Annotated in this window: 59 protein-coding genes (1 of these 59 cut by a window edge); 26 read left to right on the forward strand and 33 right to left on the reverse strand. The window is 60.1% G+C overall.

All coding sequences use genetic code 11. The annotated features are described in order from the left end of the window. Positions 1 to 131: 131 nt before the first annotated feature. The gene (locus NA647_RS14500; protein WP_256058329.1) at positions 132 to 1,169 is read left to right on the forward strand and encodes an NADP(H)-dependent aldo-keto reductase; all 1,038 of its coding nucleotides are present in this window, start codon (positions 132 to 134) and stop codon (positions 1,167 to 1,169) included. A 78-nt stretch (positions 1,170 to 1,247) separates the two neighbouring features. Next, on the forward strand, positions 1,248 to 1,940 hold the full coding sequence (locus NA647_RS14505; protein ID WP_256058330.1) for an energy-coupling factor ABC transporter permease: 693 nt from the start codon (positions 1,248 to 1,250) through the stop codon (positions 1,938 to 1,940). Positions 1,941 to 1,949: 9 nt separating this feature from the next. On the opposite strand, the gene yacG is transcribed toward NA647_RS14505, so the two are convergent. The 5 genes from yacG to pilB form a co-directional block, all read right to left on the reverse strand. Beyond that, positions 1,950 to 2,144 carry a DNA gyrase inhibitor YacG gene (yacG, locus tag NA647_RS14510; protein WP_256058331.1) on the reverse strand — a complete coding sequence of 65 codons (195 nt, stop codon included), beginning with the start codon at positions 2,142 to 2,144 and terminating at the stop codon, positions 1,950 to 1,952. Continuing rightward, positions 2,141 to 2,749, reverse strand: coding sequence for a dephospho-CoA kinase (gene coaE / locus NA647_RS14515; RefSeq protein ID WP_256058332.1), 609 nt, complete (start codon positions 2,747 to 2,749; stop codon positions 2,141 to 2,143). Before coaE ends, yacG begins: the two co-directional genes overlap by 4 nt. 446 nt (positions 2,750 to 3,195) lie before the next feature. Beyond that, complete coding sequence (locus NA647_RS14520; protein WP_256058333.1) at positions 3,196 to 4,059, reverse strand: prepilin peptidase; 864 nt, start codon at positions 4,057 to 4,059, stop codon at positions 3,196 to 3,198. Positions 4,060 to 4,062: 3 nt separating this feature from the next. After that, entirely contained in the window at positions 4,063 to 5,286 is a 1,224-nt protein-coding gene (locus tag NA647_RS14525; RefSeq protein WP_256058334.1) for a type II secretion system F family protein, read from the reverse strand. A 2-nt stretch (positions 5,287 to 5,288) separates the two neighbouring features. Further along, the gene (gene pilB, locus NA647_RS14530) at positions 5,289 to 6,995 is read right to left on the reverse strand and encodes a type IV-A pilus assembly ATPase PilB (RefSeq protein WP_256058335.1); all 1,707 of its coding nucleotides are present in this window, start codon (positions 6,993 to 6,995) and stop codon (positions 5,289 to 5,291) included. Between the two features lie 517 nt (positions 6,996 to 7,512). Here pilB and NA647_RS19625 point away from each other — a divergent pair. From NA647_RS19625 to NA647_RS14560, 6 genes are all read left to right on the forward strand, one after another. Continuing rightward, positions 7,513 to 7,701, forward strand: coding sequence for a prepilin-type N-terminal cleavage/methylation domain-containing protein (locus tag NA647_RS19625; protein WP_272889700.1), 189 nt, complete (start codon positions 7,513 to 7,515; stop codon positions 7,699 to 7,701). Positions 7,702 to 7,716: 15 nt separating this feature from the next. After that, entirely contained in the window at positions 7,717 to 8,190 is a 474-nt protein-coding gene (locus tag NA647_RS14540; RefSeq protein WP_256058336.1) for a hypothetical protein, read from the forward strand. A 258-nt stretch (positions 8,191 to 8,448) separates the two neighbouring features. Beyond that, on the forward strand, positions 8,449 to 9,258 hold the full coding sequence (locus NA647_RS14545) for an ABC transporter permease subunit (protein WP_256058337.1): 810 nt from the start codon (positions 8,449 to 8,451) through the stop codon (positions 9,256 to 9,258). 1 nt (position 9,259) lies between these two features. Further along, complete coding sequence (locus tag NA647_RS14550; protein WP_256058338.1) at positions 9,260 to 10,090, forward strand: hypothetical protein; 831 nt, start codon at positions 9,260 to 9,262, stop codon at positions 10,088 to 10,090. After that, positions 10,087 to 10,983, forward strand: a complete 897-nt coding sequence (locus tag NA647_RS14555; RefSeq protein WP_256058339.1) for an ABC transporter ATP-binding protein — start codon at positions 10,087 to 10,089, stop codon at positions 10,981 to 10,983. Before NA647_RS14550 ends, NA647_RS14555 begins: the two co-directional genes overlap by 4 nt. Positions 10,984 to 11,359: 376 nt before the next feature. Next, a complete protein-coding gene (locus tag NA647_RS14560) occupies positions 11,360 to 11,800 on the forward strand; it encodes a YtoQ family protein (protein WP_256058340.1) in 441 nt (146 codons plus the stop codon). Between the two features lie 125 nt (positions 11,801 to 11,925). Here NA647_RS14560 and cysN read toward each other — a convergent pair whose 3' ends face one another. The 4 genes from cysN to NA647_RS14580 form a co-directional block, all read right to left on the reverse strand. Then, on the reverse strand, positions 11,926 to 13,824 hold the full coding sequence (gene cysN, locus NA647_RS14565; protein WP_256058342.1) for a sulfate adenylyltransferase subunit CysN: 1,899 nt from the start codon (positions 13,822 to 13,824) through the stop codon (positions 11,926 to 11,928). 74 nt (positions 13,825 to 13,898) lie between these two features. Further along, positions 13,899 to 14,246: a four helix bundle protein gene (locus NA647_RS14570; RefSeq protein WP_256058343.1), complete on the reverse strand. Its 348-nt coding sequence runs from the start codon at positions 14,244 to 14,246 to the stop codon at positions 13,899 to 13,901. Between the two features lie 60 nt (positions 14,247 to 14,306). Next, entirely contained in the window at positions 14,307 to 15,224 is a 918-nt protein-coding gene (gene cysD, locus NA647_RS14575; protein WP_256058344.1) for a sulfate adenylyltransferase subunit CysD, read from the reverse strand. Positions 15,225 to 15,528: 304 nt separating this feature from the next. Next, positions 15,529 to 16,287 (reverse strand): Nif3-like dinuclear metal center hexameric protein, encoded by a 759-nt coding sequence (locus tag NA647_RS14580; RefSeq protein WP_256058345.1) that lies wholly within the window; start codon positions 16,285 to 16,287, stop codon positions 15,529 to 15,531. Positions 16,288 to 16,502: 215 nt separating this feature from the next. On the opposite strand from NA647_RS14580, the gene algW reads away from it, so the two are divergent. After that, positions 16,503 to 17,660 (forward strand): Do family serine endopeptidase AlgW, encoded by a 1,158-nt coding sequence (gene algW / locus NA647_RS14585; RefSeq protein WP_256058346.1) that lies wholly within the window; start codon positions 16,503 to 16,505, stop codon positions 17,658 to 17,660. 192 nt (positions 17,661 to 17,852) lie between these two features. Here algW and hisC read toward each other — a convergent pair whose 3' ends face one another. From hisC to NA647_RS14640, 11 genes are all read right to left on the reverse strand, one after another. Then, on the reverse strand, positions 17,853 to 18,908 hold the full coding sequence (hisC, locus tag NA647_RS14590) for a histidinol-phosphate transaminase (protein WP_256058347.1): 1,056 nt from the start codon (positions 18,906 to 18,908) through the stop codon (positions 17,853 to 17,855). A gap of 79 nt (positions 18,909 to 18,987) precedes the next feature. Continuing rightward, positions 18,988 to 20,298, reverse strand: coding sequence for a histidinol dehydrogenase (gene hisD / locus NA647_RS14595; protein ID WP_256058349.1), 1,311 nt, complete (start codon positions 20,296 to 20,298; stop codon positions 18,988 to 18,990). Between the two features lie 131 nt (positions 20,299 to 20,429). Beyond that, positions 20,430 to 21,059 (reverse strand): ATP phosphoribosyltransferase, encoded by a 630-nt coding sequence (gene hisG, locus NA647_RS14600; protein ID WP_256058350.1) that lies wholly within the window; start codon positions 21,057 to 21,059, stop codon positions 20,430 to 20,432. Between the two features lie 118 nt (positions 21,060 to 21,177). Beyond that, positions 21,178 to 22,443, reverse strand: coding sequence for a UDP-N-acetylglucosamine 1-carboxyvinyltransferase (gene murA, locus NA647_RS14605; protein ID WP_256058351.1), 1,266 nt, complete (start codon positions 22,441 to 22,443; stop codon positions 21,178 to 21,180). A gap of 97 nt (positions 22,444 to 22,540) precedes the next feature. Further along, a complete protein-coding gene (locus NA647_RS14610) occupies positions 22,541 to 22,780 on the reverse strand; it encodes a BolA family protein (RefSeq protein WP_256058352.1) in 240 nt (79 codons plus the stop codon). Between the two features lie 97 nt (positions 22,781 to 22,877). After that, complete coding sequence (locus NA647_RS14615) at positions 22,878 to 23,360, reverse strand: phosphate-starvation-inducible protein PsiE (RefSeq protein WP_256058354.1); 483 nt, start codon at positions 23,358 to 23,360, stop codon at positions 22,878 to 22,880. Beyond that, positions 23,360 to 23,686 (reverse strand): STAS domain-containing protein, encoded by a 327-nt coding sequence (locus NA647_RS14620; RefSeq protein ID WP_256049892.1) that lies wholly within the window; start codon positions 23,684 to 23,686, stop codon positions 23,360 to 23,362. Before NA647_RS14620 ends, NA647_RS14615 begins: the two co-directional genes overlap by 1 nt. Continuing rightward, positions 23,679 to 24,329 carry an MlaC/ttg2D family ABC transporter substrate-binding protein gene (locus NA647_RS14625; protein ID WP_256049893.1) on the reverse strand — a complete coding sequence of 217 codons (651 nt, stop codon included), beginning with the start codon at positions 24,327 to 24,329 and terminating at the stop codon, positions 23,679 to 23,681. The genes NA647_RS14620 and NA647_RS14625 overlap by 8 nt, the downstream gene beginning before the upstream one ends. An 11-nt stretch (positions 24,330 to 24,340) precedes the next feature. Continuing rightward, positions 24,341 to 24,799, reverse strand: coding sequence for an outer membrane lipid asymmetry maintenance protein MlaD (gene mlaD, locus NA647_RS14630; protein WP_256049894.1), 459 nt, complete (start codon positions 24,797 to 24,799; stop codon positions 24,341 to 24,343). After that, positions 24,799 to 25,596, reverse strand: a complete 798-nt coding sequence (mlaE, locus tag NA647_RS14635) for a lipid asymmetry maintenance ABC transporter permease subunit MlaE (protein ID WP_256049895.1) — start codon at positions 25,594 to 25,596, stop codon at positions 24,799 to 24,801. Before mlaE ends, mlaD begins: the two co-directional genes overlap by 1 nt. After that, complete coding sequence (locus NA647_RS14640; protein ID WP_256058355.1) at positions 25,589 to 26,404, reverse strand: ABC transporter ATP-binding protein; 816 nt, start codon at positions 26,402 to 26,404, stop codon at positions 25,589 to 25,591. The genes mlaE and NA647_RS14640 overlap by 8 nt, the downstream gene beginning before the upstream one ends. A 260-nt stretch (positions 26,405 to 26,664) precedes the next feature. Here NA647_RS14640 and NA647_RS14645 point away from each other — a divergent pair, with 260 nt between their 5' ends. From NA647_RS14645 to NA647_RS14690, 10 genes are all read left to right on the forward strand, one after another. Further along, positions 26,665 to 27,639, forward strand: coding sequence for a KpsF/GutQ family sugar-phosphate isomerase (locus NA647_RS14645; RefSeq protein WP_256058356.1), 975 nt, complete (start codon positions 26,665 to 26,667; stop codon positions 27,637 to 27,639). Further along, positions 27,640 to 28,161, forward strand: a complete 522-nt coding sequence (locus tag NA647_RS14650; protein WP_256058357.1) for a KdsC family phosphatase — start codon at positions 27,640 to 27,642, stop codon at positions 28,159 to 28,161. An 8-nt stretch (positions 28,162 to 28,169) separates the two neighbouring features. Beyond that, positions 28,170 to 28,742, forward strand: a complete 573-nt coding sequence (gene lptC, locus NA647_RS14655) for an LPS export ABC transporter periplasmic protein LptC (RefSeq protein ID WP_256058358.1) — start codon at positions 28,170 to 28,172, stop codon at positions 28,740 to 28,742. After that, complete coding sequence (gene lptA, locus NA647_RS14660) at positions 28,729 to 29,277, forward strand: lipopolysaccharide transport periplasmic protein LptA (protein WP_256049900.1); 549 nt, start codon at positions 28,729 to 28,731, stop codon at positions 29,275 to 29,277. The genes lptC and lptA overlap by 14 nt, the downstream gene beginning before the upstream one ends. Then, entirely contained in the window at positions 29,277 to 30,002 is a 726-nt protein-coding gene (lptB, locus tag NA647_RS14665) for an LPS export ABC transporter ATP-binding protein (protein WP_256058359.1), read from the forward strand. Before lptA ends, lptB begins: the two co-directional genes overlap by 1 nt. A gap of 149 nt (positions 30,003 to 30,151) precedes the next feature. Then, the gene (locus tag NA647_RS14670; RefSeq protein ID WP_256058360.1) at positions 30,152 to 31,660 is read left to right on the forward strand and encodes an RNA polymerase factor sigma-54; all 1,509 of its coding nucleotides are present in this window, start codon (positions 30,152 to 30,154) and stop codon (positions 31,658 to 31,660) included. A gap of 68 nt (positions 31,661 to 31,728) precedes the next feature. After that, positions 31,729 to 32,037, forward strand: a complete 309-nt coding sequence (gene hpf / locus NA647_RS14675; RefSeq protein ID WP_131649903.1) for a ribosome hibernation-promoting factor, HPF/YfiA family — start codon at positions 31,729 to 31,731, stop codon at positions 32,035 to 32,037. Between the two features lie 6 nt (positions 32,038 to 32,043). Then, the gene (gene ptsN, locus NA647_RS14680) at positions 32,044 to 32,508 is read left to right on the forward strand and encodes a PTS IIA-like nitrogen regulatory protein PtsN (protein WP_256049903.1); all 465 of its coding nucleotides are present in this window, start codon (positions 32,044 to 32,046) and stop codon (positions 32,506 to 32,508) included. A 135-nt stretch (positions 32,509 to 32,643) separates the two neighbouring features. Next, entirely contained in the window at positions 32,644 to 33,501 is an 858-nt protein-coding gene (gene rapZ / locus NA647_RS14685) for an RNase adapter RapZ (RefSeq protein ID WP_256058419.1), read from the forward strand. 8 nt (positions 33,502 to 33,509) lie between these two features. Next, entirely contained in the window at positions 33,510 to 33,782 is a 273-nt protein-coding gene (locus NA647_RS14690) for an HPr family phosphocarrier protein (RefSeq protein WP_181100083.1), read from the forward strand. 181 nt (positions 33,783 to 33,963) lie between these two features. Here NA647_RS14690 and pmbA read toward each other — a convergent pair whose 3' ends face one another. Continuing rightward, positions 33,964 to 35,310 (reverse strand): metalloprotease PmbA, encoded by a 1,347-nt coding sequence (gene pmbA, locus NA647_RS14695; protein WP_256058361.1) that lies wholly within the window; start codon positions 35,308 to 35,310, stop codon positions 33,964 to 33,966. Between the two features lie 106 nt (positions 35,311 to 35,416). Between pmbA and yjgA the strand changes: the two genes are divergently transcribed. After that, entirely contained in the window at positions 35,417 to 35,938 is a 522-nt protein-coding gene (gene yjgA, locus NA647_RS14700; protein WP_256058362.1) for a ribosome biogenesis factor YjgA, read from the forward strand. A gap of 48 nt (positions 35,939 to 35,986) precedes the next feature. Here the strand turns inward: yjgA and tldD are convergent, their stop codons facing one another. The 8 genes from tldD to mreB form a co-directional block, all read right to left on the reverse strand. Continuing rightward, complete coding sequence (gene tldD / locus NA647_RS14705; RefSeq protein ID WP_256058363.1) at positions 35,987 to 37,432, reverse strand: metalloprotease TldD; 1,446 nt, start codon at positions 37,430 to 37,432, stop codon at positions 35,987 to 35,989. Between the two features lie 2 nt (positions 37,433 to 37,434). Next, positions 37,435 to 38,280 carry a carbon-nitrogen hydrolase family protein gene (locus tag NA647_RS14710; protein ID WP_256058364.1) on the reverse strand — a complete coding sequence of 282 codons (846 nt, stop codon included), beginning with the start codon at positions 38,278 to 38,280 and terminating at the stop codon, positions 37,435 to 37,437. Positions 38,281 to 38,318: 38 nt separating this feature from the next. Then, positions 38,319 to 42,119 (reverse strand): YhdP family protein, encoded by a 3,801-nt coding sequence (locus tag NA647_RS14715; RefSeq protein WP_256058366.1) that lies wholly within the window; start codon positions 42,117 to 42,119, stop codon positions 38,319 to 38,321. Positions 42,120 to 42,536: 417 nt separating this feature from the next. Then, the gene (gene rng, locus NA647_RS14720) at positions 42,537 to 43,994 is read right to left on the reverse strand and encodes a ribonuclease G (protein WP_256058367.1); all 1,458 of its coding nucleotides are present in this window, start codon (positions 43,992 to 43,994) and stop codon (positions 42,537 to 42,539) included. Between the two features lie 248 nt (positions 43,995 to 44,242). Further along, positions 44,243 to 44,833, reverse strand: coding sequence for a Maf family protein (locus NA647_RS14725; RefSeq protein ID WP_256058368.1), 591 nt, complete (start codon positions 44,831 to 44,833; stop codon positions 44,243 to 44,245). A gap of 82 nt (positions 44,834 to 44,915) precedes the next feature. After that, on the reverse strand, positions 44,916 to 45,404 hold the full coding sequence (gene mreD / locus NA647_RS14730) for a rod shape-determining protein MreD (protein ID WP_256058370.1): 489 nt from the start codon (positions 45,402 to 45,404) through the stop codon (positions 44,916 to 44,918). Beyond that, positions 45,401 to 46,375 carry a rod shape-determining protein MreC gene (gene mreC, locus NA647_RS14735; RefSeq protein ID WP_423836481.1) on the reverse strand — a complete coding sequence of 325 codons (975 nt, stop codon included), beginning with the start codon at positions 46,373 to 46,375 and terminating at the stop codon, positions 45,401 to 45,403. The genes mreD and mreC overlap by 4 nt, the downstream gene beginning before the upstream one ends. A gap of 129 nt (positions 46,376 to 46,504) precedes the next feature. Further along, positions 46,505 to 47,542, reverse strand: a complete 1,038-nt coding sequence (gene mreB, locus NA647_RS14740) for a rod shape-determining protein MreB (protein WP_131649891.1) — start codon at positions 47,540 to 47,542, stop codon at positions 46,505 to 46,507. A gap of 313 nt (positions 47,543 to 47,855) precedes the next feature. On the opposite strand from mreB, the gene gatC reads away from it, so the two are divergent. The 6 genes from gatC (at position 47,856) to NA647_RS14770 (ending at position 53,847) form a co-directional block, all read left to right on the forward strand. After that, positions 47,856 to 48,143: an Asp-tRNA(Asn)/Glu-tRNA(Gln) amidotransferase subunit GatC gene (gene gatC, locus NA647_RS14745; RefSeq protein ID WP_256058371.1), complete on the forward strand. Its 288-nt coding sequence runs from the start codon at positions 47,856 to 47,858 to the stop codon at positions 48,141 to 48,143. A gap of 14 nt (positions 48,144 to 48,157) precedes the next feature. Beyond that, entirely contained in the window at positions 48,158 to 49,609 is a 1,452-nt protein-coding gene (gene gatA / locus NA647_RS14750; protein WP_256058373.1) for an Asp-tRNA(Asn)/Glu-tRNA(Gln) amidotransferase subunit GatA, read from the forward strand. Between the two features lie 11 nt (positions 49,610 to 49,620). Next, positions 49,621 to 51,066: an Asp-tRNA(Asn)/Glu-tRNA(Gln) amidotransferase subunit GatB gene (gatB, locus tag NA647_RS14755; protein ID WP_256058374.1), complete on the forward strand. Its 1,446-nt coding sequence runs from the start codon at positions 49,621 to 49,623 to the stop codon at positions 51,064 to 51,066. A 158-nt stretch (positions 51,067 to 51,224) separates the two neighbouring features. Next, positions 51,225 to 51,608, forward strand: coding sequence for a septal ring lytic transglycosylase RlpA family protein (locus tag NA647_RS14760; protein WP_256058375.1), 384 nt, complete (start codon positions 51,225 to 51,227; stop codon positions 51,606 to 51,608). Positions 51,609 to 51,640: 32 nt separating this feature from the next. Beyond that, a complete protein-coding gene (locus NA647_RS14765; RefSeq protein ID WP_256058376.1) occupies positions 51,641 to 52,726 on the forward strand; it encodes a calcium/sodium antiporter in 1,086 nt (361 codons plus the stop codon). Between the two features lie 29 nt (positions 52,727 to 52,755). Next, a complete protein-coding gene (locus NA647_RS14770) occupies positions 52,756 to 53,847 on the forward strand; it encodes a calcium/sodium antiporter (protein WP_256058377.1) in 1,092 nt (363 codons plus the stop codon). A gap of 80 nt (positions 53,848 to 53,927) precedes the next feature. On the opposite strand, the gene NA647_RS14775 is transcribed toward NA647_RS14770, so the two are convergent. The 4 genes from NA647_RS14775 to NA647_RS14790 form a co-directional block, all read right to left on the reverse strand. Then, entirely contained in the window at positions 53,928 to 54,353 is a 426-nt protein-coding gene (locus NA647_RS14775; RefSeq protein ID WP_131649884.1) for a bactofilin family protein, read from the reverse strand. A 15-nt stretch (positions 54,354 to 54,368) separates the two neighbouring features. Further along, entirely contained in the window at positions 54,369 to 54,725 is a 357-nt protein-coding gene (locus tag NA647_RS14780) for a hypothetical protein (protein WP_256058378.1), read from the reverse strand. Next, positions 54,706 to 55,686: a M23 family metallopeptidase gene (locus tag NA647_RS14785; protein WP_256058379.1), complete on the reverse strand. Its 981-nt coding sequence runs from the start codon at positions 55,684 to 55,686 to the stop codon at positions 54,706 to 54,708. The genes NA647_RS14780 and NA647_RS14785 overlap by 20 nt, the downstream gene beginning before the upstream one ends. A 174-nt stretch (positions 55,687 to 55,860) precedes the next feature. Beyond that, on the reverse strand, positions 55,861 to 56,527 hold the 3' portion of the coding sequence (locus tag NA647_RS14790; protein WP_256058380.1) for an AEC family transporter. 275 nt of this gene lie beyond the right edge of the window; the window shows 667 of its 942 coding nt (coding positions 276–942); the start codon falls outside the window, past its right edge — the gene reads right to left on this strand; its stop codon occupies positions 55,861 to 55,863.

Here is a 56,527-nt window from a genome sequence, read left to right on the forward strand (position 1 = left end):
GCCGCGCCCGCCCCGTCATTCACCGAGGCATAATCGCGCATCAGCACGAATCGACTCGGCTCTTTGCTAAGAACGAACTTATCGGCCGACCCCATATCCGATCCACAAACTAACAGACAAAGGGACTCCGCATGGAACGGCGCCAACTTGGCCGCACCGAATTGAAAGTCAGCGCGCTGTGCCTTGGCAGCATGACCTGGGGCGAACAGAACGATCAGGACCAAGCGTTCGCTCAGCTGGATCGCGCCAGAGCCGCAGGCATCAACTTCCTCGATACCGCCGAAATGTATCCAGTGCCGCCGCGAGCGGAAACCTATGCCTCCACCGAGCGCTACATTGGCAACTATTTCAAAGCTCGCGGGAATCGTGCCGAGTGGATTCTAGCTAGCAAGATCGCCGGACCCGGCAATGGAATCAGTCACATCCGTGACGGCCAATTGAAGATGAACAGGCAGCACATCGTTGCGGCCCTCGATGCGAGCCTTCAGCGCCTGCAGACGGACTGGATCGACCTGTACCAACTGCATTGGCCAGAACGCAGCACCAATTTCTTCGGCCAACTCGGTTACCGCCATCAGGATCAGGATTTTACGCCCATCGAGGAAACGCTCGAAGCCCTGGACGAGCAGGTAAAGGCCGGAAAGATCCGCCACATCGGTTTGTCGAACGAAACACCCTGGGGCACGATGAGGTTTTTGCAGCTCGCCGAAGCCAGAGGCTGGCCGCGCATCGTTTCGATCCAGAACCCCTACAACCTGCTCAATCGCACCTTCGAGGTCGGCCTGGCCGAGATGGCCATTCGCGAACAATGCGGGCTGCTGGCCTACTCGCCCCTGGCTTTCGGCATGCTTAGCGGCAAATACGAACAAGGCGCTCGACCGGCCGGAGCGCGGATCACGATGTTCAGCCGCTTTGCGCGCTATACCAATCCCCAGTCGCAAGCCGCCTGCTCGCGGTATGTGGCGCTCGCCCGCGAGCATGGTTTGGACCCGGCCCAGATGGCGCTGGCCTATGTCACGCAGCAGCCTTTCGTCACCAGTAACATCATCGGCGCCACGTCACTCGAGCAGCTGGAAAGCAATCTCGCCAGCGCCGAGTTGCGACTGTCAGCCGAGGTGCTTGAAGGCATAGAGGCGATTCACACCGAACAACCCAATCCCGCGCCCTGAGGAACACACAAAAGAGAACCAGAATATTGGTATCGCCATGATCGCCAAACCCAGCCCGCAAAAGCGAAGAGCCCGAACATGATTGCCGCCGAACTGCTCGCACCATCCAGCCTTTTTCTGGGCTGGCTGCTTTATGCCGCCGGGCTGTTCTGGGCCTGCGCGCGGGCGCCCTGGGTGGAACTGTTCAGCGATACCCGGCGCCAGCATCTAGTGTTCGGCGCCGTTCTGGCGATATTTCTACTTTGGCTAGTGCGTCGAGACTTCGATTCCGGGCTGTCCTTCCACTTCATCGGACTGACAGCCGTAACACTCTTGCTGGATTGGCCACTGGCGATCCTTGCCGCCTTCGTTGCCCAGCTTGGGCTGACCGTTACAGGCCATCAACAGCTGGTAGCGCTCGGCCTGAATGGCGTGCTGTTAGTGCTGATACCGGTGACAGTGACAGAGCTCTGCGCCATTGCCGTAGAACGCACCCAGCCGCGAAACCTTTTCGTCTACATTTTCTTTTCTGGGTTCTTTGCCGCCGGCCTGGCAGCGCTTTTTTGCATTCTGGCCGGACTGGGAATCCTGTTGATCGATGGTCGCTACCCAATGCCTCCCTGGCTGGAAGACTTTGCCGGCTACATCTGGCTGGTGATGTTTCCCGAAGCATTCATCAACGGAACCGTCGTCAGCGCTCTGGTCGTCTTCTATCCGGACTGGATGGAAACCTTCAACCGCAGCCGCTATTTGCAAGCGCCCTGGAAAGACGACGGCAACAAGCAGGCTTGAGCCGCAGACTCAATGCTGGCGAGGCGGCACGTCACCAGAAAAAAGATCATCTTCGAGCTCGTTGCCCCGAATCGCGTGCTCTTCCGACGCCCAGGCACCTAGATCGATCAGCTTACAGCGCTCGGAACAGAACGGACGATTCGAACTCTTCACGCTCCACTCGACTGGCGCGCCGCAGGTAGGGCATTCAACAGTAGTACTCATTCCTGACCTCCTCGCAACGTCAGATAAAAATTGTGCAACCGTTCCACCTCGGCTTTCAGCCAAGCCAGATCACGATCGTTGACCAGAACATCGTCGGCATGACGCAGACGCTCCTCGCGGCTGACCTGGGCCTTGATGATGGCTTGGATCTGCGCCTCGCTGGACTGATCTCGCCGGACGGCACGCTCGACCTGCACCGCTTCGGGCACATCAACAACCAGCACGCGGTCGACCTGACGATACTGGCCGGACTCCACCAGCAGCGGCGATACCATGATGGCGTAGGGAGAGGTTGCCCGAGCGAGGTGGTCAGCGACTTCCTGGCGAATCAGCGGATGAAGTAATTCTTCAAGCCACTTGCGCTGAGCCAGGTCCTGGAATATCCGCTCACGCAGCACCGCACGATCCAGACTGCCATCAGATGCAAGAACCGCCTCGCCGAAGCGCTCTGCGATCAGCCTCAACGCCGGCTTGCCAGGTTCCACCACCCAGCGCGCGGCATGATCGGCATCCACCCAGTGCGCCCCGAGCCGCCCGAATTCTTCCACCACAGCGCTTTTGCCGCTGCCGATACCGCCAGTCAAACCCAGCACCCATGGCTTCATCACGCACCGCCCAGACCAGAAACGACGCGCAGTAGTAACGCCTGATCAGCGTGGATGCAAGTTGACGGTGCTCATGGACAGCAAAAATCGTGATCGATGCGGGCCTGCCTTTGGAATGAAGAATTGCGGGCTTCGAGCCGGCAACAAGCCTTTTCGCCGCGGGGCGCGCCTCCCACCGAAGCGGTATAGCGCGAGCCCTCTACGGATGAGCCGTTTTGTGGAAGGCCCGCCTCAGGGCGAAATGCTGTTCACTTAGGCGTTTAGGCAAAGCACCACGGCAGATGGTCCCACCTGTAGGAGCGAGCTTGCTCGCGAAGCTTTTGCGTGGCCTGGGTTCGCGAGCAAGGACTCGGCGTCCCCCTCGCTCCTACGAGGCAGCGGGGTTCGCTTACGATTGATCGCATTTACGCTCCGCGCCTGCCTCTCGGCAAGCACAACGCTCGGATCTAGAACCCGGCGAACTGCAAATAACTGGACGTGATCTGGTCACCCCAAAGCAGGGCGACCCAGCCAGCGATCGCCAGATAGGGCCCAAAAGGAATGGCCGTGCCGCTATCGGCCCTCTGCACACGCAGCATGATCGTGCCCAGCACGGCCCCGACAACCGACGACAGCAGAATGGTCAACGGCAAAACCTGCCACCCACCCCAGGCGCCGAGCATCGCTAGCAACTTGAAGTCGCCATAGCCCATGCCCTCCTTGCCGGTCACCAGCTTGAACAACCAGTACACGGACCAGAGGCTCAGATAGCCAGCAACCGCACCCCATACCGCATCAGGCAGCGTAGTGAACAAGCCGAACAGATTGACGAGCAATCCCAGCCACAGCAGTGGCAACACGATGGAGTCTGGCAGCAGCTGGTGATCGACATCGATCATGCTCATCGCCAGCAGCCCCCAGGTCAGCAGCAACATCGCTCCAGCCTGCCAGGTGAAGCCGAAATGCCAGGCGACGTAGGCGGATAGCAGCCCGCACGCCAGCTCAACCAACGGGTAGCGCTTGCTGATCGGCGCCTTGCATGACGAACACTTGCCACGCAGCGCTAGCCAACTCACCAATGGGATGTTCTCCCATGGCCGAATTTCGTGATCGCAATGCGGGCAATGGGAATGAGGGAGAACCAGATTGAACGTCGTGGCAGGCTCGCCAGGCAACTCGAGAAACTCACGAGCCTGAGCGCGCCAATCGCGCTGCATCATGATGGGTAGGCGGTGGATCACAACGTTGAGGAAACTGCCGACCAGCAGTCCCAACACAAACACGCAGAAAACAAAGGCCAGCGTGTTGCTGGCCAGAATTTGCACAATCATTCTTTAGCCGACCACGCTGCCCAGCTGGAAGATAGGCAGATACATCGCAATGATCAGGCCACCCACCAGCACGCCCAACACCGCCATGATCAGCGGCTCCATCAAGGTCGTAAGATTGTCGACCATGTTGTCCACCTCATCTTCATAGAAGCTGGCAACCTTATCGAGCATCTCATCCAGAGAACCCGATTCCTCACCAATTGCGGTCATCTGAATCGCCATTGAAGGGAAGACACCGGTAGTCCGCATGGAGAAGTTCAGCTGCACCCCGGACGAGACATCGTTGCGAATTTTGGCAACAGCATTGCGGAACACCACGTTACCGGTAGCACCCGCCACCGAATCCAGCGCATCAACCAGCGGCACGCCTGCAGCGAAGGTCGTCGACAGCGTCCGCGCATAACGCGCCACTACGGCTTTGTACAAGATGTCGCCGACGATGGGCGTTTTCAGGAGCCCACGATCCAGCGCATCGCGGACTTTTTCCGAACGCTTGTAGCTATGCTTGAACAGGAGGGCGGCCGCAAACAAGCCGATCACAACCAGATACCACCATTCCTGCAACCAACGCGAAAGCCCGACCACCATCTGTGTAAAGGCAGGCAACTCCGCACCAAACCCCTGGAACACGCTTTCAAATTGCGGCACTACCTTGATCAACAGAATTGCAGAAACGATGATCGCCACCACGATGACGGCAATTGGATAGGTCATTGCCTTCTTGATCTTTGCCTTTAGCTGCTCGGTCTTTTCCTTATAGGTCGCGACCCTGTCCAGCAAGGTTTCCAGCGCACCAGACTGCTCGCCGGATTCCACCAAGTTGCAATAAAGGTCATCGAAATATTGCGGCTTTTTGCGCAGCGAACCGGCAAAACTGTTACCGGCGGCCACCTCCTGCTTCACCTCATCGACCAGCTTGCGCATGTTCGGATTGTCGAAGCCCTCACCGATGATGTCGAACGACTGCAACAACGGCACACCGGCCTTCATCATAGTCGCCATCTGCCGGGTGAACAGCGCGATGTCCATCGGCTTGATCTTCTTGCCCGCACTGAATAGCGAAACCGCCTTTTTACGCACCTTAAGCGGATTGATGCCCTGCTTGCGCAGTTGCGCCTTGATCAGCGCCGGGCTCTGGCCGGACAGCTCACCCTTGATCTTGCTGCCCTTGCGGTCAGTGCCTTCCCAGGTGAACACACTGGTTTTCAACGCTTTCTGCTGCGCCATGGCTAATCCTTGGTCACGCGGTTGACTTCCTCCAGGCTGGTGATGCCGTGCATGGCTTTGACCAGACCCGAAAGACGCAAATCATTGAAGCCATCTTTGCGCGCTTGAATGGCGATATCGATGGAATTCCCTTCCTCCATGATAAGCCGCTGTAGAGCAGGCGTGATTTTAACCACTTCATAAATACCGACACGGCCCTTATAACCGCCGTTGCAATTGTCGCAGCCCACCGGGCCGTAAAGCTGGAAAGTACCGATTTTGTTTTCCGGGATGCCTTCCTTCAAAAGCGCTTCCCGGGGCACCTCCACTTCTTTCTTGCAGCTCGGGCAGAGCTTGCGCGCAAGGCGCTGGGCAATGATCAAGTTGACCGAGGTTGCAATGTTGAAGGCCGGCACCCCCATGTTGCGCAGACGGGTCAGGGTTTCGGCAGCACTGTTCGTATGCAGCGTCGACATCACCATATGGCCGGTCTGCGCCGCCTTGATCGCAATCTCGGCGGTTTCAAGGTCACGAATCTCGCCGACCATGATGATGTCCGGATCCTGACGCAAAAACGCACGCAACGCCTGGGCGAAATCCATGCCCTGGCGCGGATTGACGTTGACCTGATTGATGCCTTCGAGGTTGATCTCCACCGGATCTTCGGCAGTAGAAATATTCACATCGATGGTGTTGAGGATATTCAGACCGGTGTACAGCGAAACCGTCTTACCAGAGCCGGTCGGGCCGGTGACCAGGATCATCCCCTGCGGCTGCTTCAGTGCCGCCATATAAAGTGCTTTCTGGTCTTCCTCATAGCCCAGCGCATCGATACCCATCTTCGCGCTAGACGAATCGAGGATACGCATCACGATCTTTTCGCCCCACAAGGTGGGCAGGCTGTTGACGCGGAAGTCGATGGACTTGGTCTTGGAGACCTTCATCTTAATCCGACCGTCCTGCGGCTTGCGCCGCTCGGCAATATCCAGCGCCGCCATGACCTTGAGGCGCGCGGAAATCCGACTGACCAACTGAACCGGCGGCCGCGCCACTTCGTGCAAAACGCCATCGGTACGAAAGCGCACCCGATAGGATTTCTCATAGGGTTCGAAGTGCAGGTCCGATGAGCCGCGCTTGATCGCATCGAGCAGCATCTTGTTGACGAAGCGCACCACTGGCGCATCGTCGGCCTCATTGTGCTCGCCTTCCTCTTTCTCGGTGGCGCCGCCACCCATCTCGATATCCAGATCATCCAGATCGGAATCGGTCAGCCCATCCAGGGCCGTGCTGGCAGACTCGAAGAGTTTTTCGATGGCCTCGCCAAGCTTGTCATCTTCAACCAGCACCGACTCGACCGACAGCCCGGTATTGAACTGGATATCGCTGATGGCTTGGTGATTGGTTGGATCGGAAACGGCGACATACAGCTTATTACCGCGCCGCTGCAGCGGAAGCACACGATGCTGGCGTACCAGCTTTTCGCTAACCAGGTCTTTAGGCTGGGCTTCCTTGTCCAGCGCACTCAGGTCGAAATACGGAACCCCAAACTGTTCCCCCGCGACATCGACTATCGCTCGGCTTTTTAACAATTTGTTCTGTACCAGCCAGGAAACCAGCGGCACCTGATTACGCTGGGCCTGTTGTTGCGCCTGTAGCGCAATTTTCTCATCAAGCTGGCCGACCAATACCAACTGGCGCGCCAGACCGCCGAGGGGAGCATTTTCGTTCATCTAAAGTGCCCATAAAGGCTGGATAAATATCGCGCCCTTATAACGCAGTTCCAACGGTGAGCCAAACGCGCAGAAACAGAGTGGCAATTTTTGTCACTTGGTGACTGGAAGAGCCGCTTTAACGATCAGCGGTACCCATCACAGCCTAACCACCTTGCCCCTTTCTCATCGTGGGAGGCGCTCCCTCGCGGCGAATAACCCAGCCACGCACCGTTATAGAAACAAAGCCAGTTCACCGAGGCTGATTAACCGGCACAACATCCGTCTTCAAAGTCCCTACAACCCAAGCTTGGCGAGGGCTTCAAGCACAACCGGTTTTTTGGAAGGCACGCCCCGCCGCTAAAGCTCGCACTCAAAGCCCCTACTCCTGTCCCAAACACCGCCCCGGAACAACCGCAGGGAAACGCGACCCAGCGCACAGCCCCATCTTTCCATCCGATCACCCAGCCTCGCCTGGCACAGAAGCTGCTCCTACCATCAGCAGGTCCAACGACCTCACTAACATAGGAGCTTTTCAATGAAACTTCTTAAGAAGAAGCAAAAAGGTTTTACCCTGATCGAGCTGATGATCGTGATTGCAATTATTGGCATTCTGGCCGCCATCGCCATTCCGCAGTTCAACGATTACCGCGCCCGGGCTAACGATTCAGCAGCGAATGCTGACGTGAAAAACGCACAGACCGCCTACGCTTCGTCGATGAACTAATTCGAGGTTAACGAGATGATGATCAAGAAAAGTTTTGCCACTCTGACGGTAGTCGTTCTTGCAGCTACTTCGGGTATTACTTACGCCGCCGATAACACAGTAACTCGAATCAGCAGCGGCGTTTATGTAGAGAACACCGCAGCCGGCTGCTCGTTGCTGCGTGACCGCGTCACCGTCAACACCTCCACCGGTGTCACCATGGTGTACAACTGTGTGACTGCTGCCTCCAAGGTGAACCTGGGTGCCTGCCATGCTTCGGGCAGCCAAAAGCCAACTACTGTTCGTTGCCAGAATGTCAGCGAAGAGGAAGGAGAAGTCGTCTATAACAATACGTCTTGCCAGGGGACTGACGAAGACGACACCTTTCAAATCAATGGGCGTCGCGCTTACGTTGCTTCCACCACCGGTGGCTCTGTAGCCCAGGTTTCGCTGGAGGCGACAGAATGTTCTGAGGATTCGCTCGGTGCTTTGGCCACTGTAGCCAACTGAGCCCTGTAGGGCAGGCGTAACCCCGCGGTTATCGACCGTTTGAGCGGCTCATACAAAACCCCGCAACCATCGCGGGGTTTTGTTTTCCCAGGTGATTGTCTACACGCAATAAGCCGATAACCCCCTCACACGGAAATTGGCGTGCTTTAACCCACTCCAAAATCCTGTCGCATATTGCATCTAGCAGGCTGCCAGTTGGCCTTTCGGCGCGTTAAAATCGCTCCCAGTACCTTTAATCGTTATGGTCAGATAACCGCCATGCTGCCTTCCTCCAACTTTTCAATCGGTCTGCGTCTGGCCTCGCGCGCGCGCTACGGCTGGCTGGCCAGCGGCTCGCTGCTGGTACTGACCCTCACGGTACTCATGGCTGCCCAGTTCAGCGGTCGCCAGCCCGCCACCGTGGCGCTGGATATCGGCCTGTCGGTTATTCGCCTGCTATTACCTCTGGTACTGGTCCTAATGACCCAGGAGCTGCTGTCACGCGAGTTCGACCGCCGTTACTTTCTTAATACCCTTTCCTACCCTCACCCACGACATAACCTATTGCTGGGCCGTTTCGCGGCTGTTGCCTGCCTTACCATCGGTCTGCTGCTAGTGCTTGTCGCTGCGCTGGCGTTATTAGTCTGGTTTATTGCCCAAGGCTATTCGCCAGGCACGCCAGTAGCGCTGGACCATCACTATCTGATTACCATCGCCTTTATTGGCGTGGATCTGCTGCTGCTCACTGTCGTAGCCTGCCTGCTGGCCGTGGTGGCCTCCACGCCCAGTTTCGTACTGATCGGCACCTTCGGCTTCATGCTGGTGGCGCGCTCGTTTGGCGCCATTGTCGAGCTACTGACCCGCAACACAGGAGTTGTGAGCGATGCCGATAGCTATCGCTCCGGAATCGGCCTGCTAGGCTATCTGCTGCCTGACCTCGGCGCGCTGGATGTGCGTATGATCGCCCTCTACGGAAAGATGGAACTGCTGCCCGCCGACTGGCCCTGGCTGCTGCTGTCGAACCTGACCTTTATGGTCGGCTTGCTGGCCCTTGCAGTCTGGGCTCTGCAGCGCAGGCGTTTCGCCTGATATGCGCCCCGCTCTGCTTCTGGCCCTGGCGGGCTTCGCTCTGTTCGCCATCCTCGCAGCTTGGCGCGCCCAGCAGCCGGTGGTACTCACGCCACAACTGCTCACCGACCGCGTGGTAATCCCCGCCCCCCTGCTGGTCGCCCTGCACGGCGGTGACCGCTTCCTCGCTGCCGACCTGGAAACCATGCGGCTGGCGGCCACTGGTCTGGATGATCGCGGTGTGGATACCGGCTATCTGGTCCGCGCCCAACGCGAAGTCGCCCGCCTCAACGCCTGCCATGAAGACAACTACTATCTTGCCAACGGCCTGCTCACCTGGGGCGGCGCCGTCGAACAAGGCAACGCGGTACTGCGCGCCGCCGTCGACTGCCGATTCTGGGATGAATTCCCGCCGTTCTTCTACGGCATAAATCTCTGGTTCCTCCAGCGCAAAAACGAGGAAGCCGCCCGCGTATTGGAAATGGCCGCGCAGCGTTCGACGGATAACACCGCCGTCATGCAAAGGATGGCGGTGATGCTGCGTACCGAACTGTTCGCCAATGACCAACTGGCGCTTAACTATTTGAGTCACCAACGCGACAGCAGCACCGACCCTAGGCTCAAGGAGCTGCTCAACCTGCGCGTCATTCGCCTGCAGGGCCTGATCCAATTGCGCGAAGCGCAGCGCCAGTACGAAGGCGAACATGGGCCGCTGACGGACCTCCAGCTGTTAGTCGATCGAGGCATCCTCAATGAATTGCCAGCCGACCCGCTGCGCCTTGGTTATGAGTTGCGTGACGGATACATCGAACTAAGAAAACTGAAGATCGCCGGACTGGAGGAACAGCCTTGAGCGCAGCCGTGGAATTCAAGGGTGTCAGCTATACCTACAAAGCCAAGGGCAAGCAGGTCCAGGCTGTGCGTGATGTCAGCTTCAGCCTGGCCGAAGGGGAGGTGTTCGGCTTCGTCGGCCCCAACGGCGCGGGCAAGTCCACCACCATCAAGATCATGCTGGACATCATCAATGACTATCAGGGCAAGGTGACGCTATACGGCACCGATGCACGCCAGGCCGAAGCCCGCCGGGGTATGGCCTATGTGCCGGAAGCGCCGGCTCTATACGACCAATTCACGCCGCTGGAAATCCTGCGCATGGGCATGTCCATGTACGGCATCAAACGCACCGATGCCGACACATGGTGCATGCAGTGGCTAGAACGTTTTTCCGTAGACGGCACCGGCAAGCGCCGTATGCGTGAGCTGTCCAAGGGAACCGCGCAGCGGGTCGCGTTGGCCCATGCGATGGCAGTCGAGCCGAAGCTGCTGATCCTCGACGAACCGCTCTCGGGCCTGGACCCGGTAGGCCGTAAGGACGTGGTCGATATCCTCAACGACTACAAGAAACAAGGCGGCGCGATTTTCTTCACCTCGCATGTGCTGCATGACGTTGAGCGTATCGCCGACCGCTTCGGTTTCATCAACAAGGGGCAACTGGTGACCGTCCGGTCGCCGCGCGAATTGGCCGCCGAGCGTGCCGACTGCTTTATCCTGCGCTACCAGGCGGACCAACCCCTGGGGCATAACTGTGTCGCGCTGCGACCCGGCGAGTTCGAATGCGAGCTATCACAAGCCGAGCTACCCGCCGCCATCGCTCAACTCGGAAACAATGGCGGCCATCTGCTGACCATTAAACCGGCCGTATCTCTGGAAACGGTATTCTTCCGCATCCTCGCCGACGCCTCTTAAAGTCTAGGCTGCCCTAACAAAAGGGCACGGTGTGGCTTTGGTGTCTGTGGAGAGCCGATCCGATGCGATGCGATGCGAACTTTGAGGCTTTGCTAGCAGGCTATCGCCTGCTTTCGCCGCGGGGGAGCGCCTCCCACAAAAAGAGGTGCGGTGCGGGGCTTTGCTTTTGCTGGAGGGTGACGGGGCGAAGCATGCTTACAAGCCAGCTATAGCCGGATGTCGATACGCTCGTTAGCTGTACTGCGACCCATGCTTTACGCTGCGTCACGCTGCGCGTCGTACGGCATCGGCTGGCCTTAGAGCCGCCTGCGGGCTAGCATCGCCCCCTCTGTGCCTGCAGACATACCGCAGGCAACACTAATTTTCAGGAGGAACCATGCCCTTTACCGTTTACCTGTCCGGCGAAATCCATACCGATTGGCGCGTTGAAATCGAGCGCGGCGCCAAGGCCGCCGAGCTGGATGTAGTCTTCACTTCCGCCGTAACGGATCACGAGGCCAGCGATGCCGCCGGCGATTGCCTGGGCGCCGAGCCTAATGGGTTCTGGCGCGACCATAAGTCATCCAAGATCAACGCGATCCGCACCAAGACGCTGATCCAACAAGCCGATTTGGTGGTGGTGCGCTTCGGCGACAAGTACAAGCAATGGAACGCGGCATTTGACGCCGGCTACTGCGCAGCCTTGGGCAAGCCTTATGTCACGCTCCATGGCGACGACATCGTGCATCCCCTGAAGGAAGTCGACGCAGCCGCCATGGCTTGGGCTACCACCACCGAGCAGGTGGTGGAGATTATTAGGTACGTGGTTCGCGACTGATAGCTGGCGATATCGGCAGGCTGATAGCCTACGTTCGCCGCGAGGGCACGCCTCCTACACAAGCAAAGCAACCGCCATAAACAAAACGCCCTGCATCTGCAGGGCGTTTTTGTTACCGCGACTTCTTAGATCGCACCACGCTGACGCAACAGATCAATGACCTGCTTGGCACCCTCTTCCACCGTCAGCGACTCGGTGTCGATCACCAGATCGGCATTGCCCGGCACATCGTAGGGGAAGGACTCGCCGGGAATGTTGTCATCACCAGCAGCATACAAGCCTTGCGGATCGCGTTGCTGACAGGTCAGCGGCGAAGCTTGGACATAAACCGTGAGCAGGCGATCAGCACCTACCAACGCCTTGGCCTGTTCGCGACCTTCGGCATCCGGCGCGACGAATGCGGCCAATGTCAGTAGACCCGCCTCGTTGAACTGGCGTGCCACATGAGCGGCACGGCGCCAGTTCTCGGTGCGACCGGCGCGATCCTGCGGCAGACCCTTGTTCAAGTCGTGACGCAGGTTCTGGCCATCCAGTACGTAAACAGCCCGCCCCATGTCGAACAGCTTGCGCTCCACAGCGTAGGCCAGCGTGCTCTTGCCGGCACCGGACAGCCCGGTAAACAGCACAGTGGCAGGTTGCTGGCCAAAGCGGATCGCGCGCTCTTCGGTGGTCACGTGAGCCAGCGCACCGTGATGCCCGGTAGAACCATGAGCAAGCGGATCAGCGATGATCATGCCGGCACCTACGGTGCCGTTAGTGAGCCGATCGATGACGATGAATGAGCCAGTGGTGCGGTTCTGTGCGTAGCCATCCAGGGCAATCGGCGCATCCAGGCTGACCTTGACGCGACCGATTTCGTTGAGCTGCAGGCTGCTCGCCGCGCCATGCTCCAGAGTATTGACGTCGACGCTATGAGTGATGCTGGCAATCGAGCCCGGCACATAGCTGGTGGCGCGCTTGATGTCGTATTTCTTGCCCGGCAGCATCGGCTCTTCGCCCATCCATACGAGCATGGCCTCGAAGCCGTCGGCGATGCGTGGCTGGTTGTCGGCGTGAACCAGCATGTCGCCACGGGACACGTCGATCTCATCTTCCAGCGTCAGGGTAATCGCCTCGCCCGGCGTGGCCTGTTCCAGCTCGCCATCGAAGGTGACGATGGACTTGACCTTGCTGCGCTTGCCGGACGGTAGCACCGTCACCTCATCACCCTTGCGCACGATGCCACTGGCAAGCGTGCCGGCGAAGCCGCGGAAGTTGAGGTTGGGACGGTTGACGTACTGCACCGGGAAGCGCAGATCTTCGAAGTTGCGGTCGCCGGCAATCTCGACGCTTTCGAGAATCTCCATCAGCGACTGGCCTTCATACCAAGGCGCGCGCTCCGAGCGATTGACCACGTTGTCGCCCTTGAGCGCCGACATGGGCACGAAGTGCAGCGAAGTCGGTTGCAGATCGATGCGCTCGGCAAAGTTCAGGTAGTCCGCCTTGATGCGCTCGAAAACAGACTGGTCGAAGTCCATCAGATCCATCTTGTTGATGGCGACGACGATGTGCTTGATGCCCAGCAGCGAGGTGATGAAGCTGTGACGCTTGGTCTGGGTCTGCACGCCGTAGCGGGCATCGACCAGGATGATCGCCAGATCACAGGTCGAGGCGCCGGTAGCCATGTTGCGCGTGTACTGCTCATGACCGGGCGTGTCGGCGATGATGAATTTGCGTTTGGCGGTAGAGAAGTAGCGGTAGGCAACATCGATGGTGATGCCCTGCTCGCGCTCGGCCTGCAGGCCGTCGACCAACAGTGCCAAGTCCACGTCATCGCCGGTGGTGCCAGACTTTTTCGAGTCACGGGTGATCGCTTCGAGGTGATCTTCATAGATCATCTTCGAGTCATGCAGCAGGCGCCCGATCAGGGTGCTCTTGCCGTCGTCGACGTTGCCGCAGGTCAGAAAGCGCAGCAGTTCTTTGCGTTCGTGCTGGGCCAGGTACGCGAGGATGTCGGCGGAAATTAGGTCGGATTGGTGGCTCATTGCATTCTCCGAGCTGGAAGCTGGAAGCTGGAAGCTGGAAGTAACAGCTCCTCGCATCGACAACTTGCGCTCTGCTAACAGTCTTTACGAATGGTTTGAATCAAACTGGACAGCATGGCGGCGATTTCGCGGGTTTCCTGGATACTGGGTCCTGCAAACTCTTCCGTTACGAAGCCTGCCTCGCGACCTATATAAAGTTGCGTTCGCAGTTCCGCACAGGAACCTTTGGCAATCAGCAAAAACCGTATTTTTTCCTTCGCTCCTCCCCTACTCATGCCTTCGGCAATATTGCTGGGAATTGATAAGCCTGAGCGAGTGATCTGGTCCTTGAAGCCTAATTCACAAAAACCACTCAGCTGTCGATACAAATTTACCGACAGCCTTGCCGATCGCTTCCATACCTCCAACTTTTCGAAATCCATACAGCACTCCATGCTGCTTTCACTTCAAGCTTCCGGCTTCAAGCTTCAAGCTATCACTCGTTAAAAGTACCCCTGCCGCTTCTTCTCCTCCATCGACCCTGCGCCATCGTGGTCGATGACGCGGCCCTGACGTTCGGACGTGCGGGTCAGGAGCATTTCCTGGATGATTTCGGGCAGGGTCGAGGCCGTGGATTCCACTGCACCAGTCAGCGGATAGCAGCCGAGGGTGCGGAAGCGGACCATGCGCTTTTCGATGCGCGCCTTTTCTTCGTCGGTGAGGTGTTCGAGGATGCGCTCGTCGTCAATCATGATCAGGGTGCCGTTCTTCTCGATGACTTCACGCTCGGCAGCGAAGTACAGCGGTACGATCGGGATCTGTTCCAGATAGATGTATTGCCAGATGTCCAGCTCGGTCCAGTTCGACAAGGGGAAGACGCGGATGGATTCGCCCTTCTTCACGTTGCCGTTGTAGACATTCCACAGCTCGGGACGCTGATTTTTCGGATCCCAGCGGTGCTTGCTGTCACGGAAGGAGTAGACACGCTCCTTTGCACGGGACTTCTCTTCGTCGCGGCGGGCCCCGCCGAAAGCAGCGTCGAAGCCGTGCTTATCGAGCGCCTGTTTGAGGCCCTCGGTCTTCATAATGTCGGTGTGCTTGGCGCTGCCGTGAGTGAACGGATTGATGTCCTGCGCGACGCCGTCTGGGTTGATGTGAGTGATCAGATCGAGATCCATCTCGGTGACCATCTTCTCGCGGAAACGGTACATCTCCTGGAATTTCCAACGCGTGTCGACGTGCATCACCGGGAACGGCAGACGACCGGGAAAGAAGGCCTTACGTGCCAGATGCAACATCACGGCGGAATCCTTGCCGATGGAATAGAGCATCACCGGATTATCGAATTCGGCGGCCACTTCACGAATGATGTGGATGCTTTCCGCCTCCAGCTGTTTCAGATGCGTCAGTTTGTCGACCATTTCTACTCACGAATTTCCAGATGGACGGCCAGCACGGCCGGAAAGAAGGCGCAACTTTAGCACGGCACAAGATTCTAATCAGGCCGCTGCTTAGAACGAAATCGACTAAATTTATGCCTCGGCAACTGAAGGTAGAGCGGCCTAGCATTGCCAGATAACTCGGCTCTCCATGCCTGTGACTGAGCTTTTTAGCAGGCCGCTGGTCTGCAATCGCGCCGAGGGCGGCCCTCCCCAAAAAACCCAAGCGCATACCGCACCGCTTGTTGTGGGAGGCCCGACGTCGGGGCAATTACTGCTGCTACAGCTAAGCAGGATTGGGACAATCGATGAAGCGATGCTCGACGGCAAACCGCTTCGCCAGGTAATCGCCGAGTGCCTGAACGCCGTAACGCTCTGTGGCATGGTGTCCGGCGGCAAAGAAGCTCAAGCCATTTTCACGCGCGATATGCACCGTGGGTTCCGAAACCTCCCCGGTTAGATACGCGTCGACACCCGCAGCGACGGCCTGATCGATATAGCCCTGGGCGCCGCCCGTGCACCAAGCGATGCGTCTGATCAGCTCTGAGCCTTCGATCATCAGCGGTTCGCGTCCTAGCGCAGCCGTTACCCGCCGCATGAAATCGGCAGGCGCAAGCGGTACGTCGAGCGAGCCGACAAGGCCAACCGAGCGGGGGTTGTCGGGTTCCAGAGGCCCTTCGACGGTGAGACCGAGCAGCCTTGCCAACTGCACGTTGTTGCCCACTTCAGGATGCACGTCGAGCGGCAGGTGATAGGCAAGCAGGCTGATGTCATTGCTGAGCAGCGTCTTTAGCCGGCGCTGCTTGATGCCAACGACGCGCGGGTCTTCGTTCTTCCAAAAATAGCCGTGATGCACCAGCACTACGTCGGCCTGCGCCTCGACTGCGGCATCGAGCAGCGCCTGGCTGGCGGTCACACCGCTCACGATGCGGCTTACCTGCGACCGGCCCTCTACCTGCAAGCCGTTGGGGCAATAGTCGGCTATCTTGGCGACGTTCAGATAGCGGTCGGCTTCTTCGACCAGCGTGCTCAGCGCAACGGCCATGCGTACATCCTCTTGGCAAATTCAGGGTCTCGGGCCGACTGCGGAGTACGGATGACTGCGCGATGAACGACCTGAAACGACATGGCTGAAACCACCTCACCGGCTCGGCGCAGAATCGCCATCGGCAAGGCTGCAATTCGCAGCCAGCTTCGTATAATGCCGCCACCTTAAGGGGCGCAATCGCCCTCCGCAACCTGTCCGGATTTCTAATCGCGATGTTCAATGCCCTGCGTTTTCTTGGCTGGCCGTTGCTGGTAGGCCTGCTCGTGGCCCTGCTGATCATTCAGCGTTATCCGCATCTGGTAGGTCTGAGTACCGAGCCGGAATATAAGCTGCGTCAGGCACCGCTTGTGGGCATACCGCAGCAAGGCCCTTATTCCTATGCCAATGCGGTCAGCGGCGCAGCACCAGCGGTAGCCAACCTCTACACCACTAAGGTGATCGACCGCTCCAGCCAGCCGCCGATGATCAAGGACGATCCGCTGTTCCAGCGATTCTTCAGTGACAACCTGCCACGCCAGCGCCGCATGGAATCAAGCCTGGGTTCCGCGGTGATCATGAGCCCCGAGGGCTATCTGCTGACCAACAACCACGTCACCGCCAATGCCGAGCAGATCGTAGTGGCCTTGCGCGATGGCCGGGAAACGCTCGCACGGGTCATCGGCAGCGATCCGGAGACGGACCTCGCGGTATTGAAGATCGACCTGGCGGATCTGCCGGCCATCACCATTGGCCGCTCGGACAGCATCCGCATTGGCGACGTAACGCTAGCGATCGGCAACCCGTTCGGCGTCGGCCAGACAGTGACCATGGGCATCATCAGCGCCACCGGGCGGAACCAGCTCGGCCTCAACACCTACGAAGACTTCATCCAGACCGACGCAGCGATTAACCGCGGCAATTCCGGTGGCGCACTGGTCGACACCGCCGGACACCTGATTGGCATAAACACAGCGATCATCTCCGAATCCGGCGGCTCGCAAGGCATCGGTTTCGCGATACCAGTGAAGCTCGCCATGGATGTGATGAAATCCATCGTCGAGCATGGCCAGGTAATTCGAGGCTGGCTCGGTGTAGAGGTGCAATCGCTGACTCAGGAACTGGCTGAATCCTTTGGCCAGGCAGGCCGGCCAGGAATAGTGGTCGCGGGGGTTTATCGGGATGGACCGGCTGAACGCGCCGGCCTGCGGCCAGGGGATCTGATCCTTAGCATCGATGGGCAGCAGGCCAGTGATGGTCGCACCTCAATGAATCAGGTCGCGCGTGCGCGCCCGGGCGATGAGATCGATATCGATATTCTGCGCAACGGGAAACCCCTGACACTTACTGCGGAGGTCGGCATGCGGCCTCCGGTTGAGCAGAGCCCGCAGTGAGTAATGTTGACCACTAGCGACCCGGGGCGCGCCTGAGTTCCGGACAGGCCTGCGGCCCGCAATCGCCGCGAGGGCGCACTTCCACAGAGCCGGCGTGCACCTGCTGCATTCGTTGGAGGCCCGGCGCCGGGGCAACAGGCTTAAGTGCACAAGATCGCCCAGTAATGCGCAAGCTCCCTATCGCTTGGTCGCTTAATCGATGCCTTTCAATGCATTGAGCAACGCCTGGTTCTGCTCCGGCGTGCCGATGGTGATCCGCAAGTACTGGTCGATTCGCGGTTGCTTGAAATGCCGCACGATGACGCCCTGCTCCCGAAGCCCTGCGGCGAGCTCGGCAGCGTCGCGCTGCGGATGACGGGCAAAGATGAAGTTCGCCGCCGACGGCAATACCTCGAAGCCCAGCGCCTGCATCGAACTCACCACCGCTTCGCGACTGGCGATCACCTGCTGACAGGTCTGCTCGAAATAGTCGCGATCTTCGAATGCAGCCGCCGCCCCGGCGATGGCGATGCGGTCCAGCGGGTAGGAATTGAAGCTGTTCTTGATGCGCTCCAGTGCCTCGATCAGATCCGGATGCCCGACAGCCAACCCAACGCGCAGCCCTGCCAGTGAGCGGGCCTTCGACAGGGTCTGAGTGACCAGTAGATTCGGATAGCGATCCACCAGCGCAATGGCCGATGTACCGCCGAAATCGATATAGGCCTCATCCACCAGGACCACCGAATCTGGGTTCGCCTGCAGCAGCCTCTCGATCGCCTCCAGCGCCAGCAGGCACCCGGTTGGCGCGTTGGGATTGGGGAAGATGATGCCGCCGTTCGGCCGACTGTAGTCAGCCACGTCAATCTGGAACTGCGCATCCAGCGCGATGGCTTCGTAGTCGACCCCATAGAGCCCGCAATAGACCGGATAGAAGCTGTAGGTCACATCCGGGAACAGCAGGGGCTTGCCGTGCTGGAACAGGCCGTGAAAGGCGTGCGCCAGTACCTCGTCCGAACCATTGCCGACGAAGACCTGGCCCGGCTGCACACCGTAATAGTCAGCCACCGCCTGCTTGAGGTGTTCGCCGTTGGGATCGGGATACAGACGCAGGCTGTCGCCGATCTCCGCCTGCATCGCGGCAATGGCCTTTGGCGAGGGGCCGTAGGGATTTTCGTTGGTGTTGAGCTTTACCAGCTTACTTAGCTTCGGCTGTTCACCCGGCACGTAAGGCACCAGGTCTTTGACGAAGGGGCTCCAGAAACGGCTCACGGAAAATTCCTCGATGGTAGGGGCAGTGCTGGAAGCCTGAAGCCGGAAGAAAACGCTCAGTGCAGCTTCCAGCTTCGAACTATCTTTTAATCCGATATTCCGCACTGCGCGCATGCGCGGTCAGCGACTCGCCGCGCGCCAGCACCGAAGCGATCTTGCCCAGTTCGGAGGCACCCTCCGCCGAGCAGTTGATGATCGACGAGCGCTTTTGGAAATCGTAAACGCCCAGCGGTGATGAGAAGCGCGCCGTTCCGGATGTCGGCAACACGTGATTCGGGCCGGCGCAATAATCACCCAGCGCCTCGGCCGTGTAGCGCCCCATGAAGATCGCGCCGGCGTGGCGAATCTGTGGCAGCCACTGATCGGGGTCGGCCACGGAGAGTTCGAGGTGCTCGGGAGCGATGCGATTGGCGACATCGATGGCCTGCTGCATATCGGCGACCTGGATCAGCGCACCGCGACCCTGCAATGACGCTCGCGCTATTTCGTTGCGCTCGAGGCTTGGCAACAGACGGGAAATACTTTCCGCGACTTTGTCGAGGAACTCCGCGTCCGGGCTGACCAGAATCGATTGCGCGTCCTCGTCATGCTCGGCCTGGGAAAACAGGTCCATGGCAATCCAGTCAGGGTCAGTCTGGCCATCACAGACCACCAGAATTTCAGAGGGTCCAGCGATCATGTCGATCCCGACCTTGCCGAATACGTGGCGCTTGGCCGTGGCGACATAGATATTGCCGGGCCCGACGATCTTGTCCACCGGCGGCACGCTCTCGGTACCGTAGGCCAGCGCGGCGACAGCCTGGGCGCCACCGATAGTGAACACACGGTCGACCCCAGCGATGCAGGCAGCGGCGAGCACCAATTCGTTGATTTCACCGCGCGGCGTTGGCACCACCATCACCACTTCCGGCACACCGGCAACCTTGGCCGGAATGGCGTTCATTAGCACAGACGAGGGATAAGACGCCTTGCCGCCCGGCACGTAGAGTCCCGCACGGTCGAGCGGCGTGACCTTCTGCCCCAGCACCGTGCCGTCGGCTTCGGTGTAGGTCCAGGAATCCTGTTTCTGCTTTTCATGATAGAGGCGGACCCGCTCGGCAGCAGCTTCCAACGCCTGACGTTGCGCCGGACTGATGCGCTCGAGCGCTAATTCAAGGCGCTCGCGTGGCAGGATCAGATCTGCCATGGAGGCCACTTCCAACCCATCGAAACGCTGCGTCAACTCGACCAGTGCCGCATCGCCGCGCTCGCGCACCGCCTTAATGATCTCCAGCACACGTTGGTTAACGCCGTCATCGGACACGCTTTCCCAGCTCAGCAGATGATCCAGGTGTCGCGAGAACTCGGGATCAGCGGCGTTGAGTCGGCGGATGTCGATGGGAGCGGTCATAACGGGCCTCATGAGGAGTGCTGCGAAGCGGTTTGCAGGCGCCCGTAGATTAACAAGCCAACCGTGCGGGCACCTGAGAATTTAGGCTATGACACGAATAGGCGAGCCGGCTGTAGCAGCCCGGCGGACGATCAGTTCTGCTGTTCGATCGCGTTCTGCAACGCATCGATCAGCGTTTGGATACGCGCATGCTGCATCTTCATCGAGGCCTTATTGACCACCAGGCGCGAGCTGATCATGGCGATCAGCTCCTGCGGTTCCAGCCCGTTAGCACGCAGCGTGTTGCCGGTGTCGACCACGTCGATGATCTTGTCCGCCAACCCCACCAGCGGCGCCAGCTCCATCGAGCCATAGAGCTTGATGATGTCGACCTGACGCCCCTGCTCGGCGTAGTAGCGTTTGGCAACATTGACGAACTTGGTCGCAACGCGCAGCCGCCCTTGGGGCTCCGGCGCACCGACCTTGCCGGCTGTCATCAGCTTGCAGTTTGCGATTTTCAAATCCAGCGGCTCGTACAGCCCCTGGCCACCGTACTCCAACAGCACGTCCTTACCGGCCACGCCAAGATCCGCCGCGCCATGCTCGACGTAGGTCGGCACGTCCGTGGCGCGCACGATTAGCAGACGCACGTCATCCTGTGTGGTCGGGATGATCAGCTTTCGGCTTTTATCCGGATTCTCGGTGGGCACGATACCCGCCGCTGCCAGCAGCGGCAGGGTGTCGTCGAGGATGCGGCCTTTGGAAAGGGCAATGGTGAGCATGGACGGTTATTCCTTGAAGCCTGTTGATGGCGACCTTGGCGCAGGGCAGAGGCGAGCGAGCGCAGTCTCAGCCAAAGCCGCCGACTCAAGAGTGGCGGCTTCGACCCATTGCCGATAGCTAGCCTGGTACGCGGCGAATCTTGGCGCCCAGCAATTGCAGCTTCTCTTCGATGCACTCATAACCACGATCGATGTGGTAAATGCGGTCGATCAGCGTATCGCCTTCGGCCACCAAGCCGGCGATCACCAGGCTCGCCGAGGCACGCAGATCGGTCGCCATGACAGGCGCGCCCTTGAGCTTCGGCACGCCGGTCACGATGGCGGTGTTGCCCTCGACGAGAATCTGCGAGCCCATGCGGTTCATTTCATAGACGTGCATGAAGCGGTTCTCGAACACTGTCTCGATGACCGTGCCAGTGCCTTCGGCAACCGCGTTCAAGGCGATGAACTGCGCCTGCATGTCCGTAGGAAAAGCTGGATACGGCGCAGTGCGGAGGTTCACCGCTTTCGGCCGATTGCCCTTCATGTCCAGCTGGATCCAGTTGCTACCGGTATCGATATGGGCGCCGGCCTCTTCGAGCTTGTGCAGCACGGCCTCGAGCAGGGTGGCGTCGGTGTCTTTGAGCTTTACGCGACCACCGGTTGCGGCGGCGGCGACTAGATACGTGCCAGTCTCGATGCGGTCCGGCATCACGCTGTAACGACCGCCACCCAGACGCTTGACGCCATCAATGACGATTGTGTCGGTACCAGCACCGGAAATCTGCGCGCCCATGGCATTGAGGAAGTTCGCCAGATCGACCACTTCCGGCTCGCGCGCTGCGTTTTCCAGCACGCTGCGGCCGTTGGCCAGTGCCGCGGCCATCATGATGTTCTCAGTGCCGGTCACGCTGACGATATCGAAGAAGAAGTGCGCACCGCGCAGACCGCCAGCCGGCGCCCGCGCTTTGATGTAGCCACCTTCGACATCAATCTGCGCGCCCATCGCTTCCAGGCCACGTATGTGCAGATCCACCGGGCGCGAGCCAATGGCGCAACCACCAGGAAGGGCAACCTCAGCCTCGCCGAAGCGCGCAACCATGGGGCCGAGCACCAGAATCGATGCGCGCATCGTCTTGACCAGCTCGTAAGGCGCGACCAGCGTCTGGATGCTGCTGGCGTCGACTTCGACGCTGAGCTTTTCGTCGATGACCGGTTGCACGCCCATGCGGCCAAACAGCTCGATCATGGTCGTGATGTCGTGCAGGTGCGGCAGGTTGCAGACGGTTACCGGGGTATCGGCAAGCAAGGTGGCCGCCAGAATTGGCAGGGCCGAGTTTTTGGCACCGGAGATGCGAATCTCGCCGTCGAGGCGGGCACCGCCAGTAATGATCAATTTATCCATGATGTTCCCGTAACCCGCATGCTCGATACGCTTGCGAAGAGGAGCCGCGCCCAGTCGGTGCTGCGCGCGGCCTGAATATGTCTGTCGTGACCGGTGATCAGCTACGCGCCAGCCAGTCGGCACGGCTGAAGAATTTCATCGTGACGGCATGGATACTGCCATCGGCTATCCACGGAGTCAGATGATCATAAACTTGCCGCTGACGCTTTACCGGGCTCAAACCGGCCAGTTCATCGCTGATCACGTTCAGCTGGAAGTTGCAGCCTTCGCCTTCGACTTCCACCTGTGCGTCCGGAAGCTTGGCTTCCAGAAAACTCTTAACTTCTACGGCCTGCATGTTCAACCTCTATCGGCGCCGGACGCGCGCGGCCGGCCATCATACAAAAAAGCCCGAAGGCTGCGAACCCCGAAGCCTTTCGAGCTGAAGCAGCCCATCAATCGAGCGTCTCTGCCTCGCTGTTGCGCCGAGGTCGATGACGGCTACCCGCCTCTACCGCGGGAAATCTAGAAGATGCAAAGCGTACTACGAGAATCGCCACCGCCAGCAGCAGAATGGCCCCGGAAATATAGACAACTCCCATGTCTGGACGGTGATGATGCGAAACGTCCGAGATCAGCAAGCGAGTCAGCGCGGTTATTGCCACGTAGATAAGGAAGCGCACCGGCATGTGATTGGTTTTGAAGTAAATACCCACCATCGCGCCGAGTTCGAGGTAGATGAACAGCAACAGGATGTCGTCGACACTGATGCTGCCCTTTTCGATCATGCCCAGAAAGGCCACCAACCCGGCCCAGGCGGTGACCGCGCCGATGCCGAACAGCGCCAGGTAATGAAAGGTCTCGACCAGTAGATTACCCAGCGACTCGGCGACGGCATGCACCTTGCCGCGCGCCGCTTCTGCCCAGCGCAGTGTCATCAGACCGCTCCTCTCGCTTCGTCAGCTAGCGAAAGGACGTCCAGCAGACCGGACACCCTGGCGATTTCCCGCATGTCGCTGGGCATGCCGGCGATGGTCACTTCGCGTCCTGATGAGATTGCGTCCCGCGTATAGGCCAGCAGCAGGGAAAGCCCAACGCTGCTGGATTTTTCCACCGATGAGCAATCGATCAGCAACGGCTGTCCTTTGGCACCACGGATCACGGCCTGACCAGCCCGACGCAAGGCCGGCCCGGTCTGATAGTCAAGCACGCCAGAGAGCCGCAACTCACCGTTGGCGCCGCTTTCGACACGCCCTTCACTCATCGCCTGTCGCCTGCTGGCCGGCCTCGGTGTCCTTGGCGCGCGCGACGACTTCGCCCCAGCCGTCGATGGTCTTGTCCAGATCACCACCATTTTTCTGCATGGTGTCGGCGAACTGGTCGCGGAACAGCTTGCCGATATTGATGCCGTTGATGATTACGTTGCGCACCCGCCATTCGCCGCCCTGATTGACCATGGTGTACGACACCGGATAGATCTCACCCTGGCGACCGGTCACTTCCATACCAACGCTGGTGCGCTCGGCGTCCTGCTTGCCACTGGCCGGCAGCACTCGAATCTGCTGATTGTTGTATTCCAGCAGAGCGTTGCCGTAGAACTGCATAAGGCTGCGCTTGAAGTTTTCCTGGAAGCGGGTCATCTGCTCCGGGCTGGCGCTTCGCGAGTACTTCACGGTCATGATGCTGCGCGAAATCCCTTCGGCATCGACCACCGGACCGAGGATATTGTTGAGGGACTCGTAAAAAGCATTCGGGTCCTGCCGGTACTGATCCTTATTGGCTTGGAGGTCGGCGAGCAACTCGTCGGTGGTCTTCTGGATCACTTCGTGAGCACTCGGGGCCGCCAGAGCCAGCATAGGCAGGGCGGTCAGCAATACCAGCAAACTGCGACGCAGGGCATTCATCATGGGGATGTACCTCACTCTTTATTGACCGAATTGAGCAAAAATTTGCCGATCAGATCTTCCAGCACCAAGGAAGACTGGGTATCGCGAATCGTATCGCCGTCACCCAGGGTTTCCTCTTCGCCGCCGACACTGATGCCGATGTATTTTTCGCCCAGCAGGCCGGCGGTCAGAATCGACGCGGTGGAATCGATCGGCAGAATGTCGACGTCCTGCTGAACCTCCAGCGTGACACGCCCGGTATAGCTCTCACGATCCAGATCGATCGCCGTCACCTTGCCGATCGTCACGCCGGCCATGGTTACCTTGGATCTGACACTCAGACCGGCAATATTGTCGAAATAAGCGTACAGCCGGTACGTTTCGGCGCTATCGACACTCAGGCCGCTGACCCGTAGCGACAGCAGGAGCAGGGCCAGGACGCCCGCCAAGAGGAACAGGCCAACACCAATTTCCAGGGTGCGGATACGCATCAAAAATCTCCAAACATCAACGCGGTCAGAATAAAGTCGAGGCCGAGCACGGCCAGCGAGGCGTAGACCACCGTTCGGGTGGTAGCACGACTGATACCTTCAGAGGTGGGCTCGCAGTCATAGCCCTGGAACACAGCAATCCAGGTCACCACGACAGCGAACACCATGCTCTTGATAACGCCATTGAGCACGTCCGAAGTGAAGACAACACTGTTCTGCATATTGGCCCAGAACGAGCCTTCGTAGACGCCGAGCCAGTCCACGGCAACCATCGCACCACCCCAGATACCGACCACGTTGAAAATGACGGTCAGCAACGGCAGGGAAATGAAGCCGGCCCACAACCGTGGCGCGACGATGTATTTCAGCGGATCGACACCGATCATTTCCAGGCTGGACAGCTGCTCGGTGGATTTCATGTTGCCGATCTCGGCAGCCAACGCAGACCCGGCACGACCGGCAAACAGCAGCGCGGTAACCACCGGGCCCAGTTCGCGCAGTAGCGTCAGGGCGACCATCTGCCCCACCGCCTGTTCGGAACCGTAGCTGCTGAGAATGCTATAGCCCTGCAACGCCAGCACCATACCGATAAAGATGCCGGACACCACTACGATCGCCAGCGACAGCACGCCAACCGAATAGAGCTGCCGGACCAGCAAAGAGAAACGGTTATCCAGCCCACTGGGACCGAACAGCGCGTGGAACAGGAACAACGTTGCGCGCCCCTGCGCGGCGACCACATTCATCCCGGCCTCGCCGAAAATTCGGACTCGCTCGATCAAAGAACGCTTACGCATCAGGGCCTCGCAACAAATCCTCGGCATAGGCCGGCGCCGGAAAATGAAAAGGCACCGGACCATCCGCCGCGCCTCGCATGAATTGCTGGATACGGGGGTTCACGGAATCGCGCAACTCGGCCGGCGTGCCCTGCCCCAGCACCTGCCCATCGCCGACCACATAGATGTAATCAGCGATGCTGGAGGTTTCAGCCAGGTCATGGGAAACCACGATACTGGTAATGCCCAGCGCATCGTTGAGCAGACGAATCAACTGCACCAGAACGCCCATGGCAATCGGGTCCTGACCGGCAAATGGCTCGTCGTACATGAGGATCTGCGGATCCAGCGCAATCGCGCGTGCCAAAGCCACACGGCGTTTCATGCCGCCGGATAGCTCGTCAGGCATCAGCTCGACCGCGCCGCGCAAACCCACCGCCTGCAGTTTCATCAGAACGATGTCGCGAATCATCTCTTCCGGCAGCTTTGTGTGCACCCGCAGCGGGAAGGCAACGTTCTCGAAGACATCGAGATCAGTGAACAGCGCGCCGCTTTGGAACAGCACGCCCATTTGCTTGCGCATGTCGAACAGCTCGCGACGCGACAGTGTGGGCAAGTTGGTTCCGGCCACCCAGACTTCGCCGCTGGTCGGCTTGAGCTGAGCGGCGATCAGGCGCAGCAGCGTGGTCTTACCGCAGCCGGACGGGCCCATGATGGCCGTCACCTTGCCTCGCGGTATGACGATATCGACATTATTGAAAATGCTCCGCTCGCCGCGCTTGAAGGTGACCCCCTTCAGCTCGACGGCGTTAGCGTTGGCGGCGCTCATCGGATCTCCTTGGATACGGTCTGCGAATCTGACGCCCTCCGTTGGTTCGGAGATACTTCACAGAGCCGTTTTGGCGGCGCGAACTATAGCACCGCGCCGAAAGCCTCCCAAGCCAGCGTCTGTATCGGCACATGAGCGAGCGCACATTCGTTCAGCTTGAGTTCAGCTTCGGACGCGACGATCCGCTTGAAAGCTTTTCGGTGAGCGGCGATGGGTTTGCCGCTATAATCCCGCGTTTTCATTCAGGCGATGAAACAGACATGAGTCAGAGCAGCCAGCTGATCGAGACTGCCCAGCGGACCATTCGCATGGAAATTGAAGCGGTCGAGCAACTCAAGACCCGCATCGATGAACAGTTCGTCAAGGCATGCGAGCTCATCCTCCAGTGCAAAGGCCGCGTCGTCGTGGTCGGCATGGGCAAGTCCGGACATATCGGTAGCAAGATCGCCGCCACGCTCGCCAGCACCGGAACCACTGCGTTCTTCGTTCACCCGGCCGAAGCCAGCCATGGCGACATGGGCATGATCACCCGCGACGACGTCGTTTTGGCCCTGTCTAACTCCGGCAGCACCAACGAGATTGTGACATTACTACCGCTGATCAAACGTCTCGGCATCACCTTGATCAGCATGACTGGCAATCCCGAGTCGGTGCTCGCAAAAGCGGCAGCGGTCAACCTCGACGCGAGCGTAGCCATCGAAGCTTGCCCGCTAAATCTCGCTCCGACCTCGTCGACCACCGTCAGCCTGGTATTCGGTGACGCCCTGGCGATCGCCCTGCTCGAAGCGCGCGGATTCACCGCCGAGGATTTCGCCTTCTCGCACCCAGGCGGCGCGCTCGGCAGGCGGCTGCTACTCAAGGTCGAACACGTCATGCACGCAGACGACCGCCTGCCTCAGGTCAAGCGCGGCACACCACTGCGCGACGCATTGCTGGAAATGACCCAGAAAGGGCTCGGCATGACGGCGGTGGTGGAGGCCGACGGCAGTCTGGCCGGTATATTCACTGACGGCGACCTACGCCGTACGCTGGACAAGGGAGTCGACGTGCGTCAGGCCAGCATCGATCAGGTCATGACCATACACGGCAAGACCGCCAGCGCCGATATGCTCGCGGCCGAAGCCCTGAAAATAATGGAAGACAATAAGATCAACGCGCTGGTGGTGGTCGATGACAATGACCGACCTATCGGCGCGCTGAACATGCATGATCTGCTGCGCGCAGGAGTGATGTAAGTGAACGATCTACTGCGGCGCGCCCGTGACATTCGCCTGGCCATTTTCGATGTCGATGGCGTGCTCACGGACGGCAAACTGTACTTTCTCGTCGACGGCAGCGAATTCAAGACGTTCAACACGCTCGACGGTCATGGCATCAAAATGCTGATCAATTCCGGCGTACGCACCGCGATCATCAGCGGGCGCGAAACGCCCGTGGTTGAGCGCCGCGCACAGAACCTCGGCATCCAGCATCTGTATCAGGGACGCGAGGACAAACTGGTGGTCCTCGATGAACTGCTCGCCGAGCTCGGGCTGGACTACGCTCAAGTGGCCTATCTGGGCGATGACTTGCCGGACCTTCCAGTGATCCGCAGAGTCGGCCTGGGAATGGCCGTCGCCAGCGCCGATGCCTTCGTCCGCGATCATGCTCACGGCGTAACCAGCGCCCGCGGCGGCGAAGGTGCTGCGCGGGAGTTCTGCGAACTGATCATGCGCGCCCAGGGCAGCCTCGACGCCGCCCAGGCCGCCTATCTCTAGAGGTTCCAATGCTGAGCAGAATCCGCCTCCCTGCCGTCCTGCTGCTGATCGCACTGTTATTGATCGCTGTCGGCTACTGGAACATTCGCCCCGAAAGCTTCATGCAGGAAGCCCCAGTGACACAGGGCGAGACATCGCCAATCGACTTTTACGTCATCAACTCGCGAACCGTGCAGTATCAACCGGATGGCAAGCGCAACTACGTGCTGCTTTCCGAGAAGGTCGAGCACCTTAAGGCCAGCGATGTCAGCCTGTTGACTCGCCCCGATTTACGCTCCTACCGGGGCTCCGAACAGCCGTGGCATGTCACCAGCGAGCGCGGAGAAGTGGGGCCGATGGGTGAGGAAGTCGAGCTGATCGATAACGTCAGGATCGAACGCAACGACGCCGAGGGACGTCCAACGATCGTCACCACCAGCCGGATGACTGTGCTCCCCGAGAAGGATTATGCCGAGACCCGCCAACCCGTTAGAATCGTCGCCGCGAACGGCGTGACGACCGCTACGGGCATGAAAGCGTATCTAGATGAAGGCAGGATGCTCCTGCTATCCAATGTAAGAGGCCAGCATGAGCTGCGTTAAGACTCTCCCCCTCCTGATCGGCTTGAGCATCTTTCTGCTCGGCACGACCGCACATGCGCTTCCCGAAGACCGCAACCAGCCAATTCGTGTCCAGGCGGATACCGCGGAACTCGACGATCGACAGGGCGTGGCCGTATATCGCGGCGATGTGGTGATTACTCAGGGCACCATGAAAATCACCGGCGATACGGTAACGATCACCCAGGATGAAAATGGTGATGTGGAGGTATTCACCTCTATCGGCAAGCCCGCCTACTACGAGCAGAAACCTGCGGTAGACAAGGAAATCGTCAAGGCTTACGGCCTGACCATCCAGTATTTCGCAGCCAACGAGCGCATCGTCCTGATCGACCAGGCGAAAGTCGTTCAGGAAGGCAATACCTTCGAAGGCGAAAAGATCGTCTATGACACTCAGCGGCAGATCGTTAACGCCGGCCGTGCGACCGATACCGATGTCACCACGCCGCGCCCGCGCGTGGACATGGTCATTCAGCCACGCAAGAAAGATCAGCCGGCAGCGGAGCAGACCGAGTAATGGCGACCCTCAAGGCCCAGCATCTGGCGAAGAGTTACAAGAGCCGCCAAGTCGTGCGCGATGTAAGTCTGTCCATCGGAAGCGGACAGATCGTCGGTCTGCTGGGACCGAACGGCGCCGGGAAGACCACCTGTTTTTACATGATCGTTGGCCTGGTCAAGGCGGATCAGGGCCGCGTGCTGATCGATGAACAGGATGTCACGCATCTGCCCATGCACGGTCGCGCCCGGGCCGGCATCGGTTATTTGCCCCAGGAAGCCTCCATCTTCCGCAAACTATCGGTAACCGACAACATCATGGCGATCCTGGAAACTCGCAAGGACCTCGATCGCAACGGACGTCAGCAAGCACTTGAAGGCCTCTTGCAGGAATTTCACATCCACCACATCCGCGACAGCCTCGGCATGAGCCTCTCGGGTGGCGAGCGTCGGCGCGTTGAAATTGCTCGCGCCCTGGCCACTGCGCCCAAGTTCATTCTTCTCGATGAGCCCTTTGCGGGCGTCGACCCCATTTCGGTCGGCGATATCAAACAGATCATCCACCATCTCAAGGCAAAAGGCATCGGCGTACTCATCACCGACCACAACGTTCGGGAGACACTAGACATTTGCGAAACCGCCTACATCGTTAACGATGGTCAACTGATTGCCGAAGGTGACGCCGAGACGATCCTGGCTAATCAGCTGGTCAAGGAAGTTTACCTCGGGCACGAATTTCGCCTCTGATGCCATTTATTTCCGCAGAGATGGTTGCCTAGGGCTAGGCAAAGGCTTCGTTGGCAGGCATATAATTTGCTTACATTGGCGCCTGCCAGCGCCAGCGAAATCGGAACAGGCGCGGTTGCGCCGGCAAACAAGGTTCGAAGTCCTCTGCCATGAAACCATCGCTAGTCCTGAAGATGGGCCAGCAGCTGACGATGACACCGCAGCTGCAACAAGCCATACGACTGCTCCAGTTGTCCACGCTCGATCTCCAGCAAGAGATCCAGGAAGCGCTGGACTCCAATCCTATGCTCGAGCGTGAAGAGGACGGAGAGGACTTCGATCACTCCGACCCGATGGCCGAGTCGATCGAGAAGAAGCCGGAAAGCACACCGACCGAACAGAGCGAGCCTGACAATCACTACGAGGAACCCATCAACACGGTGGAGAACCTCGAGGAAGGCGATTGGGGGGACCGCATTCCCGATGAGCTTCCGGTGGACACTGCCTGGGAAGACATCTACCAGACGAGCGCCAGCAGCCTGCCCAGCAGCGATGATGACGAATGGGATTTCACCACCCGCACCTCAGCTGGTGAAAGCCTGCAGAGCCACCTGCTCTGGCAGCTCAATCTCGCACCGATGAGCGATACGGACCGCCTTATCGCCGCCACGTTGATCGATTGCATCAATCCTCAGGGTTATCTCGACGAAACCCTCGAAGAAGTACTCGATTCGTTCGATCCGGAGCTGGAAATCGAACTCGACGAGATCGAGGTGGTTTTGCGCCGCATTCAACAATTCGAACCGGCCGGCATCGGGGCACGAGACTTGCGCGAATGCCTGCTGTTGCAACTGCGTCAACTGCCGGAGCGAACCCCATGGTTAAGCGAGGCGGTGCGGCTGGTCAGCGAGCATCTGGATATCCTCGGCAACCGCGACTACAGCCTGCTGATGCGCCGCATGAAGCTCAAGGAAGACGAACTGCGCCAGGTCATCGACCTGATCCAGACACTCAATCCTCGGCCCGGCTCGCAGATCGAAGCGAGCGAGCCTGAGTACGTCGTGCCGGACGTGATCGTGCGCAAGCACAATGGCCGCTGGCTGGTCGAACTCAACCAGGAGGCAATGCCCCGCCTGCGTGTGAACGCTCAATATGCGGGCTTCGTCAAACGCGCCGACGCCAGCGCCGACAACACCTTTATGCGCAATCAGCTGCAGGAGGCGCGCTGGTTCATCAAGAGCTTGCTCAGCCGCAACGAGACGCTGATGAAGGTCGCCACGCAGATCGTTGAACATCAACGCGGCTTCTTCGAGCACGGCGATGAAGCGATGAAACCGCTGGTGCTGCACGACATCGCCGAGGCGGTAGGCATGCATGAATCGACCATCTCACGGGTCACCACTCAGAAATACATGCACACGCCACGCGGCATCTACGAGCTGAAGTACTTCTTCTCCAGCCATGTCAGTACGGCGGAGGGCGGCGAGTGCTCTTCTACCGCTATCCGGGCGATCCTGAAAAAGCTGGTGACCGCGGAAAACCCGAAAAAGCCATTGAGCGACAGCAAGATCGCTGGTTTACTGGAGGCACAGGGGATTCAAGTTGCACGCCGTACCGTCGCCAAATACCGCGAATCACTCGGTATCGCACCATCCAGCGAGCGTAAGCGGTTGATGTAAATGTCAGGTCGATTTCTTCCGGTGACGGGTCATCCCGTCAATCGCACGTGGCAAAAAGGAGATGCAGTATGCAAACCAACATCACTGGACTTCATCTAGAAATCACAGAAGCCCTGCGTAACTACGTCGAAGAGAAATTCAGCCGACTGGAACGGCATTTCGATCGCATCATTGCCGTCCAGGTGATCCTCCAAGTCGAAAAACTCAAGCAAAAAGCCGAAGCCACACTGCACGTCGCCGGACGCGAGGTCGTCGCCAATGCCGAGCATGAAGACATGTACGCGGCCATCGATCTCCTTGCCGACAAGCTCGATCGGCAGCTCATCAAGCACAAAGAAAAACAGCTCGACCACAACCAGGGTGCAATAGCTCGCTAGCCCATCATGATCCGACTAGAAAACATCCTGACCCCCGCACGTTCCCTCGTGAACGTGCCGGGCGGCAGCAAGAAGCGCGTACTGGAACAGATCGCCAAGGTGCTTGGCCGAGACCTTCCAGATCTGGACTCTCAAACTATTTTCGAAAGCTTCATCGCCCGTGAAAAGCTCGGCTCGACCGGCTTCGGCAACGGGATCGCCATCCCTCACTGCCGCATGCCCGGCTGCACCTCGCCGCTCAGCGCGGTGCTGAGGCTGGATGATCCGGTGGATTTCGATGCCATCGACGGCGCTCCGGTCGATCTGTTGTTCGTCCTGCTCGTGCCGGAAGCGGCGACTGACGAACACCTCGAGCTGCTTCGCCAGATCGCCAGCATGCTCGACCGCGAAGACGTTCGCGAGCGTCTGCGCCAGGCCAGAACGGGACAGGATCTGTATCAGACCGTCGTTGATATTCAGAGCGGCCACTAGCGGAAACCATCTCGCTGGCCCTGCGACGAGTGAGGAAAGAGACGTGTCCCTAACCTTGCACCAACCACCTCGACAGCACAGCGTGCAGCCAGGCTCATGCCAGCACGCTTGTATCCTGCCGGGCGTCGCGCCGCCATGCGCCTGATCATCGTCAGCGGTCGCTCCGGGTCTGGCAAGAGCACCGCGCTCGACGTGCTCGAGGACAACGGCTTTTACTGCATCGACAACCTTCCCGCGGGACTGCTGCCGGAACTGGCGGAACGGGCATTGCTGCATACGGAGCTGATACAGCCGCAGGTTGCGGTATCCATCGATGCGCGCAACCTGCCCAGCCAGCTGAAGCGTTTTCCCGAGCTGCTCGAAGAAGCCCGTGCCCGACATATCCAGTGCGACGTGCTGTACCTCGACGCCGCAGACGAGACACTGCTCAAGCGCTTCTCGGAAACCCGCCGGCGCCACCCGCTGACCAACCAGAATCGTTCGTTGGCCGAAGCTATCCGTGACGAGGAGCTGCTTCTGGCTCCCATCATCGACCTCGCCGACCTCAAGGTCGACACGACGCATCTGAACCTCTATCAATTGCGTGACACGCTGAAGCTACGCCTGCTGAACAAGCCGGAACCGGGCACGGCGTTTCTCTTCGAGTCCTTTGGATTCAAGCGTGGGATGCCGGTTGATGCCGACCTCGTGTTCGATGTGCGCTGCCTGCCGAATCCGTACTGGAAGGCCGATCTGCGCGATTTTTCCGGGCTGGATCAGCCCGTCATCGACTATCTCGCTACACAAGCGGATGTCGAAGAAATGATTCAAGACATCTTCGCCTATTTGAGCAAATGGCTTCCGCGCTTCGCCGCCAGCAATCGCGCCTATGTCACGGTTGCCATCGGCTGCACCGGCGGGCACCACCGTTCGGTCTATCTGGCCGAGCGACTCGGCCAGGCGCTGCTCGAACCTTTGAAGAATGTCCAGGTACGCCATCGCGACCTGGCTTAGGACCCCACATGCCCTCGTGCGAAATCACCATCATCAACAAGCTGGGCCTGCATGCCCGCGCAGCCGCCAAGTTCGTCGGCGTCGCCAACCGGTTTCCCTGCGACATCCGCATTGGCCGTTGTCCTGCCACCCTCGTTGATGGCAAAAGCATCATGGCGGTCATGATGCTAGCCGCCAGCAAGGGCACCAACCTGCACCTGCACACCGAGGGCGAGCAGGAGCAAGAGGCAGTCGATGCGCTGATCGCACTGATCGAAGACTATTTCGAGGAAGGGGAATAGCAAGCTGGAGGCTGGGGGCTGGAGGCTGGAGGCTGGAGGCTGGAGGCTGGAGGCTGGAGGCTAACAGTGTCGAGCCCGACCAACCCTTTTCAACTCCTAGCGTCAGGCTTACGGCTGCTTTTCCGTTCAGCTTTCCAGCCTCCAGCGCTTTTATCGTCTTTTCGGTTTTTAGCCTGCCGCTTTAACTCCCCGCCACCTTCATTCGCTCGATCAGCACCGATCCCGTGTGAATGCTGCTACGCGTCTCAACATCGCAGCCGACCGCGACGATCTGGCGGAACATGTCGCGCAGATTGCCGGCGATAGTAACCTCCTGTACCGGGAACTGAATCTCGCCATTCTCGACCCAGAAACCGCCAGCCCCGCGCGAGTAATCACCGGTTACCAGGTTCAAGCCCTGCCCCATCAACTCGGTGACCAGCAAACCACGCCCCATACGGCGAATCAGTGCAGCCTGATCCTCATCCCCGTGGGTGACGAAAAGATTGTGCACGCCACCCGCATTGGCCGTGCTGGGCATTCCCAGTTTGCGTCCGGAGTAGGTGCCCATCACATAGGAAAGCAGCTTGCCATTCTCGACGAAGGGTTTGGCGTAGGTCGCCAAGCCATCGCTGTCATAGGCCGAACTGGCCAACCCGCGCAGCAGGTGCGGACGCTCGTCGAGGCTCAGCCACTCGGGAAACAGCGTTTGCCCCAGTGCATCTTCCAGATAGGAAGACTTGCGATAGATGTTGCCGCCGGAAATCGCCGCGAGGAAATGCCCAAACAACCCAGTCGCCAGTTCCGAGGAGAACAGCACCGGAACGTCGCACGTCGGCACGGGGCGAGCGCCGAGACGGCGAACGGCACGCTCTGCAGCACGACGACCGATCGACTCGGCAGAGGCCAGATCGCTGGCGACGCGGCTGACGTCATAGTGGTAATCGCGCTGCATCTGCCCGTCGGCCTCAGCGATCATCACGCTACTAAGGCTGTGCCGGGTACTGCAGTAGGCGCCGATGAAGCCATTGCTGTTGCCATAGCCTCGGCACCCTTGATGGGTGCTCAGGCTGGTGCCGTCTGCATTGCGAATGCGCGAATCAGCCGCGAAGGCCGCCGCCTCGCAGCTCAAGGCCAATTCCACCGCCTCGTCCGGCGCAATGCTCCAGGGATGGTAGAGGTCCAGGTCCGGCACATCCTTGGCCATCAGAGCAGGATCGGCGAGCCCAGCGAATTCGTCTTCCGACGCATGTCTGGCGATCGCCAGTGCCGCCGCCACGGTTTCGCGAATCGCCTCGTCGCCGCTGCCGGTGGTACTCGCCGAGCCCTTGCGCTGACCGACGTACAGCGTGATACCGAAGCCCTGATCACGATTGAATTCGACCGTTTCCACTTCTCGCTGACGAACCGTCGTCGACAGCCCCTGCTCCATCGAGACGGACACCTCGCAGGCACTGGCACCCTGGCGGCTCGCCTCTTCGATGATCTGCGCAATCCTGTCGCGCAATCCGGGTAACGCGTGCGGGCCTATCCCCTCAACTTCACTCATAAACACTCCAAGCATTGATTCGATCAAATCGCAGTCGCCAGCGCTCGGCTGAGCTGCGCAGCAAAGCTGCTGTTATCATGGCGGCATTTCCTACTGGACCAGCCCCATGTCTGATATTTCCGATCTCGACGGCTTCGAGGAAAAAAGCAAAACCCAGGTCAAGCGCGAGCTTCATGCTCTGCAGGAGCTGGGTGAACGCCTCGCCACACTCAAGCCCGACGTGCTGGATCGCCTTCCTCTCACCGATGCGCTACGCAAGGCGCTGGCCGATGCGCCCAAGCACACGGCAAACATCGCGCGTAAACGCCACCTGCAATACATCGGCAAGCTGATGCGCGACCAAGATATCGAAGGCATCCTGGCTCTGGTCGACCAGCTCGACGCCTCCACCCGCCAGTACAACGAACGCTTCCACGCCTTGGAGCGCTGGCGTGATCGCCTGATCGCCGGCAACGATGAGACCCTCGAGGCATTCGTTACCGAGTATCCCGAAACCGACCGCCAGCAACTGCGCAGTCTGATCCGCCATGCCCAGCACGAAGCGGCGCGCAAAAAACCGCCAGCGGCCAGCCGCAAGATATTCAAGTACATACGCGACCTCGATGAAACCAAGCGCGGCTTACGTTAAAGGCAGCAGCTAGAAGCTAGGGTAGCTCTCGACTTCAGGCTTCCAGCTTCAAGCTGCCCCCGTCCCCCCCACCGTAATCCCGTCGATCTTCAGCGTCGGCTGTCCGACACCCACCGGCACCGATTGGCCGTCCTTACCGCAGGTGCCGACACCGCTGTCCAGTTCCAGGTCGGTACCGACCATCGACACCTTGTTCATCACATCCGGACCGTTACCAATCAGAGTCGCACCCTTCACCGGTGCGGTGATCTTGCCGTCTTCGATCAGATAGGCCTCGCTAGTCGAGAACACGAATTTCCCACTGGTGATGTCCACCTGCCCGCCGCCGAGACTCGCACAGTAGATGCCCTTCTTCACCGAGCGGATGATCTCTTCCGGGTCGCTTTCGCCCGCCAGCATGTAGGTGTTGGTCATCCGTGGCATCGGAAGGTGCGCGTAGGACTCACGCCGCCCATTACCCGTAGGCGCAACGCCCATCAAACGCGCGTTGAGCTTATCCTGGATGTAGCCCTTGAGAATGCCGTTCTCGATCAGCGTGGTGCACTGGGTGGGCGTGCCCTCGTCGTCGACGCTCAGCGAGCCGCGGCGATGGGCCAGGGTGCCGTCATCGACGATGGTGCACAGTTTGGAGGCGACCTGCTGGCCGATCCGGCCGCTGTAGGCCGAACTGCCCTTGCGATTGAAATCGCCTTCCAGCCCGTGCCCGACCGCCTCGTGCAGCAACACGCCGGACCAGCCCGGCCCGAGCACGACGGGCAGGGTGCCGGCCGGCGCCGCCACGGCTTCGAGATTCACCAGCGCCTGCCTTAGCGCTTCGCGCGCATAGCCCATCGCGCGGTCTTCATTGAGAAAGTAGTCGTATCCGGTACGCCCACCGCCGCCCTGCCCGCCGCGCTCACGGCGTCCGTTCTGCTCGACGATGACGCTGACGTTGAAGCGCACCAACGGGCGAATGTCGGCAGCCATGCCGCCGTCCAGTCCCGCCACCAGAACATGCTCCCAAACACCGGCCAGGCTCACCGTCACCTGCTTGATACGCGGGTCCAGCGACCGTGTCGCGACGTCGATACGCTTGAGTAGCTCGACCTTTTCCGCCCGACCGAGCCCATCCAGCGGATTGTCCTGAACGTATAGCGGCGCGAAAGCCGCCTTCGACAGCACTTCGACACGGCCCTGCTCGCCACTGCGAGAGATCGAGCGGGCCGCTTCGGCTGCCTGGCGCAGCGCATCGGCAGTGATCGCGTTGCTGTAGGCGAAGCCTGTCTTCTCACCGGACAACGCCCGGACGCCCACGCCCTGCTCGATATGGAAACTGCCTTCCTTGACGATGCCATCTTCCAACACCCAAGACTCGGACACCTGGTCCTGGAAATACAAGTCCGCGCCATCGATGCCGGGGCCGGCCAGTTCGCCAAGCAAACCTGGCAGGTCATCGAGCCCCAGCCCACCCGGTGTCAGCAGTCGCTCGGTGACGGGTAACAACAGTTCACTCATATCTACTCCAAAGTGCCCGAGGCAATACGGGGCGCGCAGAATCGGCGATGACTCAGCACTGGCATGCGCTGGCGCGTCGCAGCCTGTTCGGCCGCATCCCGCTTGGCAATCAATGCCGCCTCGCCAGTTGCCTGCTCGCTCAACACGCGCCCCCAGAAATCCACGATAGACGAATGCCCGTGGGTCATTCGTCCGCCAGGGTGTTCGCCACCCTGGGCTGCAGCCAGCATATAGCATTGCGTCTCGATGGCCCGCGTACGTATCAACATCTCCCAATGAGCCTGACCGGTCACCTCCGTAAAGGCCGAAGGAGCGCTGATCAACTCGGCACCGTCCAGACGCAACGCCGAGTACAGCTCGGCAAAACGCAGGTCATAACAGACGGTCATTCCCAGCCGCCCCACCGGCGTGTCGACTACCACCAGCCGCTCACCCCCCGCATAGTCGTCCGACTCACGGTAGCGGCCTCGCGCATCGCTGACATCGACATCGAACAGATGCAGCTTGTCGTAACGCGCAGCGCGCTGCCCCTGATCGTCGACGAGCAATGAACAGGCCCTGACCTTCGCTTGTGGCTGATCATCCGGCGGCAACGGCAACGTGCCGGCGACGATCCATAACCTGAGGTCACGTGCGGTCTGTTTCAACCACGGCAGTATCGGGCCGACGCCCTCGGCTTCAGCCCTTCCGACTGCTGGTAGATCGGTCCGCCCCATGGCGGCGAAATTTTCCGGCAGCACCGCAAGCTTTGCCTCAGCCTCGGCGGCCCGTTCCAGCAGCCGCCTGGCAGTGGCGAGATTCGCCTGGATGTCGGCCTGACTGGTCATCTGGATAACGGCGAATGTCATGGGAATACTCTGGCGGCTTAGCCGCGTCGGAACGGTGTTCAGTTGGGTTTTTCGAAGGGCTTGTCGAAGGTGATCTTCGGCGATTGCCACGGGCCCTCGACCTTGTACTGAACGCTGGCGAAGCGGGCGACCTTGTCGCCCAGCAGCTTGTCGACGACGAACAGAGCACCGCCGATGGCCGGCGCGCCGACGATCAGCGCCGCCAGCGGCAGGTTGTTGCTGACCGGGAGCGTCACCAACAGCCTGGCGTCGATCTGATCATTGACCAGATCCAGCCGGCCATTGAGTTCGAGATTGCTCGACGGCCCGGTAACCGTCAGCGGCTGCGAGGTCGTGTAGATGCCATCGGCCGCAAGCAGTTCAGCCTCGATCCGATCGTAGCTCAGACCCTTGCCGAACAGATCGGAGAAATCCAGCCGCAGTCGTCGTCCGATCGAGTTGAAATTGAGCAGGCCAAAGACCCGCAGCGCCTGCGCCCCGCCGTCCACTTCGCGAAGTTGCCCGCTGCGCAGCCGGGCGTCGAGCCGGCCGGACAATCGATTCATACCGAAAAATGCCGGCGACCCCGGCCAATTGCCGTCCACGTCCAGACGAAAATCCTCGCTGGTCGTCGAGGGTGCGAAGCCCCAGGCCAGCAGCACATCCGCAAGATTCCCGCCTTCCAGCCGCCCCTTGTACCAGGTGCGCGAACCACTCCAACCGCCATTGCCGCCGATCCTCAGCCCCTTGAGGTTCAGATCAATATCGGAAAATGCCAAGCCATCGGTGGTAGGTCGCACCTTCAGCGACCAGGCACCCAGCGGCTCCTCGCCGCGCAGCACTTCGGCCACGGCGATATCCATTGCCGGCAGCGCCTTGGGGTCAACGGCGGCCAGCGGATCACGCGGCTGCTCCTGTGGCTTGTTCGGGTCGGCTGCCGGAAGCCGTAAGCGTGAAAGGTCCAGCACGATGGGCTCGCCGTCGGTATTCGGCAGGCGAGCGCTCCCAGCGACCGTCTCGCTATTCAGGCCCAGCAACCAGCCGGTAGAAGCCGGCTGCAGCTCAATACCCAGGTTATCGATTTGCGTGCCAAAACCTTCAAAGGCGCCGATATCGAGTTGAACCGAACGCAGCATCGAAACACCGGCCTCACTCTTTGACGTATCGCCATAGGATTCCAGCAACGCCTGCCATTCCCCTAGGTTCAGCTGTGGCACGCTACCGCGCACATGCAAGCCCTGATCAGTACGCAGGTTTGCCGCAGCGCCGCCCAGCACCAGCTCACCGCCGCCCTCAGCCCAGTTGGTGCCCGGCGCGACGAAGGTCAGCGCCGCCAGCCTGTCGTGCCTAAGCGTGTACTGTTGGCGCTCACCGCCGAATGTCATCCGCAGCGTCGTGTCGCGCCGCTGCTCGGCAGGCTTGCCAAACGGCGCGGGAAGCGCCAGCACGGCGCCTAGCAGCGAAGAATCAACCTGCAGTTGGCTACCTTCGCTTCCCACGAAAAGATTCAGCCGGAGCGGTAACCTTCCAGATACCGGCAAGGCTTGTTCGATTTCGCCCCACGCCAGCAGCTGCTGCACCGCCACGGTACCCGACGCCTCGATTCGCGTGGAGGGTTTGCCCGCCTCACCAGTAGCAGTAGCCTTTCCCTGCACTTGACTACCCAGCGTGCGTCCTCGGAACGCTTTAGCACTGAAGCCCCGCTCGCTGTCATAGCGAAACTCGCCCGCCAACGCTTCGAGCTGGAGCTTCGCCTGCGTAATCGAAAGCGAAGCATCAGTGCTGGAAAAATCGGCAATCACCTGGGGGCGGCCGTCCCCGCCCAGCGGAATATCCAGTCGCAGCGAGCCACTCAAGGGGCCCTCACCGCGCCAGCCGGCGAACAGCTCGGCGGTGCCGATCGGTGCCACTTGCATCACGGTAAGCGCGTCCCGCAGATGGCCGTCCACCTGACCCTGAATATTCAACCGCGGCGGAGCGGTGTGGCCCAACGGGATGTCTGCCGTGGCGTCATGCACACGGCTGTCGAGCATGCGCGCTTCGGCAAGCCGTACCCGCACGCCACTGTTCTCGATCAGTACCTCGCCACGTCCTTCACGCAACACCGGCCAGCCAGGTTGGAATGCGAGTTCGGCATCCTTCACGTTGAAATACAGGCTGAGGCTGCGGGCGTTATCGTCAGCGCTTTTACCCAACGCACCCTGATACTGGAAATAACCCTGTTCCACGATACCGCCGCGTATCGCCGTGTTCAGCCATTCGCTCAATGCGGGGCTCAACGCGGGTGAACGTGTCGGCAAGTATTTCTGCTTGTAGTGAGCATCGCCGTCGCGGATGCCGACCCGCAGGTCCATATAGTCTTCAGCCGCTGGATCACGCATCAGGCGGATCAGGAAATCGCCAGCGATGCGCCCTTCGTCTCCATCGATCTGCAGATAGGGCGCGGCAAGCGTGAAGGCCTGGTCATCAAGCGTCCAGCGCAGGCTGCCGCGGGCGCGAGGGTAATCCCAGCGTTCCGAAAACAACTCGGCCAGATGCAGGCTGAAGTCATGGTTATCGAAACGCAGCTCACCGCCGGCAAGATCACCCTCCGCCGCGCCACTGACATTGCGCGCACCCGGTATCCACTTATGCGCAGCGATGCTGACCTCATCGAGGTTAGCGGTGAAGGCCAGCCGCTCAGCACCGGGCGCGGCCGGGCGGTAGTCGAGTTGCAGATTGCGCAATGTTCCGCTGGGAGCCAGACCAAGCAGATACTCGGTGGCTACTTCGGGCAGTTCGACTCCGGCATGCACCAGCGCCGCTACCGGCGCTATGGCGATGTGATCGGCCTGCAGGCGCCAGCGATCCTCGGCAATGTTCTGCTGGAGCACCACCGCCGTCTCCCGCCAGCGAGCTTCTTCGAAGGTGAACGCCAGACCATCGAGGTGCAAGCGATAGCCTTCGCTCACGCGGTCGAGATAAGCATTTATCGCCAGATCCTGAATCTGCACCGGCTCACGTTGCGATTGCCCCACCTGCAATGCCGGCGCGTTCATTCGGATCACCGCGCGGGACACACTCTGGTCACGCCAGTCTAGCCATACCTCTCCGCCGGCCTGTAGCTGTGCGAGGTTCCAATTGCCGGTCAGGCTTTTCGGAATCCAGGCAGCCCAATCGCTCTGTGGAAGGCTGGCGTAGAGTTCGGCCTCACTGGCACGCCAGTCATTCGCCGCGACGCGCGCCTGGGCACGCAGACTCAAGGGTTGGCCATCCGGTAACAGCAAGCGGCCGTCCAGACGCAGCTTCTCGCTCTCGGTGCGTAATTCTAGATTGGCATAGGTCAGCGTCAGTGGCCCCTCGGCATGCGCCTCGAACGTTATCTGGCTGTCCAGAAGCCTGAGACGCCGAATCTTCTGCAGCTCGGCCAGAAGCTTTTGCAGGTCCATGGGGCTTTGCTCGGCTCGCTCGGGCAACCCATCGACACGCCATTTGCCTTCGGCGCTCTGCACCAGGCTCAGGTGCACGCCGGTGAACTCCACTGCGTTGAAGTGCAACTGACGAGACAGGAGGCTCGCGACCACGTCCGGCACCAGCGTCAGGCGATCCAGCCGCACCGCCGCATCGCCCGCGCCCAGAATCACATCCTGCGCCAGCAACTGCGGTGCAAAACCATCCCAGCGGCCTTCCACCTTTCCGAGCGCCACCGGCATGTCCAGCAACTCATGCGCCTTGTCCTGAACCTCCAGACGGTACTCCGCGACCAGCGGAACCAGCTGACGACCGAGACTCACGTAGAGCGCCAGCAGCATCAGGCCGATCGCGCCCAACCAAAGGCAACGACGCAGGAAAACGAGAACCACCGCCAGCAACCGACTCATACGGATACGCTCCGCTCATCCGAGCCCGGATGGCCAGGCTTGCATCTAGGGTCTGTTCCGGTTTCGTCACGGCCGCGACGGAGCCGGTTTTTGCACGAGACAAGGCCGCGCCCGCACCCGGCGGGCTTGCGGTTTTCACTCCATCCATGGAGATCGCACGAGTCGCGCAGTTTGGTCGTTCCAAATAAGCGACGAGAAACGCCGTATCGCACAAAAACCGGCCCGTCCCTACGGGTTGCGCGGCAAATCTCGCCATGCGGCGTTGCGGGACTTGGTAAGGGAGCAACCATTACCTGCGCCCCGCGCGATCCACATGGATGTGGTGAATGCAGCAGGCCCGCCGGGAGCGGGCGCTGCCTTGCCTGGCGAGATTTGGCGCAGCAACGCGGCTCGCAGCGAAACGGCAACAGACCCTAGTCAGAGCAACACCACGTCGTACTGTTCCTGGGAATACATGGTCTCGACCTGGAACTTGATCGAGCGTCCAATGAAGCTCTCGAGATCGGCAACGTTTCCCGACTCCTCGTCGAGCAACCGGTCGATGACCTTCTGGTTCGCCAGCACCCGATAGCCTTCGGGCTGATAGGCGCGGGCCTCGCGAAGAATCTCGCGGAAAATCTCGTAGCAGACGGTCTCGGGGGTTTTCAGCTTGCCGCGTCCCTGGCAGCACATGCACGGCTCGCACAGCACCTGCTCAAGGCTCTCGCGCGTACGCTTGCGCGTCATCTGCACCAGCCCCAGCTCGGTGATGCCGATGATGTTGGTCTTGGCGTGATCGCGCTCCAGCTGCTTTTCCAGCGTGCGCAGGACTTGGCGGCGGTGCTCTTCGTCTTCCATGTCGATGAAGTCGATGATGATGATCCCGCCGAGATTGCGCAGCCGCAGCTGACGCGCAATGGCGGTGGCGGACTCGAGGTTGGTCTTGAAGATGGTTTCCTCGAGGGTGCGATGGCCGACGAAAGCACCGGTATTCACGTCGATGGTGGTCATCGCCTCGGCCGGGTCGATGATCAGGTAACCACCGGACTTGAGCATGACCTTACGCTCGAGCGCCTTCTGGATTTCGTCCTCAACGCTGTACAAATCGAATATCGGTCGCTCGCCTGGGTAATGCTCCAGGTGTTCGCTCAGCTCGGGCATCAGCTCATCGACGAACTGGCTGACTTTCTGAAAATTTTCGCGCGAGTCGATGCGGATCTTCTCGATACGCGGATTGACCAGATCACGCAGGGTGCGCATGGCCAGCGACAGATCCTCATAAATGATCGTTGGCGCGCCGGCGGTTTTCATCTGCCCGTCTATCTGCTGCCACAAGCGGCGCAGGTAGCGAATGTCCATTAGAATTTCATCGCTGCCGGCACCTTCAGCGGCGGTGCGCAGGATGAAGCCGCCGGTCTCCTTGATGCCTTCAGCCGCGACGCACTCGGCCACCACCTGTTTGAGACGATCCCGCTCGGCCTCGTCTTCGATGCGAAGTGAAATGCCGACATGGCTGGTTTTGGGCATATAGACCAGATAACGCGAAGGGATCGACAGCTGCGTAGTCAGACGGGCGCCCTTGGTGCCGATCGGGTCCTTGGTGACCTGCACGACCAGCGCCTGCCCCTCATGAACCAGCGCGCTGATGGGCTCGACCGCATTACCTTCCCGGCTGGAAATTTCCGATGCATGGATGAAGGCCGCGCGCTCCAGTCCGATGTCGACGAACGCCGCCTGCATGCCGGGGAGCACGCGGACCACCTTGCCTTTGTAAATATTGCCGACGATGCCGCGGCGCTGAGTGCGCTCGACATGCACCTCTTGTAGGACACCGTTCTCCACCACCGCCACCCTCGACTCCATGGGGGTGATGTTCATCAGAATTTCTTCGCTCATTGTTGTTCTCGGCCGATGGGCGGGTGAACCAGCCGAAGCTGACGAGTTGGCTCGATTCTAACGGCATACGCCTTCAAGCCACAGGGCTGTAGTGGCCTGTGTGGCTAGTTCAATGAGTCAATTTCGGCGCCTGAGGCCCTGATACTGCGTTGCCGCTCCTCACCATAGCCAGCTACGACTCGTCGCAGCGCCTTGCCTCAGGACCTCTGGCGTCCGAATTTGAGTTAAGCAACTAGCCGTACAGGCCACTAGGCGGAGCTTTTAGCCCAATACTCGATCCCGCGCGTGCCGAGCAGTTGCGCCGTTTCGCATAACGGCAGCCCGACCACGCCCGAGTAGCTGCCCTCCAGGGCGCTTACGAAGACCGCTCCCCAGCCCTGAATGGCATAGCTGCCCGCCTTGTCCTGCGGCTCGCCGCTGGCCCAATAGGCCTCGGCCTCCTCCGGTCGAATGGTTCGAAAGCGCACCTTGCTGGTAACCAGTTGCACCACGCAACCCGACGGGCTGGCCAGTGCGACAGCGGTCATCACCTCATGCTCGCGGCCAGACAGCGCCAGCAGTGTTTTCAGCGCATCGGCCTTGTCTGCCGGTTTTCCGAGGATCTGCTGGTCCAGCACAACCGTGGTATCGGCACCCAGCACGCAGGCCGAGGCGTCGTCGAGCAATGCCAGGCCCGCCACGGCTTTCTCCCGGGCCAGACGCTTGACATATACGTCTGGCGGCTCTGCTGGATCAGGGGTTTCATCGATGGCGACCGAGAGGACGGAAAATGGAACGCCGATCTGCATCAGCAGTTCACGGCGGCGCGGTGAGGCGGAGGCGAGAAACAAGGTCGGCATGCCAGCTCCTATGGTACGAGCGAAGCAGATTCGCAGGTCCAGACCATGCTCGGAAGCATCCCCAGAGCCGAGCGTCTGCAGCTCAGTAGACGTTGAAACGCCGCCGCGCCCATTGCAGAGCGACGAAGACCCAGGGCCAGAGCAAGGCACTGACCGGCACGGGTATGAGAAACAGAAGCGTCGGAGGGCGGTTGCCCGTCAGCGTATTGAGCCACAACTGCACCAGCTGCCCGATTCCGAGAATCACCATCAGCACCAGACTCTGCTGCAGCAAGGGGAACATCCGCAGACGTTGCTGCAGGCTCAGCACCAGAAAGGTGATCAGGATCAGCGGCAAACCGTTCTGCCCCAGCAAGGTGCCGGACAGGACATCGAGCATCAAGCCGAAGAAGAACGCCGCCGCCATACCGCCACGATGCGGCAGGGCAATTGCCCAGTAGGCGATGAACATGCCGAGCCAGAGTGGACGCGCTAGCCCGAAGCTCTCTGGCATGGGCGCTACGCTGAGCAGCAGCGCCAGCGCCAGCGATAACCAGATGACCCAGCCGTTGTTGTGTCGTCCGCTGATCATCGCCGCTCCTCACCATTCGGCGGTGCTGCGCTCGGCACAGTCGGGGCGGCATCGGGCGTTTGCGCTTCGGATTCAGCTTCGGCGGGAGCAGGCGTTGCTGATTCGCCTGAACTGGCCGCCTCGCGATCCGCTGTCTCCTGCGCCTGCGCTGCGTCGGTAGCACGTTCTTCTGGCGTTCGCGAATCGCTGAAGACCAGCAGTAGATAGCGGCTGCGGTTGAGCATGGCGGTGGGAATGGCCCGGACGATCAGGAAGGGTTGGCCGGAGCCGCGCACCACTTCGGTGACCTGAGCGACCGGATATCCACTGGGAAAGCGCTGCCCCAACCCGGAACTGACCAACAAATCGCCTTCCTTGATATCAGCCGTCTCGGCGACGTGACGCAACTCCAGGTAGTCCGGGCTACCGGTGCCGACCGCAATGGCTCGCAAACCGTTACGGTTGACCTGTACCGGAATGCTGTGGGTCACGTCCGTCAGCAATAGCACTCTGGCGGCATAAGGCATCACTTCGACGACCTGCCCCATCAAGCCACTGGCGTCTAGCACCGGCTGACCAAGAAACACCCCGTCACGCTCGCCCTTATCGACCAGGATGCGGTGCGTGAAAGGATTGGGATCGAGCCCGATCAGTTCACCGACGATTACCTTGTCGTCGACCAGCGCGGCGGAATTGAGCAGCTCGCGCAATCGCACGTTTTGCTCGGTCAGCGTCGCCAGCTTCTGCAGGCGCCGCTGCATCAACAACGCTTCGGCCTTGAGCTTCTCGTTCTCGGCGACCAGGCTGGTACTGCTGGTAAGCTGCTCCGTGGCCCGCTGCCACGTTCGCACTGGCAAATCGGCTAGCCAGTAAAAGGGCGTCAGCACTAGCCCCATCTGGCTGCGCAAGGGTTTGAGCGTTTCGAAACGTGCGTCCACCACCATCAACACGACACAGAGCACGGCAAGCACCAGCAGGCGCACTCCGAGCAGGGGTCCTTTGGCGAATAGTGGTTTGATCGACGGATCCTCTCAGCTGCAGGCTTCAAACTAAACGCGACAAGCCGAGAGCAGGGCCAACCCCGCTTTCGGCTTGCGCTTGGAGCTTACCGACGTGTGGGATTACTCCGTGGACAACAGATCCATGGCGTGACGATCCATCATTTCCAGCGCCCGGCCACCACCGCGCGCCACGCAGGTCAGCGGCTCTTCGGCGACGATCACCGGCAGACCGGTCTCCTGTGCCAGCAGCTTGTCCAGATCGCGCAACAGAGCCCCACCACCGGTCAGCACCAGGCCGCGCTCGGCGATATCGGAGGCCAGTTCCGGCGGCGATTGCTCCAACGCGCTTTTAACCGCCTGGACGATGGTCGCCAAGGATTCCTGCAGGGCCTCGAGCACCTCATTGGAGTTGAGCGTGAAGCTGCGTGGGACGCCTTCGGCCAAGTTGCGACCACGAACGTCGACTTCACGTACATCGGTGCTGGGGAAGGCGGTGCCGATTTCCTGCTTGATGCGTTCGGCGGTGGATTCGCCGATCAGGCTGCCGTAGTTGCGGCGTACATAGGTGACGATGGATTCGTCGAAACGATCGCCGCCGACACGGACGGATTCGGCGTAGACCACGCCATTGAGCGAGATCAGTGCGATCTCCGTGGTACCACCGCCGATATCGACGACCATCGAACCGCGCGCTTCGTCGACCGGCAGGCCGGCACCAATGGCCGCTGCCATCGGTTCTTCGATCAGGAATACTTCGCGTGCGCCAGCGCCGAGTGCCGATTCACGGATCGCACGGCGCTCGACCTGAGTGGATTTGCAAGGAACGCAGATAAGTACGCGTGGGCTGGGCTGCAGGAAGCTGTTTTCGTGAACCTTGTTGATGAAGTACTGCAGCATTTTTTCGCAAACGCTGAAGTCCGCGATCACGCCGTCTTTCATCGGGCGGATGGCGTTGATGTTGCCGGGGGTACGACCGAGCATGCGTTTGGCGTCGGTACCCACCGCGACGACGCTTTTCTGGTTGCCGTGAGAACGAATGGCAACCACTGACGGCTCGTTCAGGACGATGCCGCGATCGCGCACATAAATAAGGGTATTGGCAGTGCCCAGGTCGATCGACAAATCGCTGGAAAACATGCCACGCAGTTTCTTGAACATGGGAAAAGGGCCCTGAGGCAAACGCGTGGGGAAAAAAGTGCCGCAAACTCTAACAATGGTGCGAACGTAGGGCAAGGCGCGAGTCCGCGCTTGGCGGGCCAGACGTGAGCCAACGCGCGAAAAATGATCGACGCCGCGAAACCTCCAGACTGCCCGCAAGCCGCAGCCGCGCTACCGACAAGCGCCGTAGACATGTAAGATTGCTGGCTTTTCCGGGCTCGAATGCCCACCGCTGCGACTCGCCCCTGCTGCACTTGTGTCGGTCTTGGCCGACGGAAGGCACGCCCGACTCGCTTCCCGCTGGAGAATCCCGATGGCGCTTGAACGCTCCGAGGTGGAAAAGATCGCTCATCTGGCCCGCCTGGGTCTGAATGAAGACGACCTGCCCCGCACCACCGAGACCCTGAACAACATACTCGGCCTGATCGACCGCATGCAGGCCGTCGACACCAACGGTATCGAGCCGCTGGCCCATCCGCTGGAAACCCACCAGCGCCTGCGTGCCGATGAAGTTACCGAAGCCAACCAGCGCGATACCAACCAGGCGATCGCACCGGCCGTGGAAGACGGACTGTATCTGGTCCCACGGGTAATCGAGTAATGAAGGACGCCGACATGCATCAACTGACCCTCGCCGAGATCGCCCGCGCCCTGGCCGACAAGCGTTTTTCCGCCGAAGAGCTGACTCGCTCGCTGCTCGAGCGCATCCAGACGCTCGACCCGCAACTGAACAGTTTCATCACCTTGACCGAAGAGCAGGCCATTGCCCAGGCTCAGGCGGCCGATGCACGTCGCGCCAATGGCGAGAATGGCGCGCTGCTGGGTGCGCCGATCGGTCACAAAGATCTTTTTTGTACCCAGGGGGTGCGTACCAGCTGCGGCTCGAAGATCCTCGACAGTTTCAAGTCCCCCTATGACGCTACCGTCGTCGAGCGACTCGCCGCAGCCGGAGCAGTTTCGCTGGGCAAGCTGAACATGGACGAATTCGCCATGGGCTCGGCCAACGAATCGAGCTTTTATGGCGCGGTGAAAAACCCTTGGGACCTGACCCGCGTGCCGGGCGGGTCCTCCGGCGGATCGGCCGCTGCGGTGGCGGCGCGCCTGATTCCCGCCGCGACCGGTAGCGACACGGGCGGCTCGATCCGCCAGCCCGCCGCACTGACCAACCTCACCGGAATCAAACCTACCTACGGACGGGTGTCGCGCTGGGGCATGATCGCTTATGCCTCCAGTCTCGATCAGGGCGGCCCGCTGGCCCGCACCGCAGAGGACTGCGCGCTGATGCTCGGAGCCATGGCCGGCTTCGACCCGAAAGATTCCACCAGCGTCGACCAGCCGCTGGACGATTACCTCGCCACCTTGAACCAGCCGCTCTCCGGCCTGCGCATCGGCCTGCCGAAAGAATACTTTGGCGAAGGCCTCGACCCCAAGATCGCCACTGCGGTAATGGCGACGGTGGAAGAGCTGAAGAAACTCGGCGCTACGGTGAAGGACATCAGCCTGCCGAACATGCAGCACGCCATCCCTTCCTATTATGTGATCGCGCCCGCCGAAGCCAGCTCCAATCTGTCGCGCTTCGATGGCGTGCGTTTCGGTTATCGCTGCGAGAATCCATCGGATCTAACCGACCTCTACAAGCGGTCGCGCGCCGAAGGTTTCGGTGACGAGGTCAAGCGCCGGATCATGGTGGGCACCTATGCATTGTCCGCCGGCTACTACGATGCCTATTACCTGAAGGCGCAGAAGATTCGTCGCCTGATCAAGAACGACTTCGTTACTGCATTCGAGGAGGTGGATGTCATTCTCGGCCCGACCACGCCGAACCTGGCCTGGAAGCTCGGCGAAAAGAACGCCGATCCGGTCTCGGCCTATCTGGAAGACATCTACACCATCACCGCCAACCTCGCCGGCATTCCGGGTCTGTCCATGCCGGCCGGTTTCATCGACGGCCTGCCGGTGGGCGTGCAACTGCTGGCGCCGTACTTCCAGGAGGCGCGCCTGCTCAACGTGGCGCATCAATATCAGCAAGTCAGCGATTGGCACCTGCGCGCCCCGGCCGGATTCTGAGGAGATTGAAGATGCAATGGGAAACCGTGATCGGGCTGGAAATTCACGCACAGCTCTCGACCCAATCGAAGATTTTCTCCGGTAGCGCCACCACTTTCGGTGCCGAACCCAACACTCAGGCCAGTCTGGTTGATCTGGGCATGCCCGGCACGCTGCCGGTGCTCAACGCCGAAGCCGTGCGCATGGCCTGCAAATTCGGCCTGGCGATCGATGCCGAGATTGCCGAGAAGAACGTGTTCGCGCGTAAGAACTACTTCTACCCTGACCTCCCCAAGGGCTATCAGACCAGCCAGATGGACCACCCCATCGTCGGCAAGGGTTTTCTCGACATCACCCTGGAAGACGGCACCACCAAGCGCATCGGCATCACCCGCGCCCATTTGGAAGAGGATGCCGGCAAGAGTCTGCACGAAGACTTCCACGGCATGAGCGGTATCGACCTGAACCGCGCCGGTACGCCGCTGCTGGAAATCGTCTCTGAGCCGGACATTCGTTCGGCCAAGGAAGCGGTGGCTTACGTGAAGGCCATGCACTCGCTGGTGCGCTACCTGGGCATCTGCGATGGCAACATGGCCGAGGGTTCGCTGCGCTGTGACTGCAACGTCTCGGTACGGCCCAAGGGCCAGGCCGAGTTCGGTACTCGCGCCGAAATCAAGAACGTCAACTCCTTCCGCTTCATCGAGAAAGCCATCAATCACGAGGTGCAGCGCCAGATCGAACTGATCGAGGACGGCGGCACGGTGGTTCAGGAAACTCGCCTATACGACCCGAACAAGGACGAGACGCGCTCTATGCGCAGCAAGGAAGAAGCCAACGACTACCGTTACTTCCCCTGCCCCGACCTGCTGCCGGTGGTGATCGAGCAGAGCTTTCTCGACGATATCCGCGCCAGCCTGCCGGAACTACCGGTACAGAAGCGCGAGCGCTTCCAGCGCGAATTCGGCCTATCCGCCTATGACGCCGACGTCCTGGCTGCCAGCCGCGAACTGGCCGATTACTTCGAGCAGGTCAATGCAACCTGCGGCGATGCCAAACTGTCGGCCAACTGGGTGATGGGCGAGCTGTCCAGCCTGCTCAACAAGGATGGGCTGGAGATCGACCAGTCACCGGTATCCGCCGTACAGCTGGGCGGCATGATCCTGCGCATCAAGGACAACACCATCAGCGGCAAGATCGCCAAGATGGTGTTCGAGGCCATGGCTGCCGGCGAAGGTTCGGCTGACGAAATCATCGAGAACAAAGGCCTCAAGCAAGTGACCGACTCGGGTGCTATCGAGGCGATGCTGGACGAGGTGCTAGCGGCCAATGCCGAGCAAGTCGAGCAGTACCGCGCCAGCGACGAAGCCAAGCGCGGCAAGATGTTCGGCTTCTTCGTCGGGCAAGCGATGAAGGCATCGAAAGGCAAGGCCAACCCCGGCCAGGTGAACCAACTGCTCAAACGCAAACTCGAGGGCTGAAGCGACGGGGCGGGCCTGTAATCGGGCTCGCCTCGTTTCGCTATTGACCACAACGCACGAAACGTTGAACGGCTGCCCCGCTTGACGCTCAAAGCCTTTCGCGGCCAGAAGCAATCCGCTGGCCGGTATCTGACCATTCCGCTGAGAAGGATTGGCTCATGCGTACCAGACCGCTGCTTGTTCCACTGCTGCTCGCCCTGATCGGCGGCTGCGCCGAAGACCAGAGCAACGACCAGAAAGTCGAAAGCACTTTCACCCAGCAGGGCAAGGCCTCCTATTACGCTCGTAGCTTTCATGGCGAGCAGACCGCGAGCGGCACGATCTTCAATCAGAACGAACTGGTCGCCGCGCACCAGACCCTGCCATTTGGCACGCAGGTGAAGGTGACCAATCTGGAGAACGGCAAAAAGGTAACGGTGCGTATCGTCGACCGAGGTCCGTTCAAGCCAGGACGCATCATCGACCTGTCGCGGGTCGCGGCCGGCAAGCTCGATCTGCTCGAAGACGGTGTAGCCAACGTCGAAATCGAAACAGTCGACTGAGGGGCTTAAGCGCCCAATCACATGGAGTTCGGATGAGTTTGATGATAGTCGCCTATCTCATTGGCGGATTGATATTGCTGGTGCTGGGCGCCGAAGCCTTGGTGCGCGGCGCCTCGCAGCTTGCGGCACGCTTCGGTATCTCGCCGCTGATCATCGGCCTGACCGTCGTCGCGTTCGGCACCAGCGCGCCGGAAACGGCTGTCAGCGTTCAAGCCGCCATGAGCGGCAGCGGCGACATCGCGGTCGGCAATGTTATCGGCAGCAATATCGCCAACATCCTGTTGATTCTCGGACTGTCCGCGCTAGTGGCGCCGCTGCTGGTGTCGCGCCAACTGGTTCGCCTTGATGTGCCAGTGATGATCGGCGCCGGCGTATTAACCTTCGCCCTTGCCTGGAACGGCCGCGTCAGCCGCCTGGACGGCTGCATTCTGCTGGTGTTTCTGCTGCTCTATACGGCGTTTCTGATCATTGCCAGCAGGCGCGAGAAAAAGCGCGAACGGCTCGACGAGTTCGCCATTGAATACGGCCCTGCAGGCCAGCCGAAACCACTCGGCTGGCTGATCCAATTGTCGATGGTACTGCTCGGGCTGATCCTGCTGGTGGCAGGTTCGAATCTGCTGATTGACGGCGCGGTAGCTCTGGCAAGGGCACTGGGCTTGTCGGAACTGGTAATCGGCCTTACGGTGATTGCAGTCGGCACGTCCATGCCTGAGCTAGCGACCTCCCTGCTAGCGGTGTATCGGGGGCAACGCGATATCGCCGTCGGCAACGTCGTCGGCAGCTGCATCTTCAACTTGTTATTAGTACTTGGCGCCGGAGCTGTGGTATCGGCTGAAGGCCTATCGATTTCCCCCAATGCCCTGGCCTTCGATTTCCCCGTCATGCTCGCCGTATTTGGTGCCTGCCTACCGATCTTCTTTTCGGGGTACCGGATCAATCGCTGGGAGGGCGCCATGTTTTTCGGCTATTACCTGGCATACACGCTCTATCTTGTGATGTTTTCCACCGGCCTGCCGTCCATCGACCTGTTACGCCACGCAATGACTTGGTACGTATTGCCCTTGACCGCCATGACGCTTTTCGTGATCTTTCTGCGCGCCTGGAAACACCAACGCTGAGCCAACCCTTCCTCCTGGAGCAACCATTCGTGTCCCCGATGACGTTCGTCTACTTGATAGCTGGCCTGGTGCTTCTCGTTGCCGGTGCCGAAGTGCTGGTACGCGGCGCGGCCAAACTGGCAGCACAGTTCGGCATCCCCCCGCTGGTCATCGGCCTGACCGTCGTGGCCTTCGGTACCAGTGCGCCTGAAACCGCGGTAAGTATCCAGGCATCACTGAACGGTAGCGGCGACATCGCCATTGGTAACGTACTCGGCAGCAATATCGCCAACGTTCTGCTGATTCTCGGTATGACCGCGCTGGTCGCGCCGCTGATCGTCTCTCGCCAGCTGATCCGCCTCGACGTACCGATCATGATTGGCGCCAGCCTAGTCACCTACGCCCTGGCCTGGGACGGCTCGTTAAGCCGCCTCGATGGCGCCCTGCTGTTCACCGCGGTCGCCAGCTACACCGTGTTTTTGATTATCAGCAGCCGCAAAGCTAATGCGGCCGCAACCGCACATGATGAGTTCGCCAAGGAATTCGGTCTCGACGCGCAACCAAAACCCTATGCCAGCCTTATTAACGCTGGTCTGGTCGCTGCGGGCTTGGTCCTGTTGGTGGTGGGCTCCAACTTCCTAGTGGAGGGCGCCGTGTCTCTGGCCCGCGCACTGGGCTTGTCGGAACTGGTGATCGGCTTAACGGTAATTGCCATCGGCACCTCGCTTCCCGAACTAGCCACCTCGATACTCGCTGCCATTCGCGGTGAACGCGACATCGCCGTAGGTAATATCGTCGGCAGCAATATCTTCAACCTGCTCTGCGTATTGGGGCTGGCCTCGCTGGTGTCACCGGAGGCGATCACTGTAGCTGCCAGCGCGTTGGCCTTCGACTTCCCGGTAATGATCGCGGTGGCGCTGGCGTGCCTGCCCATCTTCTTCACCGGCTACGCCATCGACCGCTGGGAGGGCTTGCTGTTCCTCGCCTATTACGTGGCGTATACGGTGTATCTGGTGATGGCCAGCACTGAACGTCCATTTGCCGAAACCTTTGGCGATGCGATGATCGGCTATGCCTTACCACTGACCGCAGTGACGTTACTAGTTATCGCCAGCCGGGCCTGGAAGAAACAGAGCCAATAGATCGATAGCGGCCCCTGCACACCTGCAAGCGGACCGGCCTGGAAGCAAAGCTGGGCTTCAGGCCGCGCGGCTCACTCGACTCAACCTTCGCGAGCCTGAGACCGCGGCAGCTCAAAAACCTGCGCGGTCTCTTCTTCATCACTCATCCGGCTGAGCGTGCCGTCGACCACGGCGCCGTTTTCCATGCTCAATTGACGGTAGCGGATATTCCCGCACACCCGCGCGTTGGAATGCAGTTCGAGCAAATGCTCGACCACCAGATCGCCAACGATGACGCCGTCGATCAGCGCATCGTAACTGCTGACATTACCCTCGATCCGGCCATCGGCACTCAATGCCAGCAGGCTGTGCGTTCCAGGCTTGTGGCAGACGTTGCCTGTCACCGTGCCGCTGATTTTCAGCCCTTCCTCGAATGCCATATCGCCGGCCAGCGAGACATTGCCGGAAATCAGACTGGAGAACTGGTCGACGGCGACTTTCGGCGCCGGCTTCTTCTTGTCGAACATTTTTGATCCTCGGTATTAACGGGCTTTCTTCTGCTGGCGGAAAAAAGCCAGGTCTGTCTGCAGCCGCTCGATTTGTTCGGACAGCTTGGCGATGCGCCCGAGCAATTGCTCCTGCGTCGCTTCGGCTTCCTGGCGTTGCAGCCGACGCTGCTCGAGCGCATCCCGGAGCGCCTGATTTTCAATGTCCAGCGCAGCGACCTGCTCCTCGTAGGCGCCATGCTCGATAACGCGCAAATAGAGCAGCGCGCCAATTACGCACAGCATCGCGACGATCAACCAGAGCCACGAACGCGAGCTACGCCGGGCTTGTAAACGATGCTCGGAACGTAGCAGCTCGCGGGTATCGAGCGTTCTAGTCTTGAGCCTGAACATCGCTGTCCCGCTCTAGATCGCCAAGGGCGAGGAAGCGCTGAGGATCGACGAATCGCCCCTTGTGCAGCACCTCGAAATGAAGATGCGGACCAGTAGAGCGCCCGGTGGAACCTACCGCCCCGATCCGCTGCTCAGGCGTTACCACATCGCCCGCGCGCACGTGCAGACGCGATAGATGTGCGTAGCGAGTCACCAGCCGATTGCCGTGATCGATTTCCACCAGCTTGCCGTACGCGCCGCGATTGCCGGCAAAGCTCACCCGACCACCCGCCGCAGCGACTACATCGGAACCGGAGCGCAACGCGAAATCTACGCCGGAATGGAAGGCTGGTTGCTTTCTGAACGGATCGATACGGTTACCGTAGGCCGATCCCAAGCGCGCCTCGCCGACAGGGCGGCGGGACGGAATCGCCATGAGCGCCGCGTTGCGTTCTGCCACACGCTGAAGCATGCCGTCCAACAACACACGCATGCAGTGCGCCGACGTCTCGGTGCGCTCCAGATCGTCGAGCGATACGCTGCCGACCTCCAATGTCAGCTCACTCGAGCATCCTCGTGGCGGTAGCAGCACGCCGCCCTGCCCTTCGCTGACACGAGCCGGCTCCGGCGCCAGCAAGGGCAGCAGGGCTGGATCGAGTGCCGAAAGTTGCTGGCTCAGAATACGCTGCTCACCGAGCATGTCCTGCAATGCGAGCACATCGGCTTCGATGGATTTCAGCCGACCCACCACTTTTCCGACACGCGCAATAGCGAAGCGATCTTCGCTCCCAAGGGCTACCTCTTCCTGACTCGCGGCCTCACGCTGGGGCTCTAGATCCCGTCCGATCCAAATGCCACCGGCAAAGGTTCCGAGATTGAGGAGCAGCAGCAACGCCAGACCTGGACCGAACAGGCGGTGCTGGTTGACGACGCGATTGGCATCACGCGTTAGCGAACGGCTCGAAGGTGTGAAAAACGACATCGTCAATCCTCAGAAAACAAGGCGGCCCGCACTGATAGAAACGCCATCGACCGTCCGAGGCAATGTGACGGAAACCGGTGTTTTTTTCTGAGGCCTATTGAGCGATTACGACTATTCCGCTGAATTTCTTAAGCTGGGAAAGAGGACATCGATCACAACACGGGCAAGCGGCGCCTAGAGCCACCCCAGCCAGCCTAGCAATAACAGCCCGAGGTTGATGCTCAGCGCAGCCATCAATGTGGTGATCACGATGATGATCGCCGCTAGCTGATGATTGGCGTTGACCGCTCGCGCCATGACGAAGCTTGCCGAAGCCGTAGGACTGGCGAAGTACAGGAACAGGATGCCCAGCTCCGCGCCGCGGAAGCCGACCAGCCAAGCCCCCGCTGTAGCCAGCGCGGGAAGCCAGACCATCTTCATCAGACTCGCGCTGATGGCCATGCCGCTGCTCTCGCGCAGGACCGAAAGCGACAGCGTGCCGCCGATGCAGATAAGCGCCAGCGGCAAGGTCATCTGTGCAAAATACTGCCCGGAAGTCATCAACCAGTCCGGCAGCGGAATCTGCAAATAGGCAAAGGGGATGGCCGCCGTCACGCCGATGATCAACGGATTGCGCAGGATGCTGAGCAGGATCGATCCAGCACTGGCGCGCGCGCCTGGGCTGTAGATCGCCAGAATCAGCGCCGACAAGCTGTTGTAGAGCAGTATCACCACGCCCGCCAGAACACCGCCCAGCGACAGACCGTAATCGCCATAAAGACTGGTTGCCAGCGCCAGGCCGACGATACCGTTATTGCCGCGAAACGCGCCCTGAACGTAGACGCCACGATCGGCATGCGGA

It is taken from the genome of Stutzerimonas stutzeri, assembly GCF_024448985.1.
GTDB lineage: Bacteria > Pseudomonadota > Gammaproteobacteria > Pseudomonadales > Pseudomonadaceae > Stutzerimonas > Stutzerimonas stutzeri_AP.

Bases quoted from the DNA above. Each gene is read 5' to 3' on its own strand.
- NA647_RS14645 (WP_256058356.1), top strand. From the start codon at position 26,665: ATGAGTCAGAGCAGCCAGCTGATCGAGACTGCCCAGCGGACCATTCGC.
- ptsN (WP_256049903.1), top strand. From the start codon at position 32,044: ATGATCCGACTAGAAAACATCCTGACCCCCGCACGTTCCCTCGTGAAC.
- mreD (WP_256058370.1), bottom strand. From the start codon at position 45,404: ATGATCAGCGGACGACACAACAACGGCTGGGTCATCTGGTTATCGCTG.
- NA647_RS14620 (WP_256049892.1), bottom strand. From the start codon at position 23,686: ATGAGTGAAGGGCGTGTCGAAAGCGGCGCCAACGGTGAGTTGCGGCTC.
- cysD (WP_256058344.1), bottom strand. From the start codon at position 15,224: ATGGTCGACAAACTGACGCATCTGAAACAGCTGGAGGCGGAAAGCATC.
- mlaD (WP_256049894.1), bottom strand. From the start codon at position 24,799: ATGCGTATCCGCACCCTGGAAATTGGTGTTGGCCTGTTCCTCTTGGCG.
- NA647_RS14545 (WP_256058337.1), top strand. From the start codon at position 8,449: ATGCTGCCTTCCTCCAACTTTTCAATCGGTCTGCGTCTGGCCTCGCGC.
- NA647_RS14765 (WP_256058376.1), top strand. From the start codon at position 51,641: ATGAGTTTGATGATAGTCGCCTATCTCATTGGCGGATTGATATTGCTG.
- mreB (WP_131649891.1), bottom strand. From the start codon at position 47,542: ATGTTCAAGAAACTGCGTGGCATGTTTTCCAGCGATTTGTCGATCGAC.
- NA647_RS14780 (WP_256058378.1), bottom strand. From the start codon at position 54,725: ATGTTCAGGCTCAAGACTAGAACGCTCGATACCCGCGAGCTGCTACGT.
- cysN (WP_256058342.1), bottom strand. From the start codon at position 13,824: ATGAGCCACCAATCCGACCTAATTTCCGCCGACATCCTCGCGTACCTG.
- NA647_RS19625 (WP_272889700.1), top strand. From the start codon at position 7,513: ATGAAACTTCTTAAGAAGAAGCAAAAAGGTTTTACCCTGATCGAGCTG.
- hpf (WP_131649903.1), top strand. From the start codon at position 31,729: ATGCAAACCAACATCACTGGACTTCATCTAGAAATCACAGAAGCCCTG.
- NA647_RS14580 (WP_256058345.1), bottom strand. From the start codon at position 16,287: ATGGCCGTTGCGCTGAGCACGCTGGTCGAAGAAGCCGACCGCTATCTG.
- NA647_RS14775 (WP_131649884.1), bottom strand. From the start codon at position 54,353: ATGTTCGACAAGAAGAAGCCGGCGCCGAAAGTCGCCGTCGACCAGTTC.
- rapZ (WP_256058419.1), top strand. From the start codon at position 32,644: ATGCGCCTGATCATCGTCAGCGGTCGCTCCGGGTCTGGCAAGAGCACC.
- NA647_RS14525 (WP_256058334.1), bottom strand. From the start codon at position 5,286: ATGGCGCAGCAGAAAGCGTTGAAAACCAGTGTGTTCACCTGGGAAGGC.
- algW (WP_256058346.1), top strand. From the start codon at position 16,503: ATGTTCAATGCCCTGCGTTTTCTTGGCTGGCCGTTGCTGGTAGGCCTG.
- murA (WP_256058351.1), bottom strand. From the start codon at position 22,443: ATGGATAAATTGATCATTACTGGCGGTGCCCGCCTCGACGGCGAGATT.
- NA647_RS14715 (WP_256058366.1), bottom strand. From the start codon at position 42,119: ATGAGTCGGTTGCTGGCGGTGGTTCTCGTTTTCCTGCGTCGTTGCCTT.
- NA647_RS14520 (WP_256058333.1), bottom strand. From the start codon at position 4,059: ATGATTGTGCAAATTCTGGCCAGCAACACGCTGGCCTTTGTTTTCTGC.
- yacG (WP_256058331.1), bottom strand. From the start codon at position 2,144: ATGAGTACTACTGTTGAATGCCCTACCTGCGGCGCGCCAGTCGAGTGG.
- mlaE (WP_256049895.1), bottom strand. From the start codon at position 25,596: ATGCGTAAGCGTTCTTTGATCGAGCGAGTCCGAATTTTCGGCGAGGCC.
- tldD (WP_256058363.1), bottom strand. From the start codon at position 37,432: ATGAGTGAACTGTTGTTACCCGTCACCGAGCGACTGCTGACACCGGGT.
- gatA (WP_256058373.1), top strand. From the start codon at position 48,158: ATGCATCAACTGACCCTCGCCGAGATCGCCCGCGCCCTGGCCGACAAG.
- pilB (WP_256058335.1), bottom strand. From the start codon at position 6,995: ATGAACGAAAATGCTCCCCTCGGCGGTCTGGCGCGCCAGTTGGTATTG.
- pmbA (WP_256058361.1), bottom strand. From the start codon at position 35,310: ATGAGTGAAGTTGAGGGGATAGGCCCGCACGCGTTACCCGGATTGCGC.
- lptB (WP_256058359.1), top strand. From the start codon at position 29,277: ATGGCGACCCTCAAGGCCCAGCATCTGGCGAAGAGTTACAAGAGCCGC.
- NA647_RS14690 (WP_181100083.1), top strand. From the start codon at position 33,510: ATGCCCTCGTGCGAAATCACCATCATCAACAAGCTGGGCCTGCATGCC.
- hisD (WP_256058349.1), bottom strand. From the start codon at position 20,298: ATGACCGCTCCCATCGACATCCGCCGACTCAACGCCGCTGATCCCGAG.
- lptA (WP_256049900.1), top strand. From the start codon at position 28,729: ATGAGCTGCGTTAAGACTCTCCCCCTCCTGATCGGCTTGAGCATCTTT.
- hisG (WP_256058350.1), bottom strand. From the start codon at position 21,059: ATGCTCACCATTGCCCTTTCCAAAGGCCGCATCCTCGACGACACCCTG.
- NA647_RS14725 (WP_256058368.1), bottom strand. From the start codon at position 44,833: ATGCCGACCTTGTTTCTCGCCTCCGCCTCACCGCGCCGCCGTGAACTG.
- gatB (WP_256058374.1), top strand. From the start codon at position 49,621: ATGCAATGGGAAACCGTGATCGGGCTGGAAATTCACGCACAGCTCTCG.
- gatC (WP_256058371.1), top strand. From the start codon at position 47,856: ATGGCGCTTGAACGCTCCGAGGTGGAAAAGATCGCTCATCTGGCCCGC.
- NA647_RS14570 (WP_256058343.1), bottom strand. From the start codon at position 14,246: ATGGATTTCGAAAAGTTGGAGGTATGGAAGCGATCGGCAAGGCTGTCG.
- NA647_RS14615 (WP_256058354.1), bottom strand. From the start codon at position 23,360: ATGACACTGCGCTGGGCAGAAGCGGCGCGCGGCAAGGTGCATGCCGTC.
- NA647_RS14560 (WP_256058340.1), top strand. From the start codon at position 11,360: ATGCCCTTTACCGTTTACCTGTCCGGCGAAATCCATACCGATTGGCGC.
- NA647_RS14760 (WP_256058375.1), top strand. From the start codon at position 51,225: ATGCGTACCAGACCGCTGCTTGTTCCACTGCTGCTCGCCCTGATCGGC.
- rng (WP_256058367.1), bottom strand. From the start codon at position 43,994: ATGAGCGAAGAAATTCTGATGAACATCACCCCCATGGAGTCGAGGGTG.
- yjgA (WP_256058362.1), top strand. From the start codon at position 35,417: ATGTCTGATATTTCCGATCTCGACGGCTTCGAGGAAAAAAGCAAAACC.
- NA647_RS14505 (WP_256058330.1), top strand. From the start codon at position 1,248: ATGATTGCCGCCGAACTGCTCGCACCATCCAGCCTTTTTCTGGGCTGG.
- NA647_RS14550 (WP_256058338.1), top strand. From the start codon at position 9,260: ATGCGCCCCGCTCTGCTTCTGGCCCTGGCGGGCTTCGCTCTGTTCGCC.
- NA647_RS14625 (WP_256049893.1), bottom strand. From the start codon at position 24,329: ATGATGAATGCCCTGCGTCGCAGTTTGCTGGTATTGCTGACCGCCCTG.
- NA647_RS14640 (WP_256058355.1), bottom strand. From the start codon at position 26,404: ATGAGCGCCGCCAACGCTAACGCCGTCGAGCTGAAGGGGGTCACCTTC.
- NA647_RS14670 (WP_256058360.1), top strand. From the start codon at position 30,152: ATGAAACCATCGCTAGTCCTGAAGATGGGCCAGCAGCTGACGATGACA.
- lptC (WP_256058358.1), top strand. From the start codon at position 28,170: ATGCTGAGCAGAATCCGCCTCCCTGCCGTCCTGCTGCTGATCGCACTG.
- NA647_RS14540 (WP_256058336.1), top strand. From the start codon at position 7,717: ATGATGATCAAGAAAAGTTTTGCCACTCTGACGGTAGTCGTTCTTGCA.
- NA647_RS14500 (WP_256058329.1), top strand. From the start codon at position 132: ATGGAACGGCGCCAACTTGGCCGCACCGAATTGAAAGTCAGCGCGCTG.
- coaE (WP_256058332.1), bottom strand. From the start codon at position 2,749: ATGAAGCCATGGGTGCTGGGTTTGACTGGCGGTATCGGCAGCGGCAAA.
- NA647_RS14610 (WP_256058352.1), bottom strand. From the start codon at position 22,780: ATGCAGGCCGTAGAAGTTAAGAGTTTTCTGGAAGCCAAGCTTCCGGAC.
- NA647_RS14710 (WP_256058364.1), bottom strand. From the start codon at position 38,280: ATGACATTCGCCGTTATCCAGATGACCAGTCAGGCCGACATCCAGGCG.
- NA647_RS14785 (WP_256058379.1), bottom strand. From the start codon at position 55,686: ATGTCGTTTTTCACACCTTCGAGCCGTTCGCTAACGCGTGATGCCAAT.